Annotated in this window: 47 protein-coding genes and 1 riboswitch; of the genes, 17 read left to right on the top strand and 30 right to left on the bottom strand. The window is 55.1% G+C overall.

The window, feature by feature from the left end; translation table 11 throughout:
• Window positions 1-61: 61 nt before the first annotated feature.
• Window positions 62-1813, bottom strand: coding sequence for a gamma-glutamyltransferase (gene ggt, locus IAE30_RS19195; RefSeq protein WP_200680735.1), 1752 nt, complete (start codon window positions 1811-1813; stop codon window positions 62-64).
• 202 nt (window positions 1814-2015) lie between these two features.
• On the opposite strand from ggt, the gene IAE30_RS19190 reads away from it, so the two are divergent.
• On the top strand, window positions 2016-2294 hold the full coding sequence (locus tag IAE30_RS19190; protein WP_038643672.1) for a DUF2756 domain-containing protein: 279 nt from the start codon (window positions 2016-2018) through the stop codon (window positions 2292-2294).
• On the opposite strand, the gene ugpQ is transcribed toward IAE30_RS19190, so the two are convergent.
• The 10 genes from ugpQ to IAE30_RS19140 all read right to left on the bottom strand — a co-directional run bounded on the left by ugpQ (window position 2291) and on the right by IAE30_RS19140 (window position 12688).
• Window positions 2291-3034 carry a glycerophosphodiester phosphodiesterase gene (gene ugpQ / locus IAE30_RS19185; protein ID WP_200680734.1) on the bottom strand — a complete coding sequence of 248 codons (744 nt, stop codon included), beginning with the start codon at window positions 3032-3034 and terminating at the stop codon, window positions 2291-2293. The two genes, IAE30_RS19190 and ugpQ, sit on opposite strands and share 4 nt — an antisense overlap.
• Entirely contained in the window at window positions 3031-4104 is a 1074-nt protein-coding gene (locus IAE30_RS19180) for a sn-glycerol-3-phosphate import ATP-binding protein UgpC (RefSeq protein WP_038643676.1), read from the bottom strand. The genes ugpQ and IAE30_RS19180 overlap by 4 nt, the downstream gene beginning before the upstream one ends.
• A complete protein-coding gene (ugpE, locus tag IAE30_RS19175) occupies window positions 4105-4950 on the bottom strand; it encodes a sn-glycerol-3-phosphate ABC transporter permease UgpE (protein ID WP_038643678.1) in 846 nt (281 codons plus the stop codon).
• Window positions 4947-5834, bottom strand: a complete 888-nt coding sequence (gene ugpA, locus IAE30_RS19170) for a sn-glycerol-3-phosphate ABC transporter permease UgpA (RefSeq protein ID WP_200537997.1) — start codon at window positions 5832-5834, stop codon at window positions 4947-4949. Before ugpA ends, ugpE begins: the two co-directional genes overlap by 4 nt.
• A 61-nt stretch (window positions 5835-5895) precedes the next feature.
• Window positions 5896-7212: a sn-glycerol-3-phosphate ABC transporter substrate-binding protein UgpB gene (ugpB, locus tag IAE30_RS19165; RefSeq protein WP_200680733.1), complete on the bottom strand. Its 1317-nt coding sequence runs from the start codon at window positions 7210-7212 to the stop codon at window positions 5896-5898.
• 517 nt (window positions 7213-7729) lie between these two features.
• Entirely contained in the window at window positions 7730-8443 is a 714-nt protein-coding gene (gene livF / locus IAE30_RS19160; RefSeq protein WP_038643683.1) for a high-affinity branched-chain amino acid ABC transporter ATP-binding protein LivF, read from the bottom strand.
• Window position 8444: 1 nt separating this feature from the next.
• Window positions 8445-9212, bottom strand: coding sequence for a high-affinity branched-chain amino acid ABC transporter ATP-binding protein LivG (gene livG / locus IAE30_RS19155; protein WP_038643684.1), 768 nt, complete (start codon window positions 9210-9212; stop codon window positions 8445-8447).
• A complete protein-coding gene (locus tag IAE30_RS19150; protein WP_038643685.1) occupies window positions 9209-10480 on the bottom strand; it encodes a high-affinity branched-chain amino acid ABC transporter permease LivM in 1272 nt (423 codons plus the stop codon). The genes livG and IAE30_RS19150 overlap by 4 nt, the downstream gene beginning before the upstream one ends.
• Window positions 10477-11403 carry a high-affinity branched-chain amino acid ABC transporter permease LivH gene (livH, locus tag IAE30_RS19145; protein ID WP_034827036.1) on the bottom strand — a complete coding sequence of 309 codons (927 nt, stop codon included), beginning with the start codon at window positions 11401-11403 and terminating at the stop codon, window positions 10477-10479. Before livH ends, IAE30_RS19150 begins: the two co-directional genes overlap by 4 nt.
• Before the next feature lie 157 nt (window positions 11404-11560).
• Window positions 11561-12688, bottom strand: a complete 1128-nt coding sequence (locus IAE30_RS19140; protein ID WP_045815772.1) for a branched-chain amino acid ABC transporter substrate-binding protein — start codon at window positions 12686-12688, stop codon at window positions 11561-11563.
• A 404-nt stretch (window positions 12689-13092) separates the two neighbouring features.
• Between IAE30_RS19140 and panM the strand changes: the two genes are divergently transcribed.
• Window positions 13093-13479: an aspartate 1-decarboxylase autocleavage activator PanM gene (gene panM, locus IAE30_RS19135; protein WP_200537995.1), complete on the top strand. Its 387-nt coding sequence runs from the start codon at window positions 13093-13095 to the stop codon at window positions 13477-13479.
• A 147-nt stretch (window positions 13480-13626) separates the two neighbouring features.
• Here the strand turns inward: panM and rpoH are convergent, their stop codons facing one another.
• The 4 genes from rpoH to ftsY form a co-directional block, all read right to left on the bottom strand.
• The gene (gene rpoH / locus IAE30_RS19130; RefSeq protein WP_034827057.1) at window positions 13627-14484 is read right to left on the bottom strand and encodes an RNA polymerase sigma factor RpoH; all 858 of its coding nucleotides are present in this window, start codon (window positions 14482-14484) and stop codon (window positions 13627-13629) included.
• Between the two features lie 239 nt (window positions 14485-14723).
• Complete coding sequence (gene ftsX / locus IAE30_RS19125) at window positions 14724-15710, bottom strand: permease-like cell division protein FtsX (RefSeq protein ID WP_038643690.1); 987 nt, start codon at window positions 15708-15710, stop codon at window positions 14724-14726.
• Entirely contained in the window at window positions 15700-16368 is a 669-nt protein-coding gene (gene ftsE, locus IAE30_RS19120; protein ID WP_038643692.1) for a cell division ATP-binding protein FtsE, read from the bottom strand. Before ftsE ends, ftsX begins: the two co-directional genes overlap by 11 nt.
• Window positions 16369-16373: 5 nt before the next feature.
• Window positions 16374-18041, bottom strand: coding sequence for a signal recognition particle-docking protein FtsY (ftsY, locus tag IAE30_RS19115; protein ID WP_200680732.1), 1668 nt, complete (start codon window positions 18039-18041; stop codon window positions 16374-16376).
• A gap of 230 nt (window positions 18042-18271) precedes the next feature.
• On the opposite strand from ftsY, the gene rsmD reads away from it, so the two are divergent.
• Together rsmD and IAE30_RS19105 are read left to right on the top strand one after the other, a co-directional pair.
• On the top strand, window positions 18272-18871 hold the full coding sequence (gene rsmD, locus IAE30_RS19110) for a 16S rRNA (guanine(966)-N(2))-methyltransferase (RefSeq protein ID WP_034827065.1): 600 nt from the start codon (window positions 18272-18274) through the stop codon (window positions 18869-18871).
• A complete protein-coding gene (locus IAE30_RS19105; RefSeq protein WP_034827067.1) occupies window positions 18861-19130 on the top strand; it encodes a DUF1145 family protein in 270 nt (89 codons plus the stop codon). Before rsmD ends, IAE30_RS19105 begins: the two co-directional genes overlap by 11 nt.
• Before the next feature lie 27 nt (window positions 19131-19157).
• On the opposite strand, the gene IAE30_RS19100 is transcribed toward IAE30_RS19105, so the two are convergent.
• Complete coding sequence (locus IAE30_RS19100; RefSeq protein ID WP_045815768.1) at window positions 19158-19514, bottom strand: DUF2500 domain-containing protein; 357 nt, start codon at window positions 19512-19514, stop codon at window positions 19158-19160.
• Window positions 19515-19676: 162 nt separating this feature from the next.
• On the opposite strand from IAE30_RS19100, the gene IAE30_RS19095 reads away from it, so the two are divergent.
• Both IAE30_RS19095 and IAE30_RS19090 read left to right on the top strand, forming a co-directional pair.
• Window positions 19677-20306 carry a lysoplasmalogenase gene (locus IAE30_RS19095; RefSeq protein ID WP_038643698.1) on the top strand — a complete coding sequence of 210 codons (630 nt, stop codon included), beginning with the start codon at window positions 19677-19679 and terminating at the stop codon, window positions 20304-20306.
• A gap of 92 nt (window positions 20307-20398) precedes the next feature.
• Window positions 20399-22675 (top strand): zinc/cadmium/mercury/lead-transporting ATPase, encoded by a 2277-nt coding sequence (locus tag IAE30_RS19090; protein WP_200680730.1) that lies wholly within the window; start codon window positions 20399-20401, stop codon window positions 22673-22675.
• On the opposite strand, the gene tusA is transcribed toward IAE30_RS19090, so the two are convergent.
• Window positions 22672-22920 (bottom strand): sulfurtransferase TusA, encoded by a 249-nt coding sequence (tusA, locus tag IAE30_RS19085; RefSeq protein WP_034827082.1) that lies wholly within the window; start codon window positions 22918-22920, stop codon window positions 22672-22674. The genes IAE30_RS19090 and tusA overlap by 4 nt on opposite strands.
• Before the next feature lie 307 nt (window positions 22921-23227).
• Between tusA and IAE30_RS19080 the strand changes: the two genes are divergently transcribed.
• The gene (locus tag IAE30_RS19080; RefSeq protein ID WP_038643701.1) at window positions 23228-23893 is read left to right on the top strand and encodes a 7-cyano-7-deazaguanine/7-aminomethyl-7-deazaguanine transporter; all 666 of its coding nucleotides are present in this window, start codon (window positions 23228-23230) and stop codon (window positions 23891-23893) included.
• Between the two features lie 239 nt (window positions 23894-24132).
• Window positions 24133-24690, top strand: coding sequence for a DcrB family lipoprotein (locus IAE30_RS19075; protein WP_200537990.1), 558 nt, complete (start codon window positions 24133-24135; stop codon window positions 24688-24690).
• Window positions 24691-25009: 319 nt separating this feature from the next.
• Here the strand turns inward: IAE30_RS19075 and glgP are convergent, their stop codons facing one another.
• The 6 genes from glgP to asd all read right to left on the bottom strand — a co-directional run bounded on the left by glgP (window position 25010) and on the right by asd (window position 35911).
• The gene (gene glgP, locus IAE30_RS19070; RefSeq protein ID WP_200680728.1) at window positions 25010-27457 is read right to left on the bottom strand and encodes a glycogen phosphorylase; all 2448 of its coding nucleotides are present in this window, start codon (window positions 27455-27457) and stop codon (window positions 25010-25012) included.
• A gap of 21 nt (window positions 27458-27478) precedes the next feature.
• Window positions 27479-28912, bottom strand: coding sequence for a glycogen synthase GlgA (gene glgA / locus IAE30_RS19065; RefSeq protein ID WP_038643704.1), 1434 nt, complete (start codon window positions 28910-28912; stop codon window positions 27479-27481).
• A gap of 72 nt (window positions 28913-28984) precedes the next feature.
• A complete protein-coding gene (gene glgC / locus IAE30_RS19060; protein WP_038643705.1) occupies window positions 28985-30268 on the bottom strand; it encodes a glucose-1-phosphate adenylyltransferase in 1284 nt (427 codons plus the stop codon).
• Window positions 30269-30278: 10 nt separating this feature from the next.
• A complete protein-coding gene (glgX, locus tag IAE30_RS19055; protein ID WP_038643706.1) occupies window positions 30279-32258 on the bottom strand; it encodes a glycogen debranching protein GlgX in 1980 nt (659 codons plus the stop codon).
• The gene (glgB, locus tag IAE30_RS19050) at window positions 32258-34444 is read right to left on the bottom strand and encodes a 1,4-alpha-glucan branching enzyme (protein ID WP_200680726.1); all 2187 of its coding nucleotides are present in this window, start codon (window positions 34442-34444) and stop codon (window positions 32258-32260) included. Before glgB ends, glgX begins: the two co-directional genes overlap by 1 nt.
• A 357-nt stretch (window positions 34445-34801) precedes the next feature.
• Complete coding sequence (gene asd / locus IAE30_RS19045; protein ID WP_038643710.1) at window positions 34802-35911, bottom strand: aspartate-semialdehyde dehydrogenase; 1110 nt, start codon at window positions 35909-35911, stop codon at window positions 34802-34804.
• Between the two features lie 321 nt (window positions 35912-36232).
• On the opposite strand from asd, the gene IAE30_RS19040 reads away from it, so the two are divergent.
• Window positions 36233-36826 (top strand): YhgN family NAAT transporter, encoded by a 594-nt coding sequence (locus IAE30_RS19040; protein ID WP_034827091.1) that lies wholly within the window; start codon window positions 36233-36235, stop codon window positions 36824-36826.
• A gap of 42 nt (window positions 36827-36868) precedes the next feature.
• Here IAE30_RS19040 and panS read toward each other — a convergent pair whose 3' ends face one another.
• Window positions 36869-37792 (bottom strand): ketopantoate/pantoate/pantothenate transporter PanS, encoded by a 924-nt coding sequence (gene panS / locus IAE30_RS19035; RefSeq protein ID WP_200537986.1) that lies wholly within the window; start codon window positions 37790-37792, stop codon window positions 36869-36871.
• Between the two features lie 290 nt (window positions 37793-38082).
• Window positions 38083-39438: a lysine-sensitive aspartokinase 3 gene (gene lysC / locus IAE30_RS19030; RefSeq protein WP_045815758.1), complete on the bottom strand. Its 1356-nt coding sequence runs from the start codon at window positions 39436-39438 to the stop codon at window positions 38083-38085.
• A 109-nt stretch (window positions 39439-39547) separates the two neighbouring features.
• A riboswitch (Lysine riboswitch) is annotated at window positions 39548-39742 on the bottom strand.
• A gap of 394 nt (window positions 39743-40136) precedes the next feature.
• Between lysC and pgi the strand changes: the two genes are divergently transcribed.
• The 5 genes from pgi (at window position 40137) to IAE30_RS19000 (ending at window position 46104) form a co-directional block, all read left to right on the top strand.
• A complete protein-coding gene (gene pgi / locus IAE30_RS19020; RefSeq protein WP_182056476.1) occupies window positions 40137-41783 on the top strand; it encodes a glucose-6-phosphate isomerase in 1647 nt (548 codons plus the stop codon).
• 523 nt (window positions 41784-42306) lie between these two features.
• Complete coding sequence (gene yjbE / locus IAE30_RS19015) at window positions 42307-42555, top strand: exopolysaccharide production protein YjbE (protein ID WP_034827112.1); 249 nt, start codon at window positions 42307-42309, stop codon at window positions 42553-42555.
• 77 nt (window positions 42556-42632) lie between these two features.
• Window positions 42633-43280 carry a YjbF family lipoprotein gene (locus IAE30_RS19010; RefSeq protein WP_200680722.1) on the top strand — a complete coding sequence of 216 codons (648 nt, stop codon included), beginning with the start codon at window positions 42633-42635 and terminating at the stop codon, window positions 43278-43280.
• The gene (locus tag IAE30_RS19005) at window positions 43277-44014 is read left to right on the top strand and encodes a capsule biosynthesis GfcC family protein (protein ID WP_200680720.1); all 738 of its coding nucleotides are present in this window, start codon (window positions 43277-43279) and stop codon (window positions 44012-44014) included. The genes IAE30_RS19010 and IAE30_RS19005 overlap by 4 nt, the downstream gene beginning before the upstream one ends.
• Entirely contained in the window at window positions 44014-46104 is a 2091-nt protein-coding gene (locus IAE30_RS19000) for a YjbH domain-containing protein (RefSeq protein WP_200680718.1), read from the top strand. The genes IAE30_RS19005 and IAE30_RS19000 overlap by 1 nt, the downstream gene beginning before the upstream one ends.
• A 119-nt stretch (window positions 46105-46223) precedes the next feature.
• On the opposite strand, the gene metH is transcribed toward IAE30_RS19000, so the two are convergent.
• Window positions 46224-49907 (bottom strand): methionine synthase, encoded by a 3684-nt coding sequence (metH, locus tag IAE30_RS18995; RefSeq protein WP_200680716.1) that lies wholly within the window; start codon window positions 49905-49907, stop codon window positions 46224-46226.
• A gap of 198 nt (window positions 49908-50105) precedes the next feature.
• Here metH and iclR point away from each other — a divergent pair, with 198 nt between their 5' ends.
• Window positions 50106-50936 carry a glyoxylate bypass operon transcriptional repressor IclR gene (iclR, locus tag IAE30_RS18990; protein WP_038643723.1) on the top strand — a complete coding sequence of 277 codons (831 nt, stop codon included), beginning with the start codon at window positions 50106-50108 and terminating at the stop codon, window positions 50934-50936.
• Here the strand turns inward: iclR and aceK are convergent.
• The 4 genes from aceK to metA form a co-directional block, all read right to left on the bottom strand.
• On the bottom strand, window positions 50933-52666 hold the full coding sequence (gene aceK / locus IAE30_RS18985) for a bifunctional isocitrate dehydrogenase kinase/phosphatase (protein ID WP_038643725.1): 1734 nt from the start codon (window positions 52664-52666) through the stop codon (window positions 50933-50935). The two genes, iclR and aceK, sit on opposite strands and share 4 nt — an antisense overlap.
• A 134-nt stretch (window positions 52667-52800) precedes the next feature.
• Entirely contained in the window at window positions 52801-54102 is a 1302-nt protein-coding gene (gene aceA / locus IAE30_RS18980) for an isocitrate lyase (protein ID WP_045832423.1), read from the bottom strand.
• Between the two features lie 16 nt (window positions 54103-54118).
• Window positions 54119-55717: a malate synthase A gene (gene aceB / locus IAE30_RS18975; RefSeq protein ID WP_200680714.1), complete on the bottom strand. Its 1599-nt coding sequence runs from the start codon at window positions 55715-55717 to the stop codon at window positions 54119-54121.
• 272 nt (window positions 55718-55989) lie between these two features.
• Window positions 55990-56919: a homoserine O-succinyltransferase gene (gene metA, locus IAE30_RS18970; RefSeq protein ID WP_034827128.1), complete on the bottom strand. Its 930-nt coding sequence runs from the start codon at window positions 56917-56919 to the stop codon at window positions 55990-55992.
• Between the two features lie 105 nt (window positions 56920-57024).
• Between metA and IAE30_RS18965 the strand changes: the two genes are divergently transcribed.
• Both IAE30_RS18965 and IAE30_RS18960 read left to right on the top strand, forming a co-directional pair.
• Window positions 57025-57282 (top strand): hypothetical protein, encoded by a 258-nt coding sequence (locus tag IAE30_RS18965; RefSeq protein ID WP_200680712.1) that lies wholly within the window; start codon window positions 57025-57027, stop codon window positions 57280-57282.
• A 64-nt stretch (window positions 57283-57346) separates the two neighbouring features.
• A complete protein-coding gene (locus IAE30_RS18960) occupies window positions 57347-57484 on the top strand; it encodes a hypothetical protein (RefSeq protein WP_200680710.1) in 138 nt (45 codons plus the stop codon).
• The last annotated feature ends 187 nt before the right edge of the window (window positions 57485-57671 follow it).

Genomic DNA, 57671 nt, shown 5'->3' with positions numbered 1-57671 from the left:
TAAGCATACTAAAGCGCCACGACGGACAATAAGACTCGTCGCGGCGCCTTTTTTTTCGAACTTAATACCCAGCACTCAAATCATCCACCGAACGCGGATCCGAAGCGCCATAACGCATGCCATCCGGCCCAATCATAATGCTCTGCGTGCTGCCCATTGCGGGCATCACTTTCACATGCTGACCTTTGGCTTCCAGCAAACGCAGCGTATCCGGGCTAAAGCCTTTCTCCATACGCAGCTGATCCGGTAACCACTGATGGTGGAAACGCGGCGCATTGGTCGCTTCCGCTACGTTCATACCAAAATCGATGCTGTTCACCACCATTTGCAGCACAGTGGTGATAATACGGCTGCCACCTGGGCTGCCCGTCACCAACCAGGTTTTGCCGTCTTTGGCGATAATGGTCGGTGACATCGATGACAATGGACGTTTAGCCGGTTGCACTGCATTCGCCTCACCGCCCACTAAACCATACACGTTTGGTGTGCCCGGCTTAGCCGAGAAGTCATCCATTTCGTTGTTCATCAGGATACCGCTCTGTCCGGCGACAATGCCGCTACCGAAATAGGTGTTCAGCGTGTAGGTCACGGCGACCGCATTACCGTCTTTATCCACCACCGAGAAGTGCGTAGTCTGGTTGCTTTCGTACGGCTCAAGCTTACCCGGTTTGATTTCGCTGGAAGGACGCGCTTTGTTGACGTCAATCTGCTGCGCCAGGGTTTTGGCGTAGGCTTTGCTGGTCAATGCTTGCTGCGGCACTTTGACGAAATCCGGATCGCCAAGGTATTCCGAACGATCGGCATAAGCGTATTTTTCCGCTTCCGCCATCACCTGCATCGCATCGGCGCTACCAAAGCCCCACTTCGCCAGATCGAAGTTCTCCAGGATGTTGAGGATCTGCACGATGTGAATCCCACCTGAAGACGGTGGCGGCATTGAGAACACTTCATAGCCGCGATAGGTGCCGCTGACCGGTTTGCGCTCTACCGCACGATAGGCGGCCAAATCCGGTTTGCCAATCAATCCGCCATGCTGTGCCATTTCTCCGGCGATCTCATCGGCAATCTTACCTTTGTAGAAGGCATCCGGCCCTTGTTGAGCAATCAGCTGCAGGCTGTGCGCGAGGTTTTTCTGCACCAGACGCTCACCTTTTTGATACGGCTTGCCGTCTGCCTTGTAGAAAATCGCCCGGCTGTTGTCGTGATTGATCAACGTCTCTTTGCCGTAGGTCGCCAAATCGTCCGCCAGCGCATCGTTAACGATGATGCCCTCACGCGCCAGTTTAATCGCTGGAGCCAGCAGTTTACTCAGCGGCAGCGTACCGTATTTTTGTGCCGCCAGCGCAAAACCAGCAACCGTACCCGGTGTGCCCGAGGCTAAATGGGACGTGAGCGACAGTTTAGGGTCAGCATTACCCTGCTTATCGAGGAACATATCTCGTGAGGCACGCGCCGGCGCCATTTCACGAAAATCGATCGCCGTGGTGCGTCCCGATGCGGTTCGCAGCATCATAAAGCCACCACCGCCGAGATTACCGGCTTGTGGATGCGTGACGGCTAATGCGAAGCCCACTGCAACGGCCGCATCCACGGCATTACCGCCCTGCTTCAGAATATCGACGCCGACCTGGGTGGCCATCGCATCCACCGACGCCACCATACCGTGCTGCGCCTTCACCGGATGGAAGGTGTCACTGTCCACGCCGTATGACACCGGTGGCGCGCTGGCGGGCGCGGCAAACGTCCCCTGTACCACCGTAAAACTCATCAATAATGCCCAGCCAACCTGGCGCACACTGCCCTTTAGTCTCATTTGCGATCTTCCTTTGCGGTTATTTACATTTGTTATTTTTTGATGCAAGTGTTTGCAAACACGATAAAAAGCGTAGCAGTAAGCCAAATTCGGCGCACTCCTGGTTCAGGACTTTGTGACATCGCATAAACTTATGACAGCAGCCCTTGTTGCCATACTGATGACAACAGCACACAGCAGGCTGCATTAATGGAGGAAGACCATGAAAAAATGGCTAATCGTTATCGCTGCGTTGCTACCCTTAAGCAGCATGGCAAATATGCTGAACAGCACAAATGACCCGAATAAACCCGGCTATAACCCGAGCCAGCAGCGCATGCAAACGCAAATGCAGGTCCAGCAGCAACAGCAGCAGCAAAAACTGCGTCAGGATCAGCAGCAGCAGAATCAGGAATTACAGCGGAAAATGCAGGAGCGAAGGGATAGCGCCCAGCAGCGCGTGATTCAGCAACAGCCGGGCCAGCAGCAAAACCAGAATTAACGGAAGTCGGGACCGATAATGTCGATGCGGTCAGTACAGATGGCATCGACGCCCCAATTCAGCAGCTCGCGCGCCCGCGCGGGCTGATTGACTGTGTACACCAGAATGTGCAATCCGGCGGCTTTCAGCTGCGCGGTGCGCTCGGCATCCAGCAATTTATGATTGAGATGGATAGAAACGCAGCCCAGTGCACTCGTCAGCGCCTGCCAGTCATCGTGCCACTCATCCAGCAATAATCCGCGTGGCAATTCAGGCGCCGCCTGCATCGCTGCTTCCAATGCTTCATAAGAGAAGGAAGAGAGCAGCGGCGCCGTTTGCCCCTGCCACAGTTCGCGCGCGGCCAACGCCACATCGCGTCCGGTCTCCACCTCTTTGCCGGTGGTCGGTTTGATCTCAACGTTCGCCATCATCTGATGCTGGCGGCAGCGATCGGCCACGTCACGCAGCAGCGCCAGCGGCTCGCCTTCATATTCACGGCTGTACCAACTGCCCGCATCCAGCTGCGATAGCTTACTCCATGAGAGATCGCCCGCCACACCCCAGCCGTTGCTGGTGCGATCCAGCGTATCGTCATGCAACAGGAACACCTGTTTATCATCCGACAGCTTGGCATCAAACTCGATCATGGTATGACCGTACTGCGCGCCGACATCTATCGCCGCCAGGGTATTTTCCGGTGCCAGTTTACCGCCGCCGCGATGGGCGACGATCTGTGGGTATGGCCAATTTTCTACACTCATTCCAGACGCTTTCCATGGGTTGAATCGAAGAAGTGTAACGCATCTGGCGGCAGTTGCAGCCATAAGGTGCTGCCTGATTGCGGACGCTCGCTGTGCGGCAAACGCACCACCAGACGGGTATTGCCGATGCGGCCGTGCGCGAGGTTATCCGCACCCAGCATCTCCAGCGTATCCACCACTAAAGGAATGCCACCCGCGGCTTGCGAGCTGAGCACCAGATGCTCAGGGCGAATACCCAACGTAAGGGGACGATTCGCCCACTTCGCTTTGCTTTCACCCAATGGCAGGCTATTAAGCGCATCGAGCGTAAAGCGCGTGCCGTCGCTGTTGATCTGGCCTGGCAGCAGGTTCATTGCCGGTGCACCGATAAACGACGCCACAAACTGGCTCGCCGGACGCTCATACACTTCCACCGGGGTGCCCACTTGCTCGACCACCCCTTTGTTCATCACCATCACACGCTGGGCCAACGTCATGGCTTCCACCTGATCGTGTGTCACATACAGACTGGTGGTTTTCAGGCGACGATGCAGCTGTTGCAGCTCAAGACGCATCTGCACACGCAGGCGCGCATCGAGGTTCGATAACGGCTCATCAAACAGGAACACCGCCGGTTCACGCACAATGGCGCGGCCCATCGCCACACGCTGACGCTGTCCACCGGAAAGCTCACGTGGACGACGAGCCAGCAGGTGATCCAGTTCCAGACTGCGCGCGGCTTCCATTACGCGTTGATCGATCTGCTCTTTGCCCATACCGCGAATTTTCAGGCCATAAGCCATGTTTTCGCCCACAGTCATGTGCGGGTAAAGCGCATAGTTCTGGAACACCATGGCGATGCCACGATCTTTCGGTTCCATGTTAGTGACACGCTTATCGTCGATATAGATATCGCCAGAAGTCACGCGCTCAAGGCCCGCTACCATGCGCAGCAGTGTCGATTTACCACAGCCCGAAGGGCCGACCATCACCATAAACTCGCCATCGTTGATGGTGATATTCAGCGGCTGAATGATCTGATTTTTGCCGTCATACGATTTGGTGACGGTCTGAAGGGTTACGCCTGCCATTTATTTATCACTCTCCACCAGGCCACGCACAAAGGCACGTTGCATCACGAGGACCACCACCACCGGTGGGATCAGGGTTAATAACATTGCCGCCATCACTTCGTTCCACTGCGTTGGCCCACCGCTGGTGTTGATCATACTTTTCACCCCGGCAACCGCCGTGCTCAGGCTCGGATCGTTAATGATCAACAGCGGCCATAAATACTGGTTCCAGCCGTAGATAAAGGTGATCACGAACAGTGCGGCAAGGTTGGTCTTTGACAGCGGTAAGACGATATCCCAGAAGAAGCGCATCGGGCTGGCACCATCAATACGCGCCGCTTCAATCAGCTCATCCGGCAGTGACATAAAGAACTGGCGGAACAGGAACGTTGCGGTTGCCGAAGCCATCAGCGGCAGGGTTAAGCCACTGTAGCTGTCGAGCATATTCAGGTTTGAAATCACTTCCACCGTGGGGAAGATACGCACTTCCACCGGCAACATCAGCGTGATGAAGATCAGCCAGAAGAACAGCGAGCGCAACGGAAAACGGAACCACACCAGTGCGAAAGCTGAGAGCATCGACACCGCGATTTTGCCCACCGTAATGCCCAGCGCCATGATCAGGCTGTTGAGCATCATCATGCCAAAGGCTGGACCGCTGCCATTGACGCCCTGCGTCCAGATGCGTGAAATGTTGTCCCACAGATGCGTGCCGGGCACTAAGGTCATTGGCACCTGATACACCGCTTCGTTATCCAGCGTCGCGGCGACTATCGCCACGTACAGCGGGAACAGAATGGTCAGCACACCGAGCACCAGCAGGGTATGGCTGAAGATATCCAGCCCGCGTCGATTCTCAATCATTGGTATTGCACCTTACGCTCGACAAAGCGGAATTGCAGGATCGTCAGTCCAATCACCAGCAGCATCAGCACCACCGACTGCGCGGCAGAGGATGAGAGATCCAAACCGGTAAAGCCTTCGCGATAAATTTTGTAGATCAGCGTGGTAGTGGCCTGCACCGGGCCACCGCCGGTCGCGGCATCGATCACCGGGAAGGTATCGAAGAAGGCATACACCAGGTTGACCACCAGCAGGAAGAAACTCACCGGGGTGATCAGCGGCAGTGACAGATTGAAGAAGCGACGCACCGGACCGGCCCCGTCAATCGCCGCCGCTTCCACCAGCGATTTGGGGATCGATTGCAGCGCGGCGAAGAAGAACAGGAAGTTGTAACTCATCTGCTGCCAGATGGACGCCAGCACAATCAGGAACATCGCCTGACCGCTGTTTTGTGCGTAGTTCCAGTTGTAACCGATCTGGTTCAGCAGATGGCTAAACAGGCCGAGGCCGGGATTGAACAGGAACATCCACAGTACCGCGGCAACCACGGGCGCAACGGCATAAGGCAGCAGCAGCAAGGTTTGATACAGTTTTTTTAGCCGTATGACGTAATCGACCAGCGCCGCCAGCAGTAGCGAGAAGGTCATGCCGCACACGGTGACCAGTGCGCTGAATTCAATGGTGGTCCAGAAAGAGTCGAGGTAATAGCTGTCGCTGAACAGGCGTTTAAAGTTATCCAGCCCAACAAAGGTGCTGGAAATACCAAAGGGATCGATGCTTTGCAGCGAATACCACAGCGCTTCACCGGCCGGCCACAGGAAGAAAATAGCGGTAATGACCAGCTGTGGTGCCACCAGCAAATAGGGCAAAAAACGGGAGCGAAAAACGGGGCGTGATGAGGACATAGCAGACTCGCCAAAAGAGAAATCGGGGCTGACGCCATGCGCCAGCCCCGAGACAACGGAATTACTTCACTTGCTGTTCAAAACGACGCAGCAGTTCGTTTCCGCGCTTCACAGCGTTATCCAGTGCAGCCTGTGGAGCCTGTTTGCCCGTCCACACGCCTTCCAGCTCTTCGTCCACGATGGTACGAATCTGCGGCATGTTGCCCAGACGCATGCCTTTGGTGAATGGCAGAGGATCTTTGTTCAGCATCTGACGCGTGGCAATGTCTGCGCCTGGGTTCTTGTCATAGAAGCCCTGCTGCTTGGTCAGCTCATACGCCGCGGTGGTGATGGGCAGGTAACCGGTCTTCTGGTGCCATTCCGCTGCGATTTCTGGCTGTGCCAGGAACTTCATGAACTCCGCCACGCCTTTATAGGTGTCAGCATCTTTGCCTTTCATCACCCACAGACTTGCGCCGCCAATGATGGCGTTCTGCGGTGCGTTTGGCACCGTTGAGTCGTATGGCATCATGCCGACGCCGAAGTTGAATTTAGCGTAATGCTTGATATCCGCCAGAGAACCGGAAGAAGCCGTGGTGATGCCACAATCGCCGTTGTAGAACTTTGCGGTTGATTCATCTTTACGACCGAAGTAGGTGAAATCGCCCTTTTTGTTCATGTCTTCCAGCATCTGGATGTGGCGCACCTGAACGGGCTTGTTGAATTCCAATACCGCGTCGGTACCGTCAAAGCCGTTGTTTTTGGTGGCAACCGGCAGTGCATGCCAGGCGCTGAAGTTTTCGATTTGAATCCAACCCTGCCAGCCGCTGGCGTAACCACAGGTCATGCCCGCTTTACGCAGTGCGTCGGCGTCTTTCGCCAGCTCCTGCCAGGTTTTAGGTGGCTGATCTGGGTTCAGACCGGCTTTATTGAATGCATCTTTGTTGTAGTACAGCACAGGTGTAGAGCTGTTGAAGGGCTGAGAAATCAGCTGGCCCTTGCTGTCGCTGTAGTAACCTGCAACCGCTGGCACGAACTGTTTCGGGTCCATCTGCACGCCAGCGTCTTTGAACACGTCATGCACTGGCACGATAGCTTTCGAGGCCATCATGGTCGCCGTACCCACTTCGTAAACCTGCAGAATCGCCGGTGCTTTACCGGTACGTACAGCAGCAATACCCGCTGCCAGGCTCTGCTCATAGTTACCTTTGTAAGTCGGTACGATTTTGTATTCTGGGTGAGCCTGGTTAAAACGTTGTGCCAGAGAATCGACTTCTTTGCCTAACTCGCCTTCCATTGAGTGCCAGAAAGGAATGTCAGTGGCAGCCAGCGCATTACCGCTGAGCGCCAGACCAAGCAAAACACTCATCAGGCGGGGACGAAGCGTAAAAGCGGACATAAGTTTTTTCCTGTGCTGTTAGGTACGCGCGATATCACGCATTTTTTTGTTCGCGAAGTAACATGACACGGGGAAATGACGGATTAATAACAGGTTTATGACGGGAATGTGACGGGGATTGCGCGTATTAGAAACTTTAAAGTGGCACGAGTTATCTCAAACTCGTGCCGATTGTTCAGGCCGTTGGTGCTGCTGTCTGACCGCAGCATCTATCAGACCGTCGGCGGCGCAGTCAGATTGCGGGCGAACAGCGCACAGCCACCGGAACGTAAACGGAGTACGTGAGGATGGCGAGTACTGCCCAACCGCAAGCTGGCAAGTTAGCCAGGTCAGGCGCAGAGGCAGCGCACAGCCACCGGAACGTAAACGGAGTACGTGAGGATGGCGAGCACTGCCCAACCGCAAGCTGGCAAGTTAGCCAGGTCAGACGCCGAGACAGCGCGCAGCCACCGGAGCGTACTCTTAGTACGTGAGGATGGCGAGCACTGCCCAACCGCAATCTGGCAAGTTAGCCAGATCAGGCACCGAGGTAAGCGCTGCGGACTGCTTCGTTGGATAACAGCGCTTCACCACTGTCTTCCAGCACCACATGTCCATTCTCCAGCACGTAGCCGCGATCGGCCAGCTTCAGCGCCTGGTTGGCGTTTTGCTCCACCAGGAAGATGGTCATACCCTCTTTACGCAGCTGTTCAATCGTATCGAAAATCTGCTGAATAATAATCGGCGCTAAACCTAAAGAAGGCTCGTCGAGCAACAGCAAACGCGGCTGGCTCATTAGCGCACGACCGATCGCCAGCATCTGCTGTTCACCACCGGACATGGTGCCCGCGCGCTGCACTTTACGTTCAGCCAGACGCGGGAACAGCTGATAAACCCGCTCAATGCGCTCCTGATACTGCTGGCGCGTGGCAAAGAAACCGCCCATCGCCAGGTTCTCTTCCACCGTCATGCGGGAAAACACGCGGCGGCCTTCCGGCACAATCGCAATCGCTTCACGCATGATTTTGGCGGTTTGCCAGTCGGTTATCTCTTTGCCATCGAACACGATTGTGCCACTGGTGGCACGCGGTTCTCCGCACAGGGTGCCGAGCAGCGTGGTTTTACCCGCGCCGTTAGCACCAATCAACGTGACGATTTCGCCCTGGCTGATATGCAGATTAATGTTGTGCAGTGCCTGAATCGGGCCGTAATGGGCACTCACCCCTTGCAACGTTAAAATTGGGTTTGCCATCTTACGCCTCACCTAAATAAGCTCGGATCACATCCGGATTGTTACGCACTTCTTCCGGCGTACCGTTAGCCAGCGGTGTACCCTGGTTCACCACATAAATGCGGTCAGAAATGCCCATCACCAACTTCATATCGTGTTCGATCAACAGTACCGAGACCTTATGCTCACCGCGCAGTTCGGCAATCAGCTCGTCCAGTTCGTGGGTTTCGCGCGGGTTAAGTCCTGCGGCAGGCTCATCCAGCATCAGGATTTCCGGACGCGTCACCATGCAGCGTGCAATCTCCAGACGGCGCTGCTGACCATAAGCCAGATTACCCGCCTGGCGGTTGGCCAGCTCCAGCAAGCCGATGCGCTCCAGCCAGGTAGCCGCACGATCCAATGCTTCACTCTCCCCGCGACGAAACGCCGGGGTTTTGAACAAGCCGGAGAACACACCGCTTTTCAGGTGCTGATGCTGCGCCACCAGCAGGTTCTCAATCACTGTCATCTCACGGAACAGACGCACGTGCTGGAAAGTACGCACGATACCCATGCGCGCAATTTTCTGGCCCGGCTGCCCCTGCAACTCTTGATCGCGCAGTTTGATGGTACCGCCGGTCGGCTTGTAAAAACCGGTCAGGCAGTTGAACACCGTGGTTTTACCGGCACCGTTTGGCCCGATCAGTGACACGATTTCCTGGGGATGCAGTTCCAGCGCCACATTGTTGACGGCCAACAGCCCGCCAAAGCGCATCATCAAGCCTTCAACGGCTAACAAAGGCTGACTCATGCCTGCTCTCCTTGTTTACTGCTTTTCAACTTCAGGTGTGGACGCTTCATCGGCAGCAGCCCTTGCGGACGCCAGATCATCATCAGCACCATCAAACCACCGAGCACCAGCATGCTGTACTCGTTCAAATCACGCATCAATTCGCGCGACACCACCAACAGTATCGCCGCGAGGATCACCGCGAACTGCGATCCCATGCCGCCCAGCACCACAATCGCCAGCACAAAGGCAGACTCGACAAAGGTGAAGGATTCCGGGCTGACAAAGCCCTGACGTGCAGCGAACAACGTGCCGGCAAAACCCGCAAACACGGCGCTGATCGTGAAGGCGGTCAGCTTAATACGCGTTGGGCTCAAGCCCAGCGAGCGGCAGGCGATCTCGTCTTCACGCAGCGCTTCCCACGCACGGCCCAATGGCATGCGCAGCAAGCGGTTGATAACGAACAGCGTCAGCACCACCAGCAGCAGCGCCACCAGATAGAGGAAAATCACACGATGATTCGGATCGTATTGTAGCCCCGTCAGCTCATGGAAAGTGGTCCAGCCGCCTTCACTGACACGACGTCCAAACTCAATGCCAAACAGGCTCGGTTTAGGAATCTGCGCGATACCGTTTGGACCGCCGGTAATAGAGGTGCTGTTCAGCAGCAGAATACGCACGATCTCACCGAAGCCGAGCGTCACAATCGCCAGATAGTCACCGCGCAGGCGCAGTACCGGGAAGCCGAGCATCAGGCCAAACGCACCCGCGACAATCCCCGCCAGCGGCAGGCTTTCCCAGAAACCAAAACCGTAATAGTGATTGAGCAACGCAAAGGTGTAAGCGCCGATGGCATAGAAACCACCGTAGCCCAGCACCAGCAAACCAGACAGGCCGACCACCACGTTGAGGCCGAGACCGAGCATCACGTAGATCAGCGTTAATGTGGCGATATCGACACTGCCGCGCGACACCAGAAACGGCCACAGCACCGCAGCAACAATCAACAGCGCCATCACCAGCTTTTGCTTTGGCGTCGAACCATCGAAGCCAGGCAGCACGAAGCCTTTACCGCTGCGTTTGAACTTGCCATGGAACAGCGGACGCAGCAGCTGGAAGACAAAAACCACCGCACAGCCGATGAAAATCCAGTTCCAGCGCGCCGCGCCAGCGTTAGCCACCACCAGTTTGGTGCCATCAAGATCGAGACGGACGCCCATAAAGAAAGTGGCGAGAATCAGTAACATCACCGTTGAAATCACGGCGTTGACCAGACCGAGGCGTTTCATACTTTCTCTACCTCCGGACGGCCCAGAATGCCGGTCGGCATCACCAGCAGCACCACAATCAGCAGCGCGAAAGACACCACATCTTTGTATTCGGTCGACAGATACGCCGAGGTCAGCGCTTCAGCAATACCGAGCACCAGACCACCAATCATCGCGCCCGGAATACTGCCGATGCCGCCTAATACCGCAGCGGTAAACGCCTTCATCCCAGCCATGAAGCCGATAAACGGGTTGATCGAGCCGTAAAACTGACCCAGCAGCACGCCCGCCACCGCCGCCATCGCGGCACCAATAATGAAGGTCAGTGAAATCACGCGGTCAGTGTTAATCCCCAGCAGACTGGCCATTTTCAGGTCTTCCGCACAGGCGCGGCAGGCGCGGCCCATACGTGAATAACGAATAAACAGCGTCAGGGCGAGCATCGAGAGGAAGGTCACCACCCAAATCACCAGCTGCATGGTGGAGAGCGTGGCAGCGAAACCGTTGCTCTCGCCCAGCGTCCACTGGCCGGTAATCAGGCTTGGCAACGCCAGATCACGCGAACCTTGCGTCAGACTGACGTAGTTCTGCAGGAAGATCGACATCCCGATGGCCGAGATCAGCGCGATTAAGCGCTTAGAGGAGCGCACGGGTTTATACGCCACGCGCTCAATGCTCCAGCCGTAGGCGCTGGAGATGATCACCGCCATCACGAACCCGGCGGCAATCATCAGCCACGTGGTATCGATACCCATCATCATCAGGGCGGCAATCACAATAAAGGAGACATAACTGCCGATCATATACACCTCGCCATGGGCGAAGTTGATCATGCCGATGATGCCGTAAACCATGGTGTAACCAATGGCGATCAGCGCGTAAGTGCTCCCGAGGGTGACCCCGTTGAACATCTGCTGAATGAAATAGAGAAACTGCTCGGACATAGTGAGGACCTGCATGTGGACTAAAAATCCCCTCTCCCTTTTGGCAGAGGGTTAGGGTGAGGGAACAGGCGCGCGGGATCTCATCAAGACGGTACGCGCTGTCCCTCCCCCAGCCCTCTCCGGCAAAAGAGAGGGCCAATCAATTTAAGGTTGGGAATTACTTAACAGCGGTAGAGGAACCGTCTTTGTGCCATTTGAAGACACCAAATTCGAAGCCCTTCAGGTCGCCTTTCTGATCCCAGTTCAGGTTGCCCATCACCGTTGGAACCGCTGCGCCCTCTTTCAGGTTTTTAGCAATGGCATCTGGCTCAGCGCTCTTGCTACGTTCGATACCGGCCACCAGCGACTGAATGGCCGCATAGGTGGTCCAGACGAACGGACCGGTTGGATCTTTACGGTTAGACGCGGTATTGGCTTTGATGGCTTCAACAATCGCCTTGTTCTCTGGCAACTGGTCATAACGTTTCGGCAAGGTGACATACAGGCCTTCAGATGCATCACCGGCGATGTTAGACAGTGAGGCGTTGCCCACACCTTCTGGACCCATGAAGCCAGCAGTCAGACCGGCTGCTTTTGCCTGACGCAGAATCTGGCCCAGCTCTGGGTAGTAGCCACCGTAGTAAACGAAATCGACGTTTTCTTTCTTCAAACGCGCAATCAGCGTAGAGAAATCTTTATCGCCCGCGGTGATACCTTCGAACAGCACTACGTTGCCGCCTTTGGCTTTCAGGGTTTTCTGCACCGATTCGGCCAGTCCCTGACCGTACTGCTGCTTGTCATGCACCACAGCGATACGTTTTGGTTTGATCTCATTGAGAATGTAAGTTGCAGCGGTTGGGCCCTGATCGGAATCCAGACCGGTAGTACGCAGCACATCCGCATAGCCACGCGCGGTCAGCTCTGGTGCGGTTGCCGCTGGGGTGATCATCAGAATGCCTTCATCGTTATAGATGTCGGAAGCAGGCTGAGTAGAAGAGGAGCACAGGTGGCCGATCACATACTTGATGCCGTCGTTAACCACTTTGTTGGCCACTGCAACCGCTTGTTTCGGGTCACAGGCGTCGTCATATTCCACGCCAACCAGTTTGTCACCGTTCACGCCACCTTTGGCGTTGATGTCCTTAATGGCTTGCGCTGCACCGGTAAACTGCATATCACCGTATTGCGCAACCGGACCGGTTGCTGCGCCAACGATGGCAATCTTGATATCTTTCGCCAGTGCCGCGTGGCTCAGCGCCAGCGCAACGCAACCCGCCAGTAATGCGCGTCCTTTACTCATTTTCATGCGAACTTCCCCATCTGTTGTGTCGTGTGTCGTTGTGTTTGGTTTATTTTCTGCCAGTCAAAGAGGAAAACTGATTCAAGAATAATGAGTTAGCGCTCTTTTCTGGCATTTATTGGTAATAAGGCTTTATTTTTCAGGTTATTAAACAGGAACTTTCTTCTGTAAATCAACTGACATATTCAGTATTAGTCGCGTTGCACAGCAGAATCATCTGGTTTTTATGGCCGGTTTTTAGCCAAAATGCCAGCGTGTTATGCTGGCTTTTTCAGCTAACATTGATGACTTCCTCCACAATCCTGGCAAACTGGCTGGCATTTGACCTATTTTCATAGAAAAAAAGTGACAGCACGCTGACTGTCTAAATTCGCTACACTATGGCCTTTCTGGCAGTACAGGTAAGGGTAATGAAGCTCACTATTCAGCGAATCACCGCACTCACGCCGCAGGATCGGTTGGATTTAGCTAAAGTCTGGCCGCAGATCGATATTTCGCAACTTGAAGCTGTATTAAGCGAGACGCAACGCTTGTATGCGGCAAGGTTTAACAATCGTCTGTTGGGTGGGTTACAGCTGGAAATTCGTGGCACGCAGGGGAAGATTTCGCACCTCACCGTACGCGAAGTGACGCGGCGGCGCGGCGTCGGGCAATATCTGCTGGAAGAGACCATGGCGCAGAACAGCGCACTGTCGGATTGGTGGATAGCCGATGACGGCGAAGCCGATCAGAATATCCGCGCGGCGTTTATGCAGTCCTGTGGTTTTCGCGCGCAGGCCGATGGCTGGGTGCGCTAATTATTCCGGACACGTAGCGGCGCGATTAATCGCGCAGACCTGAAGCGGCATCTTGGCTGGCAGATGCGCAATAAATTGCGGCGCTACAGATCTCGGGCAATAAAAAGGGCGACTATAAAAGTCGCCCCGTTTTGACCTGATGCTTTATCAGGCTTCAATCGCCATACGCAGTTTCTTCATGGCGTTCTTTTCCAGCTGACGCACACGCTCTGCAGAGACGCCATATTTGTCGGCCAGTTCCTGCAACGTGGTTTTGTTCTCATCATCCAGCCAACGGGCGCGGATGATGTGCTGGCTGCGCTCATCGAGGCTCAGCATGGCATCGCTCAGCTTGTCAGCAGCGTGCGCATCCCAGTTATCCTCTTCAATGCCGTCGGCAAAGTCTGAGGTTTTATCCTGCAGATAGAGTACCGGTGCCATCGGCTTACCTTCACCAGCTTCGTCATCCGAAGACATGTCGAAAGTCATATCCTGCGCGGCCATACGAGATTCCATCTCGAGGACATCTTTACTGCTCACGCCTAACTCGCGCGCAACCATCTCCACTTCGTCCTGGTTGAACCAACCAAGACGCTGTTTGCTTTTACGCAGATTAAAGAACAGCTTGCGCTGAGCTTTCGTGGTCGCGACTTTCACGATACGCCAGTTACGCAGCACGTATTCGTGAATTTCCGCTTTAATCCAGTGCACGGCAAATGACACCAGACGCACGCCAACTTCAGGGTTGAAGCGACGTACCGCCTTCATCAGGCCGATGTTACCTTCCTGAATCAGGTCCGCCTGTGGCAGGCCGTAACCGGAGTAGTTACGAGCAATATGAACAACAAAGCGCAGGTGAGACAGGATCAGCGTCTTCGCTGCATCCAGATCGCCCTGGTAATGCAGTTTCTCCGCTAATGCCTTCTCCTCTTCTGCCGTCAATACCGGCCAGTTGTTGGCAGCCCGGACATAAGATTCCAGGTTACCCAGAGGCGCAATCGCTAAAGTTTGCATTTCTTTGGTCATTCAAACCCTCACAAATTCAATGGACTTGCTGCACGGTGTTTTGCGCAGACGTAACATTATGTCAACGTCGCGAAAAAACCAAAAGCAATCTGTGCTACTTGGACGATAAAGTTATCCACAAGTTCAATTATAGCAGTGAATATTTTACACACAGATGACGGCGGGGGAAATAGGAAAAATCCTCTGCTCCCAGATCGTCGGCAGCAGAGGAAGATTATATCAAAAAACGTTGCTGTTGGTTACTGCGGCGTAAATCGGCGTAAATGTTGTACAGTCGCTAACCACGCGGCAATCCAGCCAATAATGGCGGCGATGAGCAGCAGAAGCAGCCCTTCATCCCAGGAAAAACCTTCCAGAACAAAGGTGGTACCAAACACCGTCGCCACCTGCGCCACCACCGATTGTAGGCGCAATACCAGCACCTCGGAAAGTAGCAGTGAAAGTACTGCGCCACTGAAACCTAACAGTGCGCCACCATACAGGAACGGACGCAGGATAAAGCCATCGGTGGCACCAATCAGCTTTTGCACATTGATGGTATCACGACGGGCAAAGATGCTCAGGCGTACGCTATTGCCGATCACCAGGAACACCGCCACCACCATCAGAAGACCAATCATCGAAGCGATTTGCCCCACCAGCCCGGTCAACGCGGCTAATCGGGCAAACCAGCTGTCATCCATGCGCACTTCATCCACGCCCTGCACTTTCGACACGCGATCGCGCAGGTTAGCCATGGTGTCCGAATTCTGGAAATTGAGTTTCGGCGTGATGATAGCCACGGCGGGCAACGGGTTTTGCTCCAGCATATCCATTGAACCGCCAAAACCAGACCAGTTGCGGAACTCATTCAGCGCTTCTTCACGGGTCAGATAGTTAACGTTATCCACGCCATCTAACTTTTTCAGCTCAGCAGCGACATTCTCAGCAGCCGTATCATCCAGCGCTTTATCCAGATATACCGTCAACTGCGGTGCAGGATACCACTGCGTCGCCGCCTGGCTGACGTTTTTCCACACCATATAGCAGACGCTGGGCAGCGTCAGCGAGATGGCAATCACCATCACGGTCAGCAGCGTAGCCAGCGGCTGACGCCACATATCCGACAGCGTGCCGCGCAGCGCATAGCGCCACTGCTCCTGCCAGCCGCCTTTCAACGCCTTACTTTTTGAAGGCTGTTTCGTCGCCTTTGGCGCCGCCGGGCGCTTATTGCGTTTATTGACCATCATGGCCTCCGTGCAGGCGTCCCTGATTCAGCGTCATCAAGCGGTAATCGCGGCGGGCAATCAAACCGGTGTCGTGCGTCGCCATCAAGACGGTCACACCGACGCGGTTGAACTCTTCAAACAGACGTAGAATGTCTTCTGACAGGGCATCATCCAGGTTACCGGTGGGTTCGTCCGCCAGCAGCACCGCAGGTTTGTTCACCACCGCGCGGGCAATGCCCACACGTTGCTGTTCACCACCAGAAAGCTGGATCGGATAACTCTTCGCTTTGTCGAGCAAGCCGACTTTGTCCAACGCTGCCGATACACGGCGACGAATATCTTCACCGCTGGCGCCGGAAATAATCAGCGGAATCGCCACGTTGTCATAGACCGAACGATCCATCAGCAAGTGGTGATCCTGGAAAATCATCCCGATCTGACGTCGCAGGAAAGGCACTTCGCTGCGACGCAGGCGTGAAATATCGTGGCCGCTAAACCAGATTTGCCCGGCGCTCGGGCGCTCAATGCCACAAATCAGCTTCAGCAAGGTACTTTTCCCTGCGCCGGAGTGGCCGGTCAGGAATGCCATTTCGCCGGGGCGCAGATGGAAATCCACTCCCTGCAGCGCCTGACGTCCTCCCAGGTATGCTTTACTGACCTCTTCAAAGCGAATCATCCCAATCATTCCTCTCGGGCAAACAGTGCCTCAATAAAGTCTGCGGCCTTAAACGGCCGTAAATCCTCGATGCCTTCCCCGACACCGATATAGCGAATCGGAATGCCAAACTGATCGGCAACCGAGAAGATCACACCACCTTTGGCGGTGCCGTCGAGCTTGGTCAGCGTGATGCCTGTCAGTCCCACCGCTTCATGGAACAGTTTGGCCTGGCTAACGGCGTTTTGCCCGGTGCTGGCATCGAGGGTCAACATCACCTCATGCGGTGCATCCTCATCCAACTTTTTCATCACGCGGGTGATTTTTTTCAGCTCTTCCATCAGATGCGCTTTGTTCTGCAGGCGACCAGCGGTATCTGCAATCAATACATCGACGTTGCGCGACTTCGCGGCCTGGATGGCGTCGAAGATAACGGAAGCCGAGTCAGCACCCGTATGCTGAGCCACCACCGGAATGTTGTTACGCTGACCCCAGACCTGAAGCTGCTCCACGGCTGCTGCACGGAAGGTATCACCCGCCGCCAACATCACTGATTTGCCCTGCGCCTGATATTGACGCGCCAGCTTACCGATAGTGGTGGTTTTACCCACGCCGTTGACGCCCACCATCAGGATAACAAACGGCGTCTTGCCGCCCACATCCAGTGGCTGATCAACCTTTTCCAGAATGCCGGCCATTTCACTTTTCAGCAGGCCGTAAAGTGCTTCAGCATCACGCAACTGCTTACGGTTAGCCTGCTGCGTCAGATTGGTGATGATGCGGCGCGTGGTCTCCACACCCACATCAGCAATCAGCAGCTGCTCTTCCAGCTCTTCAAACAGGTCATCATCGATCTTTTTGCCGCGGAACAGGCTAACAAAACCAGAACCAAGGTTTTCTCGGGTTTTGACCAGACTGCGCTTGAGGCGAGCAAAGAAGCCCTCTTTGGTCGGACGATCCTGCTCCTGCGTGACCAGCGGCGCAGCGGCCAGCGGTAAATCGCTGACGGTATCCTGCGCTTCGGCTTCAGCGTCTTCTGCATAGGTTTCGGCCAACGCCAATGCTTCAAGTTCTTCGTCGCTCAACGCGTCATCTTCAGATTCAACGGCTGCGTCTTCGACCTCTGGCTCATGCTGAACAATCACGGGTTCAACAGACGCAGCTTCAATCTCTGGCTCAACGACCGCTTCTTCGATCTCTGGCTCGTGCTGCGCAATCACTGGCTCAACGACCGCTTCTTCGATCTCTGGCTCATGCTGCGCAATCACTGGCTCAACGACTACTTCTTCGATCTCTGGCTCATGCTGCGCAATCACTGGCTCAACGACCGCTTCTTCGATCTCTGGCTCGTGCTGCGCAGCAGGCGCGGCAATATTCAGTTCTTCTGCCTGAGGCTCCTCTTCGCCAGGCGCCACATCCGAATGGACTTCCTCTTCCGGCAGCACTTCCTCTTCAATTGCCGTGATCGGCTCGGACACCACCGCTTCCGGCTGTGCCCGTTGTTCTTCGGCTACGTGCTCAGTGACGGCAACCGTCTCTTCCGCCTGCGCTTCGGCGCTTACTAACGCGCTCTCTTCAGCGATCGGCTGTTGCGCCGCTTCGGCCGGTTGCTGCTCTTCCGCAGGCTGCTGCTTCTCTTCTTCTTTGCCAAAGCCTAGCCAGGAAAAAAAGCGACGTTTTTTCTCTTTTGCCATTGTGTAACCACACTCCTCGATGGCTTATTCCCGGTAGCACGCTGTTCCCAGGGGATAAAAAATTCAATTTTTTGTTCGCGAGCGGCGTAAAAATCAGGCAATTACGCGCGCCATATCAACTCAGTAGTCTAACACTTTCCAGCCAGCGCACCACAGCACCCTTTTTTACGTTTCTTCTGCCTGCCACGCCCGTTAAACTACGCAACAAATTATGACGAGTTGTGAGCAAAATGAGTAAATCCCCCCGCAGCAGCGGCGCTGCTGGCCAGATTCGTATCATTGGCGGACAGTGGCGCGGTCGCAAATTACCGGTGCCGGATAGCGCGGGTCTGCGCCCGACCACCGATCGCGTGCGTGAAACCCTGTTTAACTGGTTAGCGCCGGATATTCAGGAAGCGCGTTGTCTTGATTGCTTCGCCGGTAGCGGTGCGCTCGGGCTGGAAGCACTGTCACGCTATGCGGCGTCTGCTACGCTGCTTGAGATGGAACGTTCCGTCGCCCAACAGCTGTCGCAGAATCTGCAAACCCTGCGTGCGACGCAAGGCAAAGTCGTGCAGACCAATACTCTTCAGTGGTTGAGCCAACCCGGAGAGCCGTTCGATGTGGTGTTTGTTGATCCACCATTCCGCAAAGGGTTACTGCTGGAGACGCTGACGCTGTTGGAAAACAACGGCTGGCTGGCGGAGAACGCGCTGATTTACGTCGAAAGTGAAGTGGAGCACGGCACGCCAGTGGCTCCCGCTAACTGGGACTTGTACCGCGAAAAAATTGCCGGTCAGGTGGCTTATCGCCTTTATCAACGCCAACAGGAGACGCACGATGTGGCTTAATCTGGGACGATTACTGATGATTTGCGTCTGGGCATTTCTGCTGCTCAATCTGGTGCATCCTTTCCCGACGCCGCTGCGCTACTTTGTGCATGTGGCACTGTTCTTCATGGTGATCATGCACGGCTTGCAGCTGGTTCTGCTGCGCGCTACCCAGCCGAAAGAGGCGCCAAAACTCAGTGGCGTCACGCAGGCGAAGATTTTCTTTTTTGGTGTGTTTGAACTGCTGGCGTGGCAGAAGAAGCATTACCCGAAGATGTAACGATACGGGCCGCAGCAGCGGCCCGTTTTATTGCGCAGGCGTGAAACTGACAAAGCGGCTGCCCTGCATTTTCAACTCTCCCTTCGCGCCTTTATCAATATGATGATAGTCATTAGCGCTCACCACCACCTTGATATCACTCGCCCCATTGAGTGGATGAAACCAGGCTTCGTACTTCATATCTTCAGCCACAATCTCTTCACGCTGGCGCGTACGGCGATTGGGCGAAGGGAACTCACGTTTGGTTTTCACTTCAACGCTCAGTGAGCGAATCGGTGAAGCATCATTTACCGCGGTTTCACGGCGTTGCTTAATAAACTGACGGGTCGCCAATACGGCAATAATCGCCAGAACGATGAAAAAGATTAGCGGTGGTTTGCTCATGTTTTCTCTCGCACTTTGCGTTAGTGTCGGAACAGTTAAAGACGACAAAGCATACAACCAGAGTTGACCGATTGTCACATTCGTCGCCGGTAACTTACACTGAGATCGCGATTTTGGGAAAATTCATGACTCTGAACAGCACGTTCAGAAAAGGGAGAAAACATGCTTTGGTCTTTCCTTGCCGTACTTTTTTCCGGTTGGCTGTACGTTGATGCTTCATACCGCGGCCCGCAGTGGCAACGCTGGCTGTTCAAACCCGTAACCTTGCTGTTGCTGGTCGCCTGGGCATGGCAAGCCCCCACACTGAATACCACCGACTATCTGATTCTGGCGGGCCTGGTTGCCACTCTGGTCGGTGATGCACTGACGTTACTGCCTCGCCAGCAAATGCTCTATGCACTGGGCGCATTCTTCCTGTCACATCTGCTCTACACCATCAGCTTTGCTGCCCACATGACCATGAGTTTCTTCTGGCCGATTCCGGTCACGCTGCTGGTGATTGGGGTGGTGGTGATTGGCATTATCTGGTCGAAGCTGGAGGATTTGCGCTGGCCGATCTGTACCCTCATTGGGATGACGCTGGTGATGAACTGGATGGCGGCAGAGAATTACTTCTTCCGCCCGACGGATTACAGCTTCTCACTATTGGTTGGTGCCGGATTGCTGCTGTTAGGCAACATTGTCTGGTTTATCACCCATTATCGCCGCCGTTTCAGTGCCGATAGCGCTATTGTTGCCGCTTGCTACTTCGCCGGCCACTTTATGATTGTGCGTTCACTGTGGCTGTATTGAAGAAAAGATGACCTTTCGCTTGACTCTGGAGTTGACTCCAGAGTGTAGCATTCGGGATGCGGGCAGTGGCCCGCATTGATCCCGGAGGCTCTATGCACGCCCATTCTCATTCATGCCGTTGTGGAAAATCCCACAGCAAAACCCAGCCGCTGTGCGCCATTCGCAGCGTTTCACCCACGACGCTGAAAATCTCAGCCGCCCTTCCCGCCACACCAGAAAGTGGTTGCGGTTGCTGCGACAACGAGAGCGGCAGTCCCGGTGGCGAAAGCGACGCCGAAAGCGACAGGCCCACGCTCAGCGCCCATCAATTCCGCTGGCAGATTGCTGGAATGGACTGCCCCAGCTGCGCGCGAAAAATTGAAAGTGCCGTGCAACAGCTGGCACAAGTACGCACTGCTCGCGTGATTTTTGCCAGTGAAAAACTGCTAGTGGATGCCGACCAGGATATCCGCCCGGCCATCGAACAAGCGGTAAAAAATGTCGGCTTCACCCTGACCGCAAACGATCCGCAATCTCAGCCCGCACCGCAACGCCGCTGGCAGGAAAATGCCGGTTTGCTGTTACTGGCGCTGCTGATGCTTGCCAGTTGGCTGCTGAGCCAGGTTTCTTCGGTATGGGGCGATCGCCTGTTTGTGATGACCACGCTGATCGGCCTGGCTCCGATTGCATTCAGCGCGTGGAAACTGCTGCGAGGCGGTTCACCCTTCAGTATCGAAACCCTGATGACCCTTGCTGCCACTGGTGCGTTGGTGATTGGCGCACATGCCGAAGCCGCCATGGTGCTGCTGCTGTTCCAGCTGGGCGAACGGCTGGAGTCATTTGCAGCTTCTCGCGCACGTCGCGGTGTGACGGCGTTAATGGCACTGCGCCCCGATACCGCTACGCGTTTGACAGGCACGCAGCGCGAGCAGGTGGCGCTGGCTGACTTACATCCTGGCGATACGATTGAAGTCGCGGCTGGCGGTCGTTTGCCGGCCGATGGCGAGCTGCTGAACCAGGGCGCCAGTTTTGATGAAAGTGCGCTGACGGGCGAATCCGTGCCGGTTGCGCGTCAGCCGGGCGAAACGGTGATGGCTGGCGCCACTAGCGTCGATCGTCTGGTCACGCTGAAGGTGATCTCCCAACCTGGCCAGAGCGCGATTGACCGCATCCTGCAGCTTATCGAAGAAGCTGAAAGCCACCGTGCGCCGGTTGAGCGCTTTATTGATCGCTTCAGCCGCATTTATACGCCTGCCATTATGCTGCTGGCGCTGTTAGTGATGGTGCTGCCGCCACTGTTAGCGGGGGCCGCGTGGTTGCCGTGGATTTACAAGGGCCTGACGCTGCTGTTGATTGGCTGCCCTTGTGCGCTGGTGATTTCAACACCCGCAGCGATCACCTCTGGCTTAGCGGCGGCCGCGCGTCAGGGCGCCCTGATCAAAGGCGGGGCTGCGATGGAACGTCTTAGCCGTATCCAGACCATGGCATTCGATAAAACCGGCACTCTCACCCTCGGTAAGCCGCAGGTGACCGAAGTCGATTCCTTCAGTGCGATGGATGAAAACGAGATGTTGCGGACGGCAGCGGCCGTGGAGCAAGGTTCCAGCCATCCATTGGCGATCGCCATCGTGCGCGAGGCAGAAAAACGCCAGCTCAAGCTACCGCGCGCCCGGCAGCAGCAAACGCTGGCTGGCAGCGGCATCCGTGCGCAGATTGATGACGTAACGTTTCAGTTACTGGCACCGCGCGATATCTCCACGCTCACCGTCGACCAGCAGCAGGCGATCGCGCAACGAGAAGCGCAAGGTAAAACCGTTGTGGTGCTGTTGCAGGATGAGACGGTGCTCGGCACCCTGGCGTTGCAGGATCAGCTACGCGAGGAAGCCGTCACGGCGCTGGCACAGTTGCACGCGCTGGGCATTAATAGCCTGATGCTGACTGGCGATAACCCCCGTGCGGCAGCGGCGATGGCGGCGCAACTCAACATCGATTATCGCGCCGGCTTGTTGCCTGCCGATAAAGTGGAGATGGTGCGCAAACTGGAGCAGCAGCAGCCGCTGGCTATGGTGGGCGATGGTATTAACGACGCTCCGGCGATGAAAGCCGCCACCCTCGGCATTGCCATGGGCAGCGGCACCGATGTCGCGCTTGAAGCCGCCGACGCCGCGCTGACGCAAAACCGCCTGGCGATTCTGCCGCGTATCGTGGCGCTGGCCCGTCGCACGCGTGCCATTATCCGTCAAAACATCGCGATAGCGCTGGGGCTGAAAGGCATTTTCCTGATCACCACACTGCTCGGTTTCACCGGTTTGTGGCTGGCGGTGCTGGCCGATTCAGGTGCGACAGCGCTGGTCACAGCCAACGCGTTGCGATTACTGCGACAGCGTTAAGCCGTGCCTTTCTGAATCAAATACTGGTACGGCAACGTTTCCGTCTGCTGTGCCAGCAACTGATGTTCCATAAAGCGGCAAAAACCGGGAATATCACGTGTGGTGGCCGGATCGTCGGCAATGATCAGTAAGGTTTCGCCCGCCTGCATGGTGCGCACTGTTTTACGCACCATCATCACCGGCTCCGGGCAGCGCAGGCCAAGTGCATCAAGCTTGTGGTCCGGCGCAGAAAAAGGATCGCTCATGATTCTCTGTCTTCATTCAAGATGGGCGCTCATTCTAGCGCGCTAAATGCACAGCGCAAGGCGATAACGATTGCGTTAAAATTAACCATTGCATTAATTGCGCAACGCGCTAAGATCGCCGCCGTTTTTTTACTACATTGCTCAATCCTCGAAATAATTCTCGCTGTAGTAAGGCGGCAAGAGCGTGTATCCCCGGGAACTTACACAAGTCAGTGACTGAGGTACGCGAACGCAGCCAACGCCGCTACAACGCGAAGTATGAAGAGGATTGTTGGGTTCCCTCACCCCATTACTAAAAAGGTCTTACATGATTGATTTCTCTGCACGTCAGCGCATGCATGCGCTGTTTTGGCTATCGCTATTCCATTTGCTGGTGATCACTTCCAGTAACTATCTGGTACAGCTGCCGGTTTCCATCTTCGGCTTCCACACCACCTGGGGTGCCTTTAGCTTTCCGTTTATCTTCCTTGCTACCGATCTCACCGTGCGCATCTTTGGCGCGCCGTTAGCCCGTCGTATTATTCTGGCGGTGATGATCCCGGCGCTGTTTATCTCTTACGTGGTGTCCTGCGTGTTCTATCAGGGCGAATGGCAAGGATGGGCATCGCTGGAACAGGTGAATCTGTTTGTCGCGCGTATCGCCAGTGCCAGCTTTATGGCCTATGCGCTGGGCCAAATTCTGGATGTCCACGTTTTTAACCGTTTGCGTCGTTTACCGCAGTGGTGGATCGCCCCTGCAGCGGCCATGTTCCTCGGTAATATCAGCGATACGCTGGCCTTCTTTTTCATCGCCTTCTACAAGAGCCCAGACCCGTTCATGGCCGCGCATTGGGTGGAGATCGCAATGGTGGATTACAGCTTCAAAGTGCTGATCTGCATGATTTTCTTCCTGCCCGCTTACGGTGTGTTGCTGAACAGCCTGCTGAAGCGTCTGGCTGAACGCTCTTCTCAACGCCAGGTGAATTTCGGCTAATTGCACATAGACGAAACGCGACAGCACGCTAAGATTTCCTGACAGACCGGCGGTTGCTTTTGACCGCCGATTCCGTTTTGATAGCCGTCATACTTCAAACGGCTGATCTGTTGGCCGCGCGCGGTTTTCCCACTTCCTTACTCACGTAAGCGCCGGGGAGACGCGCTGGCGACCTTTTTGACGCTTGAATTATTTAGGCTAAAAGCCTGAACGACTGGAATCATGTAAAAGGGAAAAGAATGCGTAACTTAGTGAAATATGCAGGTATTGGTTTGTTGGTATTGGGTCTCGCGGCCTGTGACCAGAAGAAAGAGGATGCTGCTGCGGGCAGCAACGGTGCCAGCGCCAGCCAGTCGGCCCAGACTGTCAACCTGATGGACGGCAAGCTGAGCTTCACTCTGCCTGCGGGCATGTCGGATAAGAGCGGCAAGCTCGGTTCTGAATCCACCAATATGCATGTGTACGCCGATGAAACCGGTCAGCGCGCCATTATCGTGATTGCTGGTGACCCAACCAACGAAGCGCTGGATGCCCTGTCACAGCGTCTGGAACAACAACAGCGCGGTCGCGATCCGCAGTTGCAGGTGGTTTCCAATAAAGCGGTGACGCTGAAAGATCAACCTGCTCAGCAGCTGGATACCGTGATTTCGGCCAACAACCAGACGTCATGGTCTTCCGTGATCCTGGCAAAAGTGGATGGCAAACTGCTGACCCTGCAAATTACCCTGCCAGCGGATAACCAGCAGCAGGCGCAGAGCGATGCCGATGCCATTGTGAAGAGCATCACTCTGAAGTAATCCCCTTCATCCTGCGAACGGCAGATGCGTTGGCTGCGTTTAAATGATTTTGGGATCATAGTTATTGTTAACTACGCGCAGGGAAGCGAAGGAGCAGGCTGGGATAGCTCAGGGGCTGGCAATCCACAGCGCTGAACAGAATGAGCCTGCCAGGAGAGCCCGCAGGACGCGGGCGAAAGGCTGGGCGGCACACGATGTGCCATCCCCGCCGGTCCGCCAGGCTGACGAATGAAGTGAAGGAACCGCGTCAGCGGCGCGAGTACGCCAGCCGCAAACCCATACCAGACTGCGTTAGCCCCCGCCCTTTAGACTGCTTGCTTTACAACCTCACCGGCGAAATATGCCAGATCTCATCCGCGTATTCCTGAATCGTTCTGTCCGCTGAGAAGTAGCCCATATTGGCGATATTCAATGCCGCACAGCGCTGCCACTCATCTGGCTGGCGATAGAGCTTATCCACCTTATCCTGCGCATCGACATAGCTGCGATAATCGGCCAGCAGCTGGTAGTGATCGCCGAAATTCACCAACGCATCAAACAGATTGCGATAGCGACCTGGCTCACCTGGACTGAATGCGCCGCTGGCAATTTGCGTCAGCGCCTGGTGCAGCTCGGCATCTTCCTCATAATATTTACGCGGGTTGTAGCCATCCTTGCGCAGCTGCTCGACCTGCGGCGTGGTGTTGCCGAAGATAAAGATATTCTCCTCACCAACATGCTCGCGCATCTCGACGTTCGCACCATCCAGCGTACCGATGGTCAACGCGCCGTTGAGGGCAAACTTCATGTTACTGGTACCCGATGCCTCGGTTCCCGCGGTGGAAATTTGCTCAGAGAGATCCGCCGCCGGAATAATGATCTGCGCCAGGCTTACGCTGTAGTTGGGAATAAACACCACCTTCAGCTTGTTCCTCACCTGGGGATCGTTGTTGATCACATTGGCCACATCGTTGATCAAATGAATGATGTGCTTCGCCACGTAATAGGCGGATGCCGCTTTACCGGCAAAGATATTCACGCGTGGCACCCAATCCGCAGTAGGATCAGCTTTGATGCGGTTGTAGCGCGTGATGACATGTAACACATTGAGCAACTGACGTTTGTATTCGTGAATGCGTTTGATCTGCACATCGAACAGAGCATGCGGATCCAGCACGATATCCATATTCTTCGCCACCCAATCCGCCAGACGCTTTTTGTTGGCGAACTTGGCATCGGCAATCTGCTCGATGAAGGCCGGATAATCAATGTGCGGCGTCAGTTCACTCAACTGACTGAGGTCGGTACGCCAGGTGCGACCGATAGTCTCGTCTAATACATCGGACAGCGCCGGGTTAGCCAGCGCCAGCCAGCGACGCGGCGTCACGCCGTTGGTTTTATTACAGAAACGCCCCGGGAACAGACGCGCGAAATCAGCAAACAGCGACTGCACCATCAGATTGGAATGCAGCTCTGAAACGCCATTCACCTTGTGGCTGACCACCACCGCCAGCCACGCCATGCGCACCTTACGGCCGTTGTTTTCGTCGATGATCGAGATGCGCGACATCAAATCCCAATCGTCCGGATAATATTCCTGGATGGTTTTCAGGAAGTAATCATTGATTTCAAACACGATGCTGAGATGGCGCGGCAGAATCTTGCCGAACATGTCCACCGGCCAGGTTTCCAGCGCTTCACTCATCAACGTGTGGTTGGTGTACGAGAACACCTGGCAAGTGACCTCAAAAGCGTCATCCCAGCTGAACTTGTGCTCGTCGATCAACAAGCGCATCAATTCAGGGATGGCTAAAACCGGGTGGGTGTCATTGAGATGGATAGCAATTTTATCCGCCAGGTTGTCCCAGGTTTCATGCATTTGCCAGTGGCGACTCAAAATATCCTGCACCGTGGCGGAGACGAGGAAATACTCCTGACGTAAACGCAGTTCACGACCAGAATCGGTAGAATCATCCGGATAGAGCACGCGCGATACGTTCTCTGAGTGGTTTTTATCTTCCACCGCCGCAAAGTAATCACCCTGGTTAAACTTGCCGAGGTTGATCTCATTGCTGGCCTGCGCGCTCCACAAGCGCAGCGTGTTGGTGGCATCGGTGTCGAAACCGGGAATGATTTGATCGTAAGCCGCCGCGATAATCTCTTCGGTTTCCAGCCAACGTACGCGCGCGCCTTCATGCTGCAGACGGCCACCAAAGCGGACTTTATAGCGGGTATTGAAGCGCTGGAACTCCCACGGATTGCCGTATTCCAGCCAGTAATCCGGAGATTCACGCTGCTGACCGTCGACAATGTTCTGCTTGAACATGCCGTAGTCATAACGAATGCCATAACCGCGTCCCGGCAAGCCGAGCGTGGCGAGCGAGTCGAGGAAACAGGCCGCTAAACGACCCAGGCCGCCATTGCCAAGCCCCGGATCGTTCTCTTCGTCCATCAGTTCACTGAGATCGAGCCCCATCTCGTCCAGCGCCTGATTGAGATCGTCATAGATGCCCATCGCCAGCAGTGCATTGCCCAGCGTGCGTCCCATCAGGAACTCCATCGACAGGTAGTAAACCTGACGCACATCCTGCGACAGCTGCGCACGGCTGGAGCGCAACCAACGTTCCACCATACGATCGCGCACTGCCAGCAAGGCGGCGTTAAGCCACTCATGCTGATTGGCGATCGACGGGTCTTTACCAATAGTAAACATCAGTTTATAGGCGATTGAGTGCTTCAGTGCGTCAACCGTTAGCGTGGGTGAGGCATAGGTGAAAGGTGCATTCATATCCAGTATCCCAATCTCTGATTACAGCAAACGTTGATAAAGATCGCGGTAGGCTTGTGCGGCCACCTGCCAACTAAAATCCATCCCCATCGCCTGCCGCTGAACGTAGCGCCAGAGAGAAGGACGGGACCAGAGGACAAAAGCACGTCGAATCGCGCGGAGCAGCGACCAGGCGTTACTGTCTTCAAAACTGAAACCGCTTGCGACCCCGTCAGCGAGGTTCTCCAGCGAACTGTCCTGCACGGTATCTGCCAGCCCGCCGGTGCGGCGCACTAACGGCAATGTGCCGTATTTCAAACCGTACAACTGGGTTAAGCCGCACGGCTCAAAGCGGCTCGGCACCATAATCACATCGGCGCCACCGACAATACGGTGCGAGAAAGCTTCGTGATAACCGATCTGCACGCCGACGCTGCCTGGATGTTCCGCCGCCGCAGCGAGGAAACCTTGTTGTAACTCTGCATCGCCCTGGCCCAACAGCACCAACTGGCCGCCTTGCGCCAGTAGCCCCGGTAACGCTTCCAGCACCAGATCCAGCCCTTTCTGTTTGGTCAAACGACTGATGACACAAAATACGGGCACTTTGTCATCCACCTTCAGGCCCATGGCGATCTGCAATTGGCGCTTGTTCTCCGCCTTGCTCTCCAGCGTTTCCCGATCGTAACGCGCCGTCAGCAGCAGGTCGTGCGCCGGGTCCCAAATACCAGGGTCAACGCCATTTAGGATGCCACTTAACCGTCCCTCTTTCAGACGCTGCTCTAGCAGCGCTTCCATGCCATAACCAAATTCTGGCCGGGTGATTTCCAGAGCATACGTAGGGCTAACTGCCGTAATATGATCGGCATAAAATAATCCCGCCTTGAGATACGAAATTTGCCCGAAAAACTCTAACCCGTGCATGTCAAAAAAGGCGCGCGGTAGCTGAATCTCATCAAGGTGACGCGCATTGAATAACCCCTGGTACGCCAGGTTGTGCACGGTAAACACCGTTTTCGCCGGGCGACCTCGTGCCGCAATATAGGCGCAGGTCAGCCCTGCGTGCCAGTCATGCGCGTGCACCACATCGGGTTGCCAGTATGTATCCAACCCGCTGGCCAGCTCGGCGCCCATCCAGCCCAGCAGCGCAAAACGCAGATAGTTATCCACGTAGGCAAACTGCGATGTGTCGTGATAAGGGCTACCGGGACGCTCATACAATCCCGGCGCATCTATTAAATAAATGCCAACACCGTTAAATTGTCCAAATAATAAACGGACCGGCCCAGCAAAAGTATGTAACTCCGCCACGATTTCGGTATCAGGAATCCCTTTTCGCAGATCCGGATACGCGGGAATCAGTACCCGCGCATCCGTTCCACCGGCAATTTGAGCCTGAGGCAATGCGCCGACAACATCAGCCAACCCGCCTGTTTTTAACAGCGGGAAAAGTTCTGAACAGACATGTAAAACCTGCATCCTGGACCCCTATTGTGTTATCGCGCGTTCCCCGCGGCGATTGCCTGTATGTCTTGCTCGTAGCTTTCGTGGTCAGCCAGCCAATTTGGCCAGCATGGCGCGCGTCACCAAAACGATGCCTTCTTCTGAACGGTAAAAACGGCGGCTGTCTTCATCTGGGTTTTCACCAATCACCATGCCTTCCGGAATCACGCAGGCGCGATCGATCACGCAACGGCGCAGACGACAGGAACGATTGATCACCACATCTGGTAACAGCACCGATGAGTCGATATTGCAAAACGAGTTGATACGCACGCGTGGAAACAGCACCGAATTCACCACCACCGAACCGGAGATAATGCAGCCGCCGGAAACCAGTGAATTCATCGTCATGCCGTGGCTGCCCGAGCGATCCTGCACAAATTTGGCGGGCGGCAAGGGTTCCATATGCGTACGGATTGGCCAGTCGTGGTCGTACATATCCAGTTCTGGCGTGACCGAGGCCAGATCGAGATTCGCGCGCCAGTAGGCTTCCAGCGTTCCGACGTCACGCCAGTAAGGCTCGGCGTTTTCATCGTTCTGCACGCACGATAAGGTGAAGGAGTGCGCATACGCCTCACCGCTGGCGACAATTTTCGGCAGCAGATCTTTGCCGAAATCATGGGTCGATTCGGGGATCAGCAAATCCTCTTCCAACAGTTGGTAGAGATAATCCGCGTCGAACACGTAGATGCCCATACTGGCTAGCGCTTTGGAGTCATCACCCGGCATTGAAGGGGGTTTCGGCGGTTTTTCCACAAAATCGATCACGTTGTTGTCCGCATCCACCGCCATCACACCAAACGCCGTGGCTTCGGCGAGCGGCACGGGTAAGCAGGCGATAGTGCACTTCGCGCCGCGTTCAGCGTGATCGAGCAACATCCGCGAGTAATCCATTTTGTAGATATGATCCCCGGCGAGAATCACGATGTATTGCGCGCGATAGCGGCGAATGATGTCGAGGTTCTGCGAAACCGCATCGGCAGTACCGCGATACCAATGCTCGGTGGATGCACGCTGCTGCGCCGGCAGCAAATCAACAAATTCATTCATCTCTTCGTTGAATAACGACCAGCCGCGCTGGATGTGCTGCGTTAATGTATGCGACTGATATTGGGTGATCACGCCAATGCGCCGAATACCCGAATTGATACAATTCGACAGCGCAAAGTCGATGATGCGGAACTTGCCGCCGAAATGAACGGCAGGTTTGGCGCGTTTCGCGGTGAGATCTTTCAGACGCGTACCGCGCCCGCCAGCAAGGATCAAGGCCACCGTTTGTGTAGGGAGCTGGCGCGCCAGCATCAGTGGATCTGTTCTATCTAACTTAACCATGTCTGACTCCTTATGATTGCTTTAGGAACACACACACGCCGTGTGCGGGCCCGTGCCAGACAGTTGTCAGGATGGGGTTATCTTCCCCGGCGAAAGGAGGAATGGCACGCCACTCTCCGTCTGGTAAGGCAAGGTCACTCACCGATTCCGTGGCGTTGATTGTTATTAACCAGCGGCTGGAGAGCAGGATCTGCATTCTGTGCGCCCCCTGTTCCCACTCCTCATTTCCCAGTGGTTTGCCGCTGGCATTGAACCACTGCACATTGCCATCGCCCTCCTGCCACCAGCGGTCTGCCGTCAACGCGGGAATACGCTGACGCAGCCGGATTAACGCGGCAGTGAAGTCGACCAGTCCAAAATCATCCTGATGCCAGTGCAACCAGGTAAGCGGGTTGTCCTGGCAGTAAGCGTTATTGTTACCGTGCTGGCTGTGACCGCGCTCATCCCCGGCCAGCAGCATCGGTGTACCTTGCGCCAGCAGTAGCGTCGTGAGTAAGGCGTGCACGCTACGCCGACGACGTTCGACAATATCGAAATTGACCTGTAGCCCCTCTTTGCCATGGTTATGGCTGAAGTTGCTGCTGCTGCCGTCACGATTGTCCTCGCCGTTGGCCTGATTGTGTTTGTTGTTGAAGCTCACTACGTCACGCAGCGTAAAGCCGTCATGCGCGGTGATCAGATTGATACTGGCGTGCGGTAAGCGCCCTTCACGCTGGAATACGTCACTGGAAGCCGCAAAGCGCCGGGCAAACTCGCCATTATTGAGCTGGCCGTGCAGCCAGTAACGGCGCGCGGCATCGCGGAAATGGTCGTTCCATTCCGCGAATCCTGCGGGAAAATTGCCCACCTGATAGCCGCCGGGGCCGATATCCCACGGTTCAGCAATCAATTTGACCTGTGACAGTACCGGACAGGCTTTAATAGCGGTGAACAACGGCGCATCCTGGCGATAGTCAGGCGTACGGCCTAGCACGCTGGCAAGGTCAAAACGGAAGCCATCGATATGGCAGTCCCGCACCCAATAGCGCAGCGCTTCTAATGCCCATTCCATCACCTGCGGATCGCTGAGATTGAGCGTGTTGCCGCAGCCGGTCCAGTTTTGATAATCGCCCTGCGCGTCGAGCCAGTAATAGCTGGCGTTATCCACGCCGCGCAGTGAAATATTGGGGCCAATCTCTTCCAGTTCGGCGGTGTGGTTGAACACCACATCGAGGATCACTTCGATACCCGCCGCATGCAGCGCTTTGACCGCCTGCTGAAACTCCTGCAAGGGCGTTAAACCCTGCTCGCCAGACGCGTAGCGGGGATCCACCGCCCACAGCGCGAACGGGTTGTAACCCCAGTAATTGCTCAGCCCGAGTCGTAGCAAACGCGGCTCGCTGGCGAAGTGCGCAATCGGCAGCAGCTCCAGCGCGGTAATGCCAAGATGTTGTAAGTACTTCACCATAGCAGGATGGCCCAGTGCCGCATAAGTCCCGCGCAGCCTTTCCGGAATTTCCGGATGTTGCTGAGTTAGGCCGCGCACGTGAGCTTCATAAATCACGGTCTTGCCCCACGGCGTACGCAGCGGCTTATCCGTCTCCCAATCGAAGTCTTCACTGATGACCAAGGATTTTGGCGCGATCGCGGCGTTATCCTGACTGTCTGGCTGCTGATCGCCACTGTTGAAACGCGGATCGTCCGGCACATCCCCCACCACTGCTTTGGCACAGGGATCCACCAGCAGTTTGGCGGGGTTAAAGCGATGCCCTTGTTGAGGCGACCACGGCCCATACACACGATAGCCATAACGCTGGCCGGGCTTTAATGCCGGAAAATAGCCGTGCCAGATATCCCCACTGCGAGCGGGCAGCGGAAAGCGCCGTTCAACGCCGTGAGCATCAAACAGGCATAGCTCCACCTGCTCAGCGTGACGAGAAAACAGCGTAAAGTTAACGCCGCGCCCATCGTAATGAGCGCCCAACGGCGTCGGTTGCCCGGTCTCCAGCATCAGTCTCCCTCCCGCACCAGCCAAATCGTGGCCAGCGGCGGCAAAGTCAGGCTGATCGATTGCGCACGACCGTGGCTCTCAATCGCATCGGTATGCACCACACCATGATTGCGCACATCACTGCCGTGATAATCCTGTTGATCGGTGTTCAACACTTCACGCCAGCCCCCCTGCTGATTAACGCCAAAACGGTAGTCGTGGCGCGTCACCGGCGTGAAGTTACTGGCAACGATGATTTCATTGCCCTCACGGTCACGGCGTGCAAACACAAACACCGAGTTTTCGTGGTCATCAACCACCAGCCATTCAAAGCCCTGCGCATCGAAATCCAGTTGATGTAATGGCGTGAAGTGTTTGTAACTGTGGTTGAGATCGCGCACCAGACGCTGTACGCCGTTGTGCCAGTTATCCTCACCCTCCAGCAGATGCCAGTCGAGGCTCGAATCGTGATTCCACTCGCGGCCTTGAGCAAACTCGTTGCCCATAAACTGCAGCTTTTTGCCCGGGAAGCCCCACATCCAGCCGTAATAAGCACGCAGGTTGGCGAACTTCTGCCACGCATCGCCGGGCATGCGATCGAGTATCGAACGTTTGCCGTGCACCACTTCATCGTGCGACAGCGGCAGCACGAAGTTTTCGGTGTAGTTGTAGAGCATGCCGAAGGTCATCAGATTGTGATGATAACGACGGTGCACTGGATCGAGCTTCATGTAGTCGAGCGTGTCGTGCATCCAGCCGAGGTTCCATTTGAACCAGAAGCCGAGACCGCCATCTTCAGAGGGGCGTGTCACGCCTGGATAATCGGTGGACTCTTCCGCCACGCTGATGGTGCCCGGTGCCGCACGACCTAGCGTGCGATTGGTGTGGCGCAGGAAGGAAATCGCTTCAAGATTTTCACGCCCGCCAAAGTGGTTAGGGATCCACTCGCCCTCTTTGCGGCTGTAATCGCGATAGATCATGGAAGCCACCGCATCCACACGTAAACCGTCAATGCCGAATCGCTCCATCCAGTAAAGTGCATTACCGGAGAGGTAATTACTGACTTCACGGCGACCAAAGTTGTAGATCAGCGTGTTCCAGTCCTGATGGAAGCCTTCTCGCGGATCGCTGTGCTCATACAGTTCGGTGCCGTCGAATTTCGCCAACCCGAAGTCATCACTCGGAAAATGGCCTGGCACCCAGTCGAGCAGCACGTTGATGCCCGCATCATGCGCCGCCGCGATAAAGTGACGAAACTCATCGCGCGTGCCGAAGCGACGCGTCGGCGCATACATGCCAAGAGGCTGATAGCCCCAGCTACCATCAAACGGGTGTTCGTTGATCGGCAACAGCTCAATGTGGGTGAAGCCCATCTCTTTCACATAAGGAATGAGCTGTTCCGCCAGCTCTTTGTAGCTCAGCCAGAAATTGTTGTCGGTGTGGCGGCGCCACGAACCCAAGTGCACTTCGTAAATCGAGATCGGCTGATCAAAGGCATTGGCAGCTTTGCGCTGCGGCTGCATCTCTATTTTTGGCGGCAGGCCACAAATCATCGACGCCGTTTGTGGTCGCATCTGCGCTTCAAAGGCAAAGGGATCGGCCTTGATACGCATCTGTCCTGACGCATCAATGATTTCATATTTGTAGAGCTGGCCGTTCACGGCACCCGGCACAAACAGTTCCCAGACACCCAGTTCACGGCGGAAGCGCATGGGATGGCGGCGACCGTCCCAGAAGTTGAACTCACCGACGACGGAAACCCGGCGTGCATTGGGTGCCCACACCGAGAATCGCGTGCCACTGACACCATCAATGGTCACGCCGTGCGCTCCCAGGGTTTCGTAGGGCCGCAAATGCGTGCCCTCGCCCAGCAGCCAGGCGTCCATTTCCGCCAGCAGCGGGCCGAAGCGATAGGCATCGTCGATCAGGTTTTGCTGGCCGTGCCAGGTGACCGCCAGTTGATAGCGAAACAGGTTTTTACGACGGGGGATCACCCCGCTGAAGAAGCCGCGCGAATCGAGGCATTTAAGCTGCGCGCATTTGCGTCCGGTGTTGGTTTCAATCACCCAGACTTCGGAGGCATCAGGCAGCAGTGCACGCACTTCGAGGCCTTCGACAGTTTGGTGCATCCCCAGAAATGAGAAGGGATCGGCATAATTCCCGGCAAAAAGGGCATTGATCGCATGGCGATCGGGAAGCTCTGACATGACTTTCTTCCTATGATTTCGCGCAGGCGACCGGAGTGGACAACAATGCCGCCTCTGGTGCGCTGCTTTTCATTGAGCCATACATACACCAGCAAGAGAGGACACCGTCCATGGGAGAAGATCTTAGCCGTGTACAACAACCATTCAGTTCGGAAAGCAAAAACAGTTAACAACCGGCACATCACTGTTAAATCATAGCTTGGGGCTGGCAGAAGCCAGGGGGGAAAGCAAAAAAATCTTGTTAGACGAGCAAAAAGGGGAAGCGGATCACTTGTCAGGCGCAATTTGCGTTAAGTTTTGCAGCCTGGATTACAAAAAAGGCCGGGAAACCCCGGCCTGTCTGATTTGTCGCTGCGCTTAGTCGATCAGCAAACGCAACATGCGGCGCAGCGGTTCAGCCGCGCCCCACAGCAACTGGTCACCCACGGTGAAGGCAGAAAGGTATTCCGGCCCCATGTTCAGCTTGCGCAGTCGGCCAACTGGCGTGGTCAGCGTGCCGGTGACGGCCGCAGGCGTCAGCTCACGCATAGTGATTTCGCGGTCGTTTGGCACCACTTTCACCCACTCGTTGTGAGAAGCCAGCAGCTGTTCGATTTCGTTCAGCGGAATATCTTTTTTCAGCTTCAGGGTGAACGCCTGGCTGTGGCAACGCAGTGCACCGACGCGCACACACAGACCATCAACCGGGATCGGGCTGCTGGTACGCAGGATTTTGTTGGTTTCTGCCTGGCCTTTCCACTCTTCGCGCGTCTGGCCATTATCCAACTGCTTGTCGATCCACGGGATCAGGCTGCCGGCTAACGGCACGCCGAAATTGTCGGTCGGCAAAGTGCCAGAACGAGTGAAATCGGTGACGCTGCGTTCAATTTCCAGAATCGCCGAGGCCGGATCTTGCAGCGATTTGGCCACGTGGTTGTGCAGCATGCCCATTTGCGTCAGCAGTTCACGCATATGGCGCGCACCGCCGCCTGAAGCCGCCTGGTAAGTGGCGACAGACGCCCACTCCACCAGATCGTTCGCGAACAGGCCGCCGAGTGACATCAGCATCAGGCTGACGGTGCAGTTGCCGCCGACGAAGGTTTTGATACCGTTATCGAGGCCCTGACGAATCACGTTGTGGTTAACCGGATCGAGAATGATGATGGCGTCATCTTTCATGCGCAGCGTCGAGGCTGCATCAATCCAGTAACCCTGCCAGCCGCTTTCACGCAGCTTAGGGTAAACTTCACTGGTGTAGTCACCGCCCTGGCAGGTGATAATAATATCCAGCGCCTTCAGCGCCTCGATATCAAAAGCATCCTGCAGCGCACCAGTCGACTTGCCGCCGAATGTCGGTGCCGCCTGACCAAGCTGAGACGTGGAGAAGAAGACCGGATTGATCACATCAAAATCACGTTCTTCACTCATGCGTGACATCAGCACAGAGCCGACCATGCCACGCCAACCAATAAAGCCTACATTCTTCATTTTCTGTCCGTCCGGGGCGTTTTCACTGTGCCCTTCGTGGTGCGAGGAAAAGACCAAGCGGAATATCCAGTTGATCTGCGTAATAATCAGGTTTACCTGCGACCTCCAACTCTACAAAATGCAGGCTTTCTGGCAAGTGAATTAATTCGATAGCGCCAACTTTTTCAGCAGTACAACTAATACTCCCCTCAGTGAATCGAGGTACGGGCAGGCGGAGATTCGGAGTATCTCGACGGCTAGGCGAGTCAGCGTTTCGGAAGCCTGTCGTCGCCAACGCACCTCAGTTTAAAAAATGACGGGAAAAAGGGATGGCTTTTACCTATGACTGAAATGATATCTGCGACCATATTGCTGCTGTTAATTATGGACCCGCTGGGCAACCTGCCGATTTTTATGTCGGTGCTCAAGCATCTCGAACCCAAGCGCCGACGTGCGGTGCTGATACGTGAAATGCTGATCGCACTGATCATCATGCTGCTGTTCCTGTTTACCGGCGAACGTATTCTGGCGTTCCTCAATCTGCGCACCGAAACCGTCTCGATCTCTGGTGGTATCATCCTGTTCCTCATCGCCATTCGCATGATTTTCCCCTCTGGCGAAACCAGCACCAGCGGATTACCGGCGGGTGAAGAGCCGTTTCTGGTGCCGCTGGCGATTCCGCTGGTCGCAGGTCCTTCACTGTTAGCTACGCTGATGCTGCTGTCACATCAATATCCTAATCAGATGTCACATTTGGTTGGCGCATTGCTGATTGCCTGGGGCGTGACCGTGGTCATTCTGCTGATGTCAGGACTGTTTTTACGCCTGTTGGGTGACAAAGGCGTTAACGCGCTGGAGCGGTTAATGGGATTGATTTTGATTATGCTGGCAACACAGATGTTTCTGGATGGGATTCGCGCTTATCTGAAACTGTAGCGAATAGACAGCGGGCGGCTCATTGGTCGCCCGCTCGCATTATTATTTCTGCTTCTTCTCTATCGGTTTGCCCGACCAGTAACCCGCCAGCAGTGAACCTGACAGATTGTGCCACACCGAGAACAGCGCGCCCGGCAACGCGGCCAGCGGTGAGAAGTAGAGTTTGCCCAGTGTGGCTGCCAGACCTGAGTTTTGCATACCCACTTCCAGCGCCAGCGTGCGGCAGGTAGATTCGTCAAAGCCAAACAGCTTGCCGCCCCAGTAACCGCCCAGCAGGCCGATGGCGTTATGCAGGATCACCGCCGCAATCACTACCAGGCCGACAGAACCGATAAAGCCCTGAGAACCCGCTACCACTGCGCTGATAATCAGCAGAATACAGACCATGGAAAATGCCGGCAGATAAGGCTCAACACGGCGCACCACACTGTTCATCGAGTGGTGGATGATCAGACCCAGACCAATCGGGATAACCACGATTTTAACGATGCTGAGCAGCATGCCGATCACATCAACTTGAATGTGGGTATCGACATAGAAGCGCGTCAGTAGCGGCGTCGCGAAAACACCCACCAGCGCAGACACTGAAGAGATGGTCACGGACAGGGCCACATCGCCCTTCGCCAGATAGATCATCACGTTGGACGCGGTGCCGCTGGCCACGCTGCCTACTAAAATCATCCCAGCCGAGAGATCCGGCGGCATATGGAACAGTTTTGCCAGGCCCCAGGCGGCGAGTGGCATCACCAGATAGTGCAAAAAGGTGCCGGCGATAACCGGTGCCGGACGCGTCAGCACACGTTTGAAATCATCAATATTCAGAGTGACACCCATGCCGAACATGATCAGCATCAGCAGATAAGTCACCCACGGCCCAATGTCGAGGAACGTCGAGGGTGAGTAATACGCCGCGACCGAGAGCAGCACGGCCCAAAGCGGGAACAGGCGGGTTAATTTGGCGAGCATGGAGAGACTTCCTTAGATATTTTTTAATTTATTTCATATGCCACAGATGAAGTGCCGCGCGGGGAACGACCACAGCGACGGACGCGGGATCATAACATTTCATTATCGTGACGTAAGGCGGGAAGTCGCTGGCAGGATAAAATGCGGATCGTCTGCGGCAAATCCGGGTAAACAGCGAAGATATCCGCTACATTTAGGGCAGTGAACGAGATATCACACGCCTGTTGCCTGTCGCAAAAATAAAAAAGCCGGACCAGGTCCGGCTTGATGGATTGCGCTAAAAAGTTGCCTTAAGAACCAAAAAGATTCTTATGCAGCGCACGCACCACTTCTTCTGCGTCTGGCGTTGGTACCAGGAAGCACAGGTTATAGCTGCTGGCTCCATAACAGATCATGCGCAGGTTAAACGGCTCAAGGGCACCAAACACCTCTTTGCCGACGCCGCAGGCTTTCGACAGGTTATTGCCGATAATGGCCACCAGCGCCAGGTTCTCTTCCACTTCCACGCGGCACAGTGAAGAGAGCTCAGTCAGCAGTGCTTGCGTCAACAGGCTTTCACCGGTGGTCGAAGAACCGGTGGTATCCAGCGTCAGCGCCACGCTCACTTCTGAAGTGGTGACCAGATCGACAGAGATGTTATGGCGCGCCAGAATCGCAAACACTTCGGCCAGGAAGCCGTGCGCGTGCAGCATGTTCAGGCTATGCAGCGTCATTAGCGTCTGTTTACGACGCAGCGCCAGCGCACGGAACAGCGGCGGGTTCTGGGTTTCATTGCACACGCGCGTGCCACCCGCAGCCGGATCTTTGCTTGAACCCACGAACACCGGAATGTCACTGCGCACCGCAGGCAGTAAGGTCGCCGGATGCAACACTTTCGCCCCGAAAATCGCCATTTCAGCCGCTTCCTCGAAGGTGATCTCTTCGATGCGTTTCGCGGTGGGCACCACGCGTGGATCGGTGGTGTAGATACCGGCCACGTCGGTCCAGATATCCACACGCGACGCCTGCAGGGCTTCCCCCAACAGTGCTGCGGTATAGTCGCTGCCGCCACGTCCCAGCGTGGTGGTGCGCCCTTTGCCTTCGCTACCAATAAAGCCCTGAGTAATGACCAGCGCTTCTGCAACACGTGGAGCCAGTTGCGCGGTGGACAGCTCTTTCAGCGTGGCAACATCAGGCTCAGCACGACCGAAACGGTCGCTGGTGCGCATCACTTTACGCACGTCAAACCATTCGGCATTGACCTGACGCTCACGCAGGACCTCCACAAACAGCAGGGTGGACATCAGCTCACCGTGGCTCACCAGCTCATCGGTCAGCGCATGTGATGTCGCCAGCGCAGTGGCTTCCGCCAGCATCAGAATATTTTCCAGCATGCGATCAATCTCCTGGCGAATCACTTCAGGGGATTGCAGGCGATCAATGATGGCGTATTGAATATTGCGAATTTCGTCCAGCAGGTGCGCGCGCTGTTCCAGTTCCCGGCCTTCAGCCAGAGAAACCAGCAGATTAGTCACGCCAGCAGACGCAGAGAGCACCACTAAACGGGTATTGGCATCGGAGAGCACAACATCCGCGCTGCGGTTCATGGCATCAAAATCGGCAACGCTGGTGCCGCCAAATTTCGCCACGATCAGATTTTGAGACATGTAACGAACCTCGTGTCAGATTAGCTTTCTCCCGTTGTTAAACGGAAGCGGTGATTTCAGCCTTGGCACAAGAGAAGAGCAGAATTGGACAGACAAGATCAGGAGATGAGTCACCAAAAGCACTTCACCTTGCGAAACGTCCGACTGCGGACGCTTCTGGTGACAACCCAGAGGATTCAGCCCCTGCAGCCGACAGGACAACACTCCGCGTGTTGTTCCATCTCGGCGTCGCACCCCATGATGTGTTGTCGTTGGATACGGATCCTCAAACACACTGCCTGGGCGACGCGCCTCTTCTGGCTTGCACCCAAAGGTGCAAGTCGCGGGCACAAAATACTGATTAATTCTTCTGCTGTCCAGCCTTGCAACACGTTGAAAATTCTTTTTTAGCATTACGCCAGCGCATCGCAGAACAAACGCTGGCGCTCGCACCCGCCTAAAGTAGTCAACGGCGCGCAAAAACGCGGCTTTTTGCTGATGCGGCACAGGGAATTTTTTTGCCAGAACATCGACAATCGCCGCCGGATTAACCTGAAACCTTGCGGCCACGGTCACAAATTTTTTCCCTTCGTTTGCAACTGTGGTCATACTGAAACCCGTTCGCGGTAGCGTATCAGCCACAAGAAATGCTTAGCACGCTGGGCCAGCAGGACGCGCCCGGCTGGAATGACGGTTCTTATTTCAACAAGAGTGTTGCCATGAAAAATATCAATCCGAAACAAACCGCAGCCTGGAAAGCGCTGCAGCAGCATTTTGACCAGATGAAATCGGTGCAGATCGCCGACCTGTTTAAAGATGATGCCGATCGTTTTGCGAAATTCTCTGCCACTTTCGACGATCAGATGCTGGTGGATTTCTCAAAAAACCGCATCACCCAGGAAACCCTCGATAAGTTACAGGCGCTGGCAAAAGAGACCGATCTGGCGGGCGCCATCAAATCCATGTTCTCTGGTGAGAAGATCAACCGCACCGAAGAGCGTGCCGTGCTGCACGTTGCTTTGCGTAATCGCAGCAACACGCCAATCATTGTTGATGGCAAAGATGTGATGCCAGAAGTGAATGCGGTGCTGGCGAAGATGAAAGGCTTCTCTGAGCGCATCATCAGCGGTGAGTGGAAAGGTTATACCGGCAAAGCGATCACTGACGTGGTCAACATCGGTATCGGCGGTTCGGATCTGGGTCCGTTCATGGTGACGGAGGCGCTGCGCCCGTATAAAAATCACCTGAACATGCACTTTGTTTCAAACGTGGATGGCACGCACATTGCCGAAACGCTGAAAGATCTCAGCCCGGAAACTACCCTGTTCCTCGTGGCGTCTAAAACCTTCACCACGCAGGAGACCATGACCAACGCCCACAGCGCGCGCGACTGGTTCCTGAAAACCGCGGGCGATCAGCAGCATGTCGCCAAACACTTTGCTGCGCTGTCGACCAACGGTAAAGCGGTGGGCGAGTTCGGTATCGATACCGACAACATGTTTGAGTTCTGGGACTGGGTCGGCGGTCGCTATTCACTGTGGTCAGCGATTGGCTTGTCGATCATCCTGTCAGTGGGCTTCGAGAACTTCGAACAGCTGCTGAGCGGCGCGCATGCGATGGACAACCACTTTGCCAACACACCAGCCGAACAGAACCTGCCAGTGCTGCTGGCACTGATTGGTATCTGGTACAACAACTTCTTTGGTGCCGAAACCGAAGCCATCCTGCCTTACGACCAGTACATGCACCGCTTCGCGGCGTACTTCCAGCAGGGCAACATGGAGTCCAACGGTAAGTACGTGGATCGCGAAGGTAACCCGGTGGATTACCAGACTGGCCCAATTATTTGGGGCGAGCCAGGCACCAACGGCCAGCATGCGTTTTATCAGCTGATTCATCAGGGCACCAAACTGATCCCTTGCGACTTTATCGCCCCGGCGCAGACCCACAACGCACTGACCGATCACCATCCGAAACTGCTGTCGAACTTCTTCGCGCAGACCGAAGCACTGGCGTTTGGTAAATCTCGTGATGTGGTCGAGAAAGAGTTTACCGATGCCGGTAAATCCGTTGAGTCTGTTGCTCACATCGTGCCGTTCAAGGTTTTCGAAGGTAACCGCCCAACCAACTCCATCCTGCTGCGTGAGATCACCCCGTTCAGCCTGGGTGCACTGATTGCGCTGTACGAACACAAGATCTTCACTCAGGGCGCGATTCTTAACATCTTCACCTTTGACCAATGGGGTGTTGAATTGGGCAAACAGCTGGCAAACCGTATTCTGCCAGAGCTGGAAAATGAATCGCAGATCAGTAGCCATGACAGTTCCACTAATGGCTTAATTAACCGCTATAAATCCTGGCGTTAATTTTCCTGCCAATCTTATTAGGGCGGCTTCATTGCCGCCTTATTTTTGTCAAACATGCGGTTATCCTCCTAAATTTGATACTGAGTGGCCCCATCGCGGTTAGATAATTCTTAAAATAGTCTAAGGAAAATCGGAAGTTGCCGTTCAACAACGACAGTTCATTGATCAAAAAATGGATCTAAATAAGCCGCTGATAATATGTATCTGATTGATTAAACAGTTATTAAAGTTAAACCCCGATCAGGAAATTCTGATTATTCCTATTCCGTACCATTTTTTAATGCAAAAGTGAAAAATCCTGCCGCATCATTCTTAGCCACTCAAATATTCCACCCTCGTAAAAATCTTCATTAAAAAAAAGCAGCTATCGCCAATTCGCCGTATTTATCACCAGAATAACCTCTGATTTTCACCCTCTTTTACTGGCGATGAACTCTGGTAATTTGTTGCCCTATACTGAACGCGCCCGAAATTAGGGTACATCCTTCATTCATTTGTTTCTAAAAATGCAGGAAACGTTGTTATGAAAAAACTGATGGTTGCCGGCGCAGCCTTACTTTACGTTGCCGTTTCTTCCGCTGCGATTGCCGCACCGGAAGAAGCTGGTGCTGCAGCAGGTGCGCAGGCGGGAGCAATCTCGACCGGTGCCACTACCGCTGTAGGTATCGGCGCACTGGGCGCGTTAGTCGGTCTCGGCATCGCTGCTGCTGGCGGTGGCGACGGCGCAAATACCGGCACAACAACGACCACCACAACGAGCACCACTCGTTGATGTAGCACCTTTAAACATAACCACACAGCCGTGTGGTTATTTTTTGCCTGGTTTTATTTTTGACAGGGATATACACAGTGCACCGACTCTCCTTGCTGCTTTTCTGCCTGCTGCTGCAGGCCTGCACACAAACGCAAAAAGGCCTGGAACAAACCGTGATGCTGGCCGTGAACGGTCCGGATGATGTCACCGTCACCGATGAGCAGGTCGCCAGTCTCCCTTACGCCAGCCTGTATGCGCGAATCAATAAAGGGCCACGCATTTTTGTGGTGCTCGGTTACGACGAAAACGGCCAACAGAAATGGATCACTCAGGATAAGGCGATGCTGGTGATGCAGCATGGCAGGCTGGTCAAAACGCTGGGGCTGACCAGCAATCTTGATGAGGTCAGCAATCTGGCGCAGGATCCGCTCGCCGATGCGCTGCATCTGCAAAACAATGCCAGCTGGACCCGCGTGGTGCAGTGGCGCGAGAAAGAGAAAGTGCGCGCTGCCACCGCCATTTCCACCTTTCAGCGCGGCGATGACACCGTGCTGAACATCGCTGGTGAGCGCGTGCCCTGCCGTGTCTGGATCGAGACCGTGCGAATGGATGATGTCGGCGCAGAATGGCAAAACACCTTCTGGATCGATAACCGTGATGGCAGCGTTTTGCAGGCAAATCAAATGCTCGCCGCAGATGCCTTCCCTGTTGAAACCACTATTCTGAAGCCGGCGAAATCATGAAAATAATCTCCCCTCTGTTAACGGCCATCGCGCTGCTGACGGCCGGTTATGCGCTGGCAGATAGTCAGGTCACGGTGCATGACCTGCACAGCCAAAACAGCCTGCAGATCGATCATGCACAGAATCTGGCGCAGCTGGTCACCAACCCGTCACTGCACACCTGGTGGCCCGGTACGGTGATTGCTGAACGTGGCGCAACGGCGGTGGCACAGCAACAACAGAAACAGCTGCTGGCTGATTTACGCACCTGGCAGGCTGACAGCGGCGATACGCTGGCAGCGACCATTGGCGCGGTGATCCACCAGCTCAGCGCAATACAGGTCACCGGGCGCCAGTTCACTGCGCTCGATCCTGATTGGGTGCGCCTGCGTCCAGAAGCCAATCGCACGCTGCAGGGCAGCTACGACCTCTACACGCTGCCGCAACCGAATCAGGTGCTGATACTCGGCGCGCTGGAACATCCCGGCAAAGCAAGCTGGCAACCCGGTCGTACCGTGCGTGATTACCTTGATACGCACGATCGCCTGTCAGGAGCCGAGCGCAGTTTCGCAACGGTGATCTCGCCTTCCGGTCAGATGCAGCAGGTGCCGGTCGCCTACTGGAATCAACGTCACGTGGAAGTGGCACCCGGCAGCATCATCTGGCTGGGCTTTACCTCGTGGAGCCTGCCCTGGGGCAAAGCTGATTTGAATGCGCGCATGCTTTCTGTTCTGACACACCGGATTCCAGACTGATGAAAAAACAATTACTTCTCAGCCTGTTGGCTGCTTCTGTCTCTGCGGCATGCCAGGTGCACGCGGAAACCTGGCCGGAACCCATCGGGCCATCACAATCGGATTTCGGCGGCGTGGGTTTGATGCAGACCCCCACGGCACGTATGGCGAAAGAGGGCGAATTCAGCCTGAACTTCCGCGATAACGATCAATATCGCTACTACTCTGCTTCGCTGCAGCTGTTCCCATGGCTGGAAACTACCGTGCGTTACACTGACGTGCGCACGCGTCGTTATAGCGCAGTTGAAGGCTTCAGTGGCGACCAAAGTTATAAAGATAAAGCCTTCGATGTGAAGCTGCGTCTGTGGCAGGAGAGCTACTGGCTGCCTGAAGTGGCAGTCGGATCGCGTGATTTGGGCGGTACCGGCCTGTTTGACAGTGAATATCTGGTGGCAACCAAAGCCTGGGGACCGTTTGATTTCACCATGGGCATCGGCTGGGGCTATCTCGGTAACAGCGGCAGCATCAAAAACCCGTTCTGCTCCTATAGCGACAGCTTCTGTAGCCGCACCGGCGGTGGCTCAGCGGGTTCTATCAATGGCTCCCAGATGTTCCACGGCCCGGCAGCCTTGTTTGGCGGCGTGGAGTATCAAACCCCCTGGCAGCCGCTACGCCTGAAGCTGGAATATGAAGGCAATGACTATCAGGATGACTTTGCCGGACGTCTGGAACAGCGCAGCAAGGTCAACGTTGGAGCGATTTATCGCCTGACCGACTGGGCCGATATCAACGCCAGCTATGAGCGTGGCAACACCTTTATGTTTGGCGTGACCGTGCGCACTAACTTCAACGATCTGCGCCAGTCGCACATTGATAGTGCCAAACCGGCTTACCATCCGCAGCCGCAGGGCGATCTGTTGCAACCGACGGTGGTAGCCAACCAGCTGACCGATCTGAAGTACAACGCCGGATTAAGCGGTCCGCGCATCCAGACCAAAGGCAGTACGCTGTATGTCTCTGGCGAACAAACGAAATATCGCGATACGCGCGAAGGCGTCGATCGTGCCAATCGCATCATCATGAACAACCTGCCGGCCGGCATTGATACCATAGATGTCACCGAGTCGCGTCTCAATATGCCGCAGGTGACCACCCGCACCGACGTTGCCAGCCTGCATAACGAACTCAGCGGTTACCCGCTGGGTCATGAGCGGCCGCTGCAGCAGACGCGTGAGAATCCGGTCGATCCAGGCGAGACTGAACAAGGCTTATTTATCCGCAAAGATCGCCTTCACTACAATCTGGCACCGGTGCTCAATCAGTCGGTTGGTGGGCCTGAAAGCTTCTACATGTACCAACTGGGCGTGATGGGCAGCGTTGATTACGCACTGACTGATCACCTGCTGGTTAGCGGCAGCCTGTTTGGTAACCTCGCCAATAACTACGACAAATTTAACTACAATGGCGCGCCGGCTGACTCCACCCTGCCGCGCGTGCGAACCCATATTCGCGACTACGTCGAGAACAATGTTTACGTTAATGACCTGCAAGCCAACTACATGGGGTATCTCGGCAATGGCTTCTATGGCCAGGTGTACGGCGGTTATCTCGAAACCATGTACGGCGGCGTGGGTGGTGAAGTGTTGTATCGTCCGATAGACAGCAACTGGGCTTTTGGTGTTGATGCCAACTACGTGAAACAACGTGACTGGGACAACATGATGCAGTTCACCGACTACAAAGCCCCAACCGGACACTTCACCGCGTACTGGCGCCCATGGTTCATGCAGGACGTGCTGGTGAAAGCCAGCGTCGGTGAATATCTGGCGAAAGATAAAGGTGTGACGGTTGATGTGTCGAAGCGCTTCGACAGCGGTGTGATGGTCGGCTTCTACGCCACTAAAACCAACGTGTCCGCCGAGGCCTATGGCGAAGGCGACTTCACCAAAGGCTTCTATATCTCGATTCCAATGGATCTGTTTACCGTGACGCCAACTCGTGGGCGTGCGCAGGTGAATTGGGTGCCGCTAACGCGTGATGGCGGACAGATGCTGGGGCGTAAATATCAGCTGTATGACATGACCTCAGATCGTGATGCGCGGTTTAATTAACGACAAGTGTGGAAGGTTGAAACGGCGTTGACCTCCAGGTGCTTACCTGGAGGTCTCGGGGCCTAGCCTGGTTGGGCCCCGACTGCATGCTCTGCGTGTCCTTTTACGCCATCAGCCCATCAATCCGCGTCATAACCCAGATTCGGTGCCAGCCAGCGCTCAACCTCACTGACACTCATCCCTTTACGCGCCGCATAATCTTCCACCTGATCGCGCTGTATCTGCGCCACAGCGAAGTATTTGCTGTCCGGATGGCTGAAATACCAGCCGGATACTGCCGCGCCCGGCCACATAGCAAAGGATTCCGTGAGCTTCATGCCAGTGTGCGTCTCCACATCCAGCAACTGCCAGATTTGCGCTTTCTCCGTGTGTTCCGGACAGGCCGGATAGCCCGGAGCAGGACGAATGCCCTGATAATTTTCGCGAATCAACTCTTCGTTACTCAGGTTCTCATGGGCAGCAAAGCCCCAAATCACCTTACGTACCCGCTCATGCAGATATTCGGCAAAAGCTTCTGCCAGACGGTCTGCCAGCGCCTTAACCATGATCTTATTGTAATCATCATGCTGCTGCTCATACGCTTCGGCCAGCGCATCCTCTTCCAGCCCACCGGTCACCGCAAAAGCGCCGAGATAATCGGCTTTACCGCTGGATTTCGGTGCAACAAAGTCAGCTAAGCAGTAGTTGGCGAAATCAGTCTTCTCGGTCTGCTGACGTAAGTGATGGCTCACACCTATCACCTGATCGCGGTTTTCATCACGGTAGACTTCGATATCGTCTCCGACGCGGTTTGCCGGGAAAATCCCTACTACGCCACGCGGATTGAGGGTGCCGGTTTCACTGAGCCTGTCCAATATAGCGTTGGCATCGGCAAACAGGCGTTTAGCCTCTTCACCCACCACTTCATCTTCGAGAATGCGTGGGTATTTCCCCGCCAGCGACCAGGTCATAAAGAACGGCGTCCAGTCGATGTAGTGACGCAGCGTGTCGATACTGGCTTCAACCGCGCTGACCCCAAGGCGATGCGCGACTGGCGGCGTGTAGCTTTCCCAGTCGATGGCATAATCGTTGTCGCGTGCGGTTTGCAGGCTGACCGGCGGCGTACGTGGCTTTTTACGTGCGTGCTGAATGCGCACCGTGTCGTATTCTTTGCGCGTGCGTGCCACAAACTCCTCTTTGAGGCTTTCGGAGAGCAGTGAAGAGACAACACCCACGGTACGCGAGGCGTTTTGCACATACACCGTTGGACCACTGTAGTTCTGCTCGATCTTCACCGCCGTATGCGCTTTCGACGTGGTCGCACCGCCAATCAGTAACGGGATGGTGAAGCCCTGACGCTCCATCTCTTTCGCCACGTTGACCATTTCATCCAGTGATGGCGTAATCAGCCCAGAAAGCCCAATGATATCGGCATTTTCAGCCATGGCGGTTTTCAGGATTTTGTCACCTGGCACCATCACGCCAAGATCGATAATTTCGTAGTTATTACACTGCAAAACCACGCCGACGATGTTTTTGCCGATGTCATGCACATCGCCCTTCACCGTCGCCAGCACGATTTTACCGTTGCTGCGCCCGGCTTCTTTGCTGGCTTCAATATAAGGTTCGAGATAGGCCACCGCTTGCTTCATCACGCGCGCCGATTTCACCACCTGCGGCAGGAACATTTTGCCCTCGCCGAACAAATCGCCGACCACGTTCATGCCGGACATCAGCGGCCCTTCAATCACCTCAATGGGCCGTGCGGCAGCCTGACGCGCCTCCTCGGTGTCCAGCTCGATAAATTCAGTGATGCCTTTTACCAGCGAGTATTCCAGACGCTTGACCACGTCCCAGCTACGCCATTCGGCCTGCTGCTTCTCCTGCTCACCGTCGCTCTTGCTAACGCGATATTTCTCCGCCAGCTCCAGCAAACGCTCAGTGCCATCGTCGCGGCGGTTCAGCACCACATCTTCCACCGCTTCGCGCAGTTCTGCGGGCAAATCATCATAAATCGCCAGCTGCCCGGCGTTGACGATGCCCATATCCATCCCGTTGCGAATCGCGTAATAGAGGAACACCGCATGAATCGCCTCACGCACCGGATCGTTACCGCGGAAAGAGAACGACACGTTAGAGACGCCGCCGGAGATCATCGCATGCGGCAGTTCGCGTTTGATGTCTTCACAGGCACCAATAAAGTCCATCGCATAGTTATTATGCTCTTCAATACCGGTGGCGACTGCGAAGATATTTGGGTCGAAAATGATGTCTTCTGGCGGGAAACCGACCTCTTCCGTCAGGATCTTGTAGGCGCGATGACAGATTTCGATTTTGCGTGCGCGGGTATCCGCCTGGCCGACTTCGTCAAACGCCATCACCACCATAGCGGCACCGTAGCGTCGCACTTTGCGCGCGTGTTCGATAAACGGCTCAACGCCCTCTTTCATCGAAATGGAGTTAACGATGCCTTTGCCCTGAATGCACTGCAGCCCTTTCTCGATCACCTCCCACTTGGAGGAGTCGATCATAATCGGTACGCGTGCGATATCGGGTTCACCGGCAATCAGGTTGAGGAAGCGCACCATCGCAGCTTCCGCATCCAGCATGCCTTCGTCCATGTTGATATCGATAATTTGCGCGCCACTTTCCACCTGCTGACGCGCCACATCCAGCGCTTCGTTATATTTCTCTTCTTTAATCAGACGCTTAAATTTGGCCGAACCGGTGACGTTGGTGCGTTCGCCGACGTTCACAAACAGTGAATCAGCGTGAATATTCAGGGGTTCCAGACCGGACAGACGGCAGGCAACGGGGATCTCAGGCAACTGACGGGGTGCAACGCCCTCAACCGCCGCCGCCATCGCCGCGATATGCTCCGGCGTGGTACCGCAGCAGCCGCCGATGATATTGAGAAAGCCAGCTCGCGCCCATTCGCCGATCTGTTCAGCCATGGTTGCCGCATCTAAATCATATTCACCAAACGCATTCGGCAATCCGGCGTTAGGGTGGGCAGTGACATAGCCTTCCGCAATACGGGATAGCTCCTGCACATACTGACGCAACTCGTCCGGGCCCAGCGCACAGTTGAGGCCGAACGACAGCGGCTCGGCGTGACGCAGTGAGTTGTAGAAACCTTCGGTGGTTTGCCCGGAGAGCGTGCGACCCGAGGCATCGGTGATGGTTCCGGAGATCATCACCGGCAGCTTCACGCCCATCGCTTCCATCTCGACCTGCACAGCGTAAATCGCCGCCTTGGCATTCAGAGTATCGAACACCGTTTCGATCATAATCAGGTCGGAGCCACCCGCAATCAGGGCATGCGTTGATTCGCGATAGGCTTCCACCAGCTGATTAAAGGTGACGTTACGGAAGGCAGGATCGTTCACATCGGGCGAAATGGAGCAGGTGCGGTTGGTGGGACCGAGCACGCCCGCAACATAGCGCGGTCGGTCCGGTGTTTTCACCGTCCATGCATCCGCACTGGCACGCGCCAGTTTTGCCGCTTCAAAGTTAATCTCCGCTGACAAAGCTTCCATCGCGTAATCGGCCATCGCAATGGTGGTGGAGTTGAAGGTGTTGGTTTCCAGAATATCTGCGCCAGCGGCGAGATAAGCATCATGAATTTCGCGAATAACGTCCGGTTTGGTGAGCACTAACAGATCGTTATTGCCTTTTAAATCAGAGGGCCAGTCGGCAAAACGGCTGCCCCGGAAATCTGCTTCACTCAGTTTATAACTCTGGATCATGGTGCCCATGCCACCATCCAAAATCATAATGCGCTGTGCCAGCTGCTGATGCAGCATTTCGGTTTTGTTGCTCACTCTCGCCCCGTCCACGTCATTGCATTGGCTAATATGCCAGCCAGACATACTGGCATAACTTTCCGGCGAGCAAAAGTCACGACAGATGAGACATTTTCAGCCTGAAAGCATCACAGATCCGACCAGTAAAGCAGCGTTTGCATTCATACGCCCAAAAACGAAAATGGTTTCCAGCATTGATGCGATTGTGGAGACGTTATGGCAACCCCAGTACCGGCGAAACGTGGAAAAAAACCGCGTGCCGCAACAGCCACCAGCGCCCCGGCAGGTGGGCAAGTTCAATCCCTGACGCGCGGTTTGCGTTTACTCGAACTGATCGCCGAATCTCACGGCAGCGTCGCGCTGACCGAGCTGGCTCAACAGGCCGGCTTACCGAATTCCACCACGCATCGCTTGCTGACCACCATGCAGCAGCAGGGATTTGTGCATCAGGTCGGTGATCTGGGCTTCTGGACCATCGGATCACATGCCTTTGTGGTCGGCAGTAGCTTCCTGCAGAGCCGCAATCTGCTGGCGATTGTCCATCCCATCCTGCGTAAACTGATGGAAGATGCCGGAGAGACGGTGAATCTGGCGGTGCTGGATCTCAGCGATTACCAGGCAGTGATCATCGATCAGGTGCAGTGTACGCAGCTGATGCGGATGTCGGCACCGATTGGCGGTAAGCTGCCGATGCACGCGTCTGGCGCTGGCAAAGCATTTCTCGCCCATCTCAGCGATGAGCAGGTGACCGCGCTGTTGCATCAGAAAGGATTGCACCACTACACGCCGAAAACGTTGATGTCTCCGCACAGCCTCAAAGAGAATCTGGCGCTGATCCGTAAGATGGGCTTTTCGCACGATGATGAAGAGCACGCGCTGGGCCTGCGCTGCGTAGCGGCCCCGATTTATGACGAGCACGGCGAGCCTTTTGCCGCCATCTCGATTTCCGGCCCAATCGCGCGCATGACCGACGACCGCGTGACCGAACTGGGCGCGCTGGTGATCCGCGCCGCCAGGCAAGTCACGCAAACCTATTCTGGCCGCTAAGCGGCCACTGATGCATAGCGCGCGCTGAAACGTTGTCCGGCGCGCCAGGCGATCACTTCTTCGATGTGTCCTTGACGAATGCGCGCTTGCAGCGCGCGCCACCAGCCCGGATCAAACAATTGCGGATGCAACGCCTGCAATAACCTTCCGGTGCCTGGTTCGCTGCACAGCGCATAGCGGAAGGTTTCCGGGAACACATCATCCGGTCCCACGCTGTACCACGGCTCGGCCTGCAGTTCATCCTCTTCGTAACGCGCTGGCGGCACATCGCGGAACTGCAATTCGGTCATGGGGCGAATTTCATCGTAGTCGTAAAACACCACGCGGCCGTGGCGCGTCATGCCGAAGTTTTTGAACAGCATGTCGCCGGGAAAAATGTTGGCTGCCGCCAGCTGGCGAATCGCGTCGCCATATTCACTCACCGCGTGCTGACGCTGTTCCGGCGTGGCCTGCGCCAGCCACAAATTGAGTGGCTCCATGCGACGCTCCAGCCACAGATGTCGAATGATCAGCACATCGTCACGCAGTTCCATCTTCTCCGGAATGTCGCGTTGAAATTCCTCCATCAGCTCTGCCGGGATACGTGCGCGCGGTATCGCGAAGTACTCAAATTCCTGAGTATCAGCCATGCGTCCCACACGGTCGTGTTCTTTGACCATGCGATAGCATTCCCGCACCTGCGCATCAGTGACCTCTTTCTGCGGCGCGAAGCGATCTTTAATCACCTTAAATACGCGATCAAATCCTGGCAGCGTAAACACCAGCATCACCATACCGCGGATGCCGGGCGCGATGGTGAAATCTTCGTCGCTGTGTGCCATATAATCCAGGTATTCGCGGTAGCATTCGGTTTTGCCGTGTTTCTGGCAACCGATGGCCATGTAGCGTTCGGCAAGGGTTTTTCCCGGCAGAATCGGTTGCAGCCAGGCAACCAACGCCGCAGGAACGGGTGCATATACCATAAAGTAGGCGCGGGCGAAGCCAAACACGATGCTGGCGTCGTCGCTGTCGGTTAAGCAGGTGTCGATCCACAAGCGTCCCGCCTCATCACGCTGAATAGGCAGTAAGCAAGGCACCATGCCATCACTCAGCTGCAATCGCGCCACAATCCATGCGGTTTTATTTCGGTAGAACAATTCACCGGCGACATCCAGCGTGGCAGCTGCCAGTTGAGTGGAGCTGAACTGCTCATGCAGATGGCGGACAATCCAGCCAATATCACGGGTGAGGTCCTGCCAGGGTAAGCGCAAAGGAATATCATTGAGCACCTGACGCAGTACCTCATGCCAGTTGTGCTGCGGGCGATACAAGCGTGACAGCGGACGCTGGGCCAGCGGCGTCGGGGCAAAAGGCTGCGACGGAAAGATAAACAGGCGTTCGGGATCCAGATGACTATGGCCTTGCAGACGGCAATAGACGGAATTAAAAAAGCTTTCGGCGATTTCATGGCGCGGATAGCCGGGGAGCAGCGTCTCATAATGGCTTTTTACCCGCAGCCAGAACGCCTCATCCCAGTTCGACACGTCATTTAGGATGCGCAGTTGGTTGGCCACGAGTCCGACATGGTGATCATAAAGATGGATACGCGCTTTCATCGCCTGCTGCACGGCATGCCAGTCGGCCTGCTCGAAGCGCTGCTGGGCGCCTGCAGTAATATCCAGAAAGCGGCCATACTGCGCATCGAAACCTTGCAGAATGGTGTGGGCGATCAGAGATTCTCTTGGTGTCATCGGCAACGCTCCGGCAAAGGGCGCCCGTCCGTGGGCCAGGCGTGATGAAAGTCCGGGATGCGGTTTTTGGTCGTCATCAATGGCGACCCTACGAATGTATCGTGCGATTTTCGTAGGGTACGCATGCAGACTGATCAGAACTGCGCGGCCTCAGTGGAACCGGTCAGTGCAGTGACGGAAGACTGGCCGCCCTGAATCACGTTAGTGATACGGTCAAAATAGCCGGTGCCCACTTCCTGCTGATGTGAGGAGAAGGTGTAACCTTTTTCGCGCGCGGCAAATTCCGGCTGCTGCACTTTCTCAACGTAATGGCGCATACCTTCACCCTGCGCATACGCGTGCGCCAGATCGAACATGTTGAACCACATACTGTGGATACCCGCCAGCGTGATGAACTGGAAGCGGTAGCCCATGTCGCTCAATGCCTGCTGGAAACGGGCGATGGTGCGATCGTCGAGGTTCTTCTTCCAGTTAAACGATGGCGAACAGTTGTAGGCCAGCAATTTGCCCGGATATTGTGCGTGGATCGCATCGGCGAAACGCTGCGCCAGTTCGAGATCCGGCGTCGAGGTTTCGCACCAGAGTACATCTGCGTACGGCGCATACGACAAGCCTCGGCTGATCGCCTGCTCAATACCGGCACGAGTGCGGAAGAACCCTTCCGCAGTGCGTTGCCCGGTGATAAACGGCGCATCGCGCTCGTCACAGTCGGAGGTAATCAAATCAGCAGCATCCGCATCGGTGCGCGCCAGCAAAATGGTGGGCACCCCCATGACATCGGCTGCCAGTCGCGCGGCCACCAGTTTTTGAATCGCTTCCTGGGTTGGCACCAACACTTTGCCGCCCATATGGCCACACTTCTTCACCGAGGCCAGCTGATCTTCAAAGTGCACCGCGCCGGCGCCTGCTTGTATCATCGATTTCATCAGCTCGAAGGCGTTGAGCACGCCACCAAAGCCTGCTTCCGCATCCGCCACAATCGGCAGGAAGTAGTCGATAAAGCCCTCATCCTCTGGTGACACACCATTCGCCCACTGAATCTGGTCGGCGCGTTGGAAGCTCTGATTAATACGCTCGACCACATTGGGCACCGAGTTCGCCGGGTAGAGCGATTGATCGGGATACATCTGCCCGGCCATATTCGCATCCGCTGCTACCTGCCAGCCGGAGAGATAGATCGCCTCGATTCCTGCTTTGGCCTGCTGTATCGCCTGCCCGCCGGTTAAGGCACCAAGGCTGTTGATATAGCCCTTGGTGGATTCACCGTTGAGCAGCGACCACAGTTTATTGGCCCCCCGCTCTGCCAGCGTACAGGCCGGATTCACCGAACCGCGCAGGTTGATAACATCTTCCGCGCTGTAGGGGCGGGTAATGCCCTGCCAGCGTGCGTCGTTCCAGCTCGATTCCAGTTGTTTGATCTGTTGGTTACGATTCATAGCGTTATCTCCAGGTTCATGGCAGCAGGCGGTAGCCCGGCAGAGTGAGAAAAGAAACCAGCTCGTTATCCGTGGTGATTTGCGCCATCAGTGCGGCGGCATCGGCGAAGCGCCCGCTACGGCAGCGCTCTTCACCCAGCGTGTGTTGCAGCGCTTGCATCTCCTCATCCAGCAGACGTTCAAACAGCTCGGTGGTCACCAGTTGGCCATCGCTGAGGATCTGTTTGTGGTGAATCCACTGCCAGATGGAGGTACGAGCAATTTCTGCCGTGGCGGCATCCTCCATCAATCCATCGATAGGCACGCAGCCGTTACCCCCGATCCACGCCTCAAGGTATTGCAGCGCCACACGAATGTTGGCGCGCATACCCGCTTCAGTACGCAGCCCCCGGCATGGGCGCAACAAGCGTTCGGCGGTGATGGGCGCATCCTGATCGCGACTGACATGCAACTGATTCGGTTGCTCACCCAGCTGGCGATCAAATTCTGCCATCGCGATATCGGCCAGGCCCGGGTGTGCGACCCAGGTGCCGTCATGACCGTTACCGGCTTCACGCGCTTTGTCTTCCTGTACTTTCTGCATCACCCACGCATTACGTTCGGCGTCTTTACTGGGGATTAGCGCGGACATGCCACCCATCGCTAAGGCGCCGCGGCGGTGGCAGGTTTTGATCAGCAGCCGTGAATAGGCATCGAGGAAAGGCTGATCCATGCTGATTTGCTGACGATCCGGCAGAATGCGATCGCCGTGCTGTGCCAGGGTTTTGATGTAACTGAAGATGTAATCCCAACGGCCGCAGTTCAGGCCGACCACGTGATCGCGCAGTTCCCACAGGATCTCGTCCATCTGGAAGACTGCCGGCAGCGTTTCGATCAACACCGTGGCTTTGATGGTGCCGCGCGGCAGATCAAAACGATCTTCGCTAAAGCGGAAGATCTCACGCCACCACGCCACTTCAGACGCATGCTCGGTTTTTGGCAGATAGAACCAGGGCGCGTGCCCCTTCTCCAGCAGCGCATCAACGTTGTGGAACAGATAGAGCGCAAAATCAAACAGTCCGCCAGGAATGGCACGATCGCGCCACTCAACATGCTTTTCATTCAGATGCAGTCCACGTACACGGCACATCAGCAGAGCAGGATCGGATTTCAACTGGTAGATCTTGCCCGCTTCACTGGTGAAGCTCAGCGTGCCCTTAACCGCATCGCGCAGTGTCAGCTGGCCATCCATCAATTTCTGCCAGGTCGGTGCCAGTGAATCCTCAAAATCGGCCATGAAGACATTGACGTTAGCATTCAGCGCGTTGATCACCATTTTGCGATCCGGCGGACCGGTGATCTCAACGCTACGATCGCGCAGCAGTTGGGGAATTGGACGTACCTGCCAGTCACAATTACGAATGGAAGCTGTTTCCGAATCAAAGTCCGGTAAGGCCCCCTGATCGTAACGTTGCTGGCGCTGCTGACGTGCCTTTAACAGGCGCTCACGTTCCGGTGCAAAACGTGCAACCAGTGTATGCAGGAAGTCGATGGCTTCCGGTGTGAGCAGCTGCTTTTCCGCTTGGGTAAAGGGCTGAGTGAAAGTCAGCGTATTGTGGATAACCGAATCTGTCATGCGGGCTGCTCCTGTTTTGATCCGTCCCCCACTTACGGGGGGCCGGGTGTAGGGTGATTTTTAACCGGCAAGATCAGAGCATAATGATTTTTATTTTGTTTTCAAAAACTATTTCCATTTTTGTTTATTAACTGATTTATCTTTCTGATTTAAATGTAATTTAAACTCTCGAATTAAAGGCAATGGATTCCACAACCTTGCGCAAGGCAAAAAAAATGCCGCGACAGCACGAGGCTGTCACGGCACATTTAATGAGAAAAGCGAGCTTTGCTTTAGTCGAGTGTGGGGTTCATATGACGCAGATCGAACGGCGTGATCTGGTAAACGTAATAGTTTAACCAGTTTGAGAACAACAGATTACCGTGGCTGCGCCAGGTGGCACGCGGTGGCAGTTCAGGGTTGTCCTGCGGGAAGTAGTTAAACGGTACTTCCGGGTGCAGCCCGGCATCATAATCTCGATGATATTCACCGGACAGCGTCAGCGCATCGTATTCAGGATGGCCAGTAACAAATGCCAGGCGCTTGTCTTTGCTCGCCATCAGGTAAGCCCCGGTAGCGTCAGATTCGGCAAACAACTCGAGATCGGTATAGTCGCGAATTAACTGGCTCGGGAAATCAGCATAACGCGAATGAGGCGCGAGGAAATTGTCGTCAAATCCACGGGTTAACAAGGCATGTGGATGCAGGATTTGATGTTCATATACACCCGAAAGTTTGTTCTGCCGCGTCTGCTTAGGAATACCATAGAGAATGTTCAGGGCTGCTTGCACCGCCCAACAGACAAACAGCGTGGATGTGACGTGTTCTTTCGCCCAGTGCAGCACACGCTGAATCTGCGGCCAGTATGCCACGTCATTGAAATCTACCAATCCCAGCGGGGCACCCGTAACGATCAGACCATCGAAATTATCGTGCTCAATATCTTCGAAGTTGCAGTAGAAGTTATTGAGATGCTCGCTCGGAGTATTGCGTGACTCACGACTGTCGATGCGCAGTAGCTGTATGTCAATCTGCAGTGGCGAGTTAGAGAGTAAGCGTAAGAACTGATTTTCCGTTTCGATCTTTTTTGGCATCAGGTTGAGGATCAGTACTTTTAGCGGACGAATCTCCTGAACACTGGCGCGCGATGAGGCCATGACAAACACGTTCTCATTACGCAAAAAATTCACTGCCGGTAATTCGTCGGGGATTCTGATTGGCATAACTGACTGACCTCTTACTGATAACCGTATAAACGTTTAGACATCCAGATGCCCGAGGTTAGCCTGGCATCCGCTGAATGTCGAGTCTTCATGCGGATTATGAAAATGTTTCAGTTTAAAGCGGGATTCATACCGGTAAATTGGCCATTTAAGTCGCGTTTTGACCGTGCTGACGCTTGGATTTATGCCTATTTTGCATATAGGCGTGATTCTGATAATGGTTTTTTATTGCTGAAATGTGGATCTAATTCAACAGATAATGATCGCTTTTTGGAGTCAACACTTCAACGACTGGGTTCAGGAGTGGCAGTCGTTCAGTGGATACAAAAGAGAACCAAATTAGTGCTGATTTATCAGGATTAGCTTAAGGTTTTGAGGTTAACCTGTAACCAAAATCGCTCTGTGGCGGCGTGGTGTCAAAGGTGAAGTGGCTGATTTACTGGATGGATATGTGATTGCGCTGGCCAGCGATGAGAAATTAACAAACGGCTACTTTATTCCTGATATTAATCAGCCGGTTAGCGTGGCTGATTTTATTGAAAACTGGCTGATAAAGGGCCGGTAAGCGGGGGGGTTTTTGCGGGACTGGCTGAATTTCAGACGTAAAATCTCCTGGCTACAGACGTAAGAAAAACCTGGACTATCCCCTGGCTACAGACGTAAAAAAACCCTGAACTTGCGTTCAGGGTTTCTTCACTTGTTTGATGCCTGGCAGTTCCCTACTCTCGCATGGGGAGACCCCACACTACCAT

The sequence above is a fragment of the Pantoea sp. S61 genome (assembly GCF_016625145.1).
GTDB lineage: Bacteria > Pseudomonadota > Gammaproteobacteria > Enterobacterales > Enterobacteriaceae > Pantoea > Pantoea rwandensis_B.
The sequence above is the reverse complement of the archived record's forward strand: the minus strand, read 5'-3'. Positions and strand labels throughout refer to the sequence as shown.

Excerpts from the sequence above, each read along its gene's own strand:
- ggt (WP_200680735.1), bottom strand. The coding sequence starts at position 1,813 with ATGAGACTAAAGGGCAGTGTGCGCCAGGTTGGCTGGGCATTATTGATG.
- IAE30_RS19190 (WP_038643672.1), top strand. The coding sequence starts at position 2,016 with ATGAAAAAATGGCTAATCGTTATCGCTGCGTTGCTACCCTTAAGCAGC.
- ugpQ (WP_200680734.1), bottom strand. The coding sequence starts at position 3,034 with ATGAGTGTAGAAAATTGGCCATACCCACAGATCGTCGCCCATCGCGGC.
- IAE30_RS19180 (WP_038643676.1), bottom strand. The coding sequence starts at position 4,104 with ATGGCAGGCGTAACCCTTCAGACCGTCACCAAATCGTATGACGGCAAA.
- ugpE (WP_038643678.1), bottom strand. The coding sequence starts at position 4,950 with ATGATTGAGAATCGACGCGGGCTGGATATCTTCAGCCATACCCTGCTG.
- ugpA (WP_200537997.1), bottom strand. The coding sequence starts at position 5,834 with ATGTCCTCATCACGCCCCGTTTTTCGCTCCCGTTTTTTGCCCTATTTG.
- ugpB (WP_200680733.1), bottom strand. The coding sequence starts at position 7,212 with ATGTCCGCTTTTACGCTTCGTCCCCGCCTGATGAGTGTTTTGCTTGGT.
- livF (WP_038643683.1), bottom strand. The coding sequence starts at position 8,443 with ATGGCAAACCCAATTTTAACGTTGCAAGGGGTGAGTGCCCATTACGGC.
- livG (WP_038643684.1), bottom strand. The coding sequence starts at position 9,212 with ATGAGTCAGCCTTTGTTAGCCGTTGAAGGCTTGATGATGCGCTTTGGC.
- IAE30_RS19150 (WP_038643685.1), bottom strand. The coding sequence starts at position 10,480 with ATGAAACGCCTCGGTCTGGTCAACGCCGTGATTTCAACGGTGATGTTA.
- livH (WP_034827036.1), bottom strand. The coding sequence starts at position 11,403 with ATGTCCGAGCAGTTTCTCTATTTCATTCAGCAGATGTTCAACGGGGTC.
- IAE30_RS19140 (WP_045815772.1), bottom strand. The coding sequence starts at position 12,688 with ATGAAAATGAGTAAAGGACGCGCATTACTGGCGGGTTGCGTTGCGCTG.
- panM (WP_200537995.1), top strand. The coding sequence starts at position 13,093 with ATGAAGCTCACTATTCAGCGAATCACCGCACTCACGCCGCAGGATCGG.
- rpoH (WP_034827057.1), bottom strand. The coding sequence starts at position 14,484 with ATGACCAAAGAAATGCAAACTTTAGCGATTGCGCCTCTGGGTAACCTG.
- ftsX (WP_038643690.1), bottom strand. The coding sequence starts at position 15,710 with ATGGTCAATAAACGCAATAAGCGCCCGGCGGCGCCAAAGGCGACGAAA.
- ftsE (WP_038643692.1), bottom strand. The coding sequence starts at position 16,368 with ATGATTCGCTTTGAAGAGGTCAGTAAAGCATACCTGGGAGGACGTCAG.
- ftsY (WP_200680732.1), bottom strand. The coding sequence starts at position 18,041 with ATGGCAAAAGAGAAAAAACGTCGCTTTTTTTCCTGGCTAGGCTTTGGC.
- rsmD (WP_034827065.1), top strand. The coding sequence starts at position 18,272 with ATGAGTAAATCCCCCCGCAGCAGCGGCGCTGCTGGCCAGATTCGTATC.
- IAE30_RS19105 (WP_034827067.1), top strand. The coding sequence starts at position 18,861 with ATGTGGCTTAATCTGGGACGATTACTGATGATTTGCGTCTGGGCATTT.
- IAE30_RS19100 (WP_045815768.1), bottom strand. The coding sequence starts at position 19,514 with ATGAGCAAACCACCGCTAATCTTTTTCATCGTTCTGGCGATTATTGCC.
- IAE30_RS19095 (WP_038643698.1), top strand. The coding sequence starts at position 19,677 with ATGCTTTGGTCTTTCCTTGCCGTACTTTTTTCCGGTTGGCTGTACGTT.
- IAE30_RS19090 (WP_200680730.1), top strand. The coding sequence starts at position 20,399 with ATGCACGCCCATTCTCATTCATGCCGTTGTGGAAAATCCCACAGCAAA.
- tusA (WP_034827082.1), bottom strand. The coding sequence starts at position 22,920 with ATGAGCGATCCTTTTTCTGCGCCGGACCACAAGCTTGATGCACTTGGC.
- IAE30_RS19080 (WP_038643701.1), top strand. The coding sequence starts at position 23,228 with ATGATTGATTTCTCTGCACGTCAGCGCATGCATGCGCTGTTTTGGCTA.
- IAE30_RS19075 (WP_200537990.1), top strand. The coding sequence starts at position 24,133 with ATGCGTAACTTAGTGAAATATGCAGGTATTGGTTTGTTGGTATTGGGT.
- glgP (WP_200680728.1), bottom strand. The coding sequence starts at position 27,457 with ATGAATGCACCTTTCACCTATGCCTCACCCACGCTAACGGTTGACGCA.
- glgA (WP_038643704.1), bottom strand. The coding sequence starts at position 28,912 with ATGCAGGTTTTACATGTCTGTTCAGAACTTTTCCCGCTGTTAAAAACA.
- glgC (WP_038643705.1), bottom strand. The coding sequence starts at position 30,268 with ATGGTTAAGTTAGATAGAACAGATCCACTGATGCTGGCGCGCCAGCTC.
- glgX (WP_038643706.1), bottom strand. The coding sequence starts at position 32,258 with ATGCTGGAGACCGGGCAACCGACGCCGTTGGGCGCTCATTACGATGGG.
- glgB (WP_200680726.1), bottom strand. The coding sequence starts at position 34,444 with ATGTCAGAGCTTCCCGATCGCCATGCGATCAATGCCCTTTTTGCCGGG.
- asd (WP_038643710.1), bottom strand. The coding sequence starts at position 35,911 with ATGAAGAATGTAGGCTTTATTGGTTGGCGTGGCATGGTCGGCTCTGTG.
- IAE30_RS19040 (WP_034827091.1), top strand. The coding sequence starts at position 36,233 with ATGACTGAAATGATATCTGCGACCATATTGCTGCTGTTAATTATGGAC.
- panS (WP_200537986.1), bottom strand. The coding sequence starts at position 37,792 with ATGCTCGCCAAATTAACCCGCCTGTTCCCGCTTTGGGCCGTGCTGCTC.
- lysC (WP_045815758.1), bottom strand. The coding sequence starts at position 39,438 with ATGTCTCAAAATCTGATCGTGGCGAAATTTGGCGGCACCAGCGTTGCC.
- pgi (WP_182056476.1), top strand. The coding sequence starts at position 40,137 with ATGAAAAATATCAATCCGAAACAAACCGCAGCCTGGAAAGCGCTGCAG.
- yjbE (WP_034827112.1), top strand. The coding sequence starts at position 42,307 with ATGAAAAAACTGATGGTTGCCGGCGCAGCCTTACTTTACGTTGCCGTT.
- IAE30_RS19005 (WP_200680720.1), top strand. The coding sequence starts at position 43,277 with ATGAAAATAATCTCCCCTCTGTTAACGGCCATCGCGCTGCTGACGGCC.
- IAE30_RS19000 (WP_200680718.1), top strand. The coding sequence starts at position 44,014 with ATGAAAAAACAATTACTTCTCAGCCTGTTGGCTGCTTCTGTCTCTGCG.
- iclR (WP_038643723.1), top strand. The coding sequence starts at position 50,106 with ATGGCAACCCCAGTACCGGCGAAACGTGGAAAAAAACCGCGTGCCGCA.
- aceK (WP_038643725.1), bottom strand. The coding sequence starts at position 52,666 with ATGACACCAAGAGAATCTCTGATCGCCCACACCATTCTGCAAGGTTTC.
- aceA (WP_045832423.1), bottom strand. The coding sequence starts at position 54,102 with ATGAATCGTAACCAACAGATCAAACAACTGGAATCGAGCTGGAACGAC.
- aceB (WP_200680714.1), bottom strand. The coding sequence starts at position 55,717 with ATGACAGATTCGGTTATCCACAATACGCTGACTTTCACTCAGCCCTTT.
- metA (WP_034827128.1), bottom strand. The coding sequence starts at position 56,919 with ATGCCAATCAGAATCCCCGACGAATTACCGGCAGTGAATTTTTTGCGT.
- IAE30_RS18965 (WP_200680712.1), top strand. The coding sequence starts at position 57,025 with ATGTTTCAGTTTAAAGCGGGATTCATACCGGTAAATTGGCCATTTAAG.